Origin of the sequence: Microbacterium luteolum, from assembly GCF_039533965.1 — a bacterium.
In the GTDB taxonomy this organism is placed as follows: domain Bacteria; phylum Actinomycetota; class Actinomycetes; order Actinomycetales; family Microbacteriaceae; genus Microbacterium; species Microbacterium luteolum.
Genome location: NZ_BAAAUN010000001.1, coordinates 2,152,864 through 2,208,467, shown reverse-complemented (window position 1 = coordinate 2,208,467; position 55,604 = coordinate 2,152,864). Strand labels below are relative to the sequence as shown.

Genomic DNA, 55,604 nt, shown 5'->3' with positions numbered 1-55,604 from the left:
GCATCGATCTCGGCGACGGTCTCGGCCACCATCCCGGTCGCCGCATCGAACCCGAACATGGCAGGGCCGAGACCGACGTCGACGCACAGGGCGCTCACCCTCTCCGGCAGGAGGGCTGCCGTCGCAACCGCGTGCGGCCCTCCACCCGAGGTGCCCTTCACCGCGAACCGCTCCGCGCCGCAAACGTCGGCGATGCTCCTGCTCCACTCAGCGGCATCGGCGACGGTGCGCCCCGGGACGCTGTCTGATCCGCCGTAGCCGGGTCGATCGTAGGAGCAGAGCCTCACCCCGGCGGCCGTCGGCCCCATCCACCCTCCGGGCACCGCGACCGAACTGCTCGGCGTCCCGTGATGGAAAACGACGAGAGGCCCATCCGGGTCGCCCCATTCGCGCACGCGGATCGAGCCGGCTGAGGTCTGCAGATCGAACTGCCGATTCCACGGCGACGCGGTCATGCGAACTCCAGCACGTCGCGCGGAAGCGTGGAGAGGAACCGCGGACCCGTCTCCTCGAACACGACGGTGTCGACGAGGATCAGCGAGGTCCACGACTCGAAGTTGGTGACGAGGCCCGCCTCGATGACGTCGTCCCTCTCGTCGTCCATCCCCCAGGTGAATTCCCCGACGAAGTCGGTGGGAGCGACGGAGAGTCCGAGTTCGTACGCGGCCGAGCCGGCGCCGGGCGCCCCGCTCTCGGCGAAGTAGGTGCGCAGCGCATCGATCAACTGCTGCCACGGCGCACCGACCACGCCGTGCTGCTGCACGACGTCGTAGGCTCCCGCGGCGATGGCCACCTGGCGGCGGCTCTCATCGGAGACCCGCCCGAACATCAGGGGGCGGGTGGCCCTGGCGTGGTAGCCGTCGACCGACGAGGCGACATCGGGATGCACCACCGGCCCCGATCCCAGGAGTGCGCGGCCGCTGAGGCGGTGCAGTGCGGAGACCGACGATCCGGCGGCGACGGTCTCGTGCAGCGCCGCGGGCTCGCCACCCGCGCGCACCATTCCCAGGGAGTAGATGCCCCACGCCTCGAGCTCGGAGGTCTCGGGAGTCGCCTCCGCGAGGATCGCGCGGACTCCGGCATCGGCCGCGGCCTGCGCCTGTTCGATCTTGCGGATCTCGGCGGGGCTCTTCAGACGCCGGATGCCGCGGAAGGGCACGGTGACGTCGACGATGCGGCATCCGAGCTCCTCGAGCATGGCGTCGACGACGTCGGCGACCGCGGGGCTCGGGATGCAGCTCCACCGCTCCATCCCGACGCGGGAGCCGGCCCACGGTCGGAGCTGGTCGGCGAGGAAGCTCACGTAGTCGTCGAGCGACGCCTCGTGCATCTCCGACGACGAGGGGAGTGTGCGCACGTCATCGAGCACGGTCGCGGTCCGCGCGAGCTCGTCGTGGTAGCCGGCATCGATGATGAACGGGCTGCCCTCCTCGACATGCACCACGATGCACTGCGCCGGTGGCATCGACGTCGACGTGTGCTGCCGATACCAGCGCACGCGATAGCCGGTGAGCCAGGCCATGGTGTCGGGGGCGGTGAGGATGGCGACCGTGACGTCGGCGTCGGCCATCGCGCGCCGCATGCGCTGCAGGCGGTCGGCGTACTCTTCTCGCGTGAAGGGCAGATCTGCGTCGTTGCTCATCCGACCATCGTCACCGGTTTACCGCGTCGAGTGAGTGCGACGCCCGTCGCATTTCTGATCACGGAATTCCGCATCCGTCGAAACCACGGAGCGCTGCGATCGGATTGACTCTCGACAACCCGAAGCCGCGTTGCGGCATCCCTGCCCCCATGGAGACGCCATGACCGTCAGCAGCCCACCCGAAGCCCCGCCCGGGCGCACCTTCTTCGGCCTTCCACGCACGCTGTACCCCGTCGCGGGTTTCGCCGGATTCGATGCCCTCGCCTTCTACGGCATGCAGACGATCCTGGTCTACTACGTCTATTTCGCCGCGAGTGAAGGGGGCCTGGAGCTCTCGCCCTCGGTCGCGATCGCCATCGTGTCGACCTACAGTGCCGCGACCTTCCTCGCGACGATCTTCATGGGCTGGCTCGCCGACAACGTGCTCGGCGCCGGCCGCGGGCTGCGGTGGGGCGCGGTGCTCGCGCTCGCCGGTTATCTGGTGCTGGCTTTCGTGCCGGGCGAGCTGGGGCTCGCGATCGGCCTCATCGCCATCGCGTTCGGGGCAGCCTCGATGTGGGTGAGCGAAGGCGCCGTGATCGGGGGCACCCTCAACGCGCACGAATCGAAGCGGGAGTCCGGCTTCACCGTCTATTACCTCGGCAGCGCGGGCGGCGCGCTCGTCGGCATCACGTTGACCGGAGTGGTCCAGGCCGAGTTCGGCTTCCGGATCGGCTTCTTCGCCTCCGCCGTCGCGATCCTGATCGGGCTGCTGATCTACCTGCCCTTCCGGCGCTCGACCGAGGCGACAGCACCGGTCGTCTCGGGGGACGGCGTCCACGGCTGGGCGCTCGCCTGGCCCATCCTCGCGGCGGCCGTCTCGGTCGCCGCCGTCATCGGCACCGTCGCGGCGGGAATCAACCCGGCGACGGTCGTGGGCTTGGGGGCGTTCGTCCTCGCCGTCGGCATGTTCGTCAAGCTGTTCACCGGGGCGGATCTGGATCGCGAACACAAACGGCGCGTGCTGCGGTACCTGCCCTTCTTCGGCGCGACCGCCGTGTTCGCGATGCTGTACCAGCAGCTCTACACGACCGTGGCGATCCATTCCGAGGCCAGCACCGATCGGGTCATCTTCGGAGTCGAGCTCCCACCATCGACCGTGCTCGGCATCGCGCCGCTGTGCACCATCATCTTCGCCCCGATCCTCGCCGCCGTATGGGGGGCATTGGGGGAACGCCAGCCGTCCCTCGCCGTCAAGTTCGCCGTGGCCTTTGCCGGCTGCGCGCTCGCGATGGGATGGCTCGCCGTCGCCTCCGGCTCCGGCGAGCTGACGCCCATCATCGTGCTCGTCTTCATCGTCTTCGTGTTCGGCGCCTCGGATGTCGTGGTCTCACCCTCCGGTCTCTCGCTGGCGAGCGCCGTGGCACCCGCAGGATTCGAGACGCGCATGCTGTCCGTGCACTATCTCGCCGCCGCCATGGGCATCGCCGCGGCCGGCATCGCGGGTGACGGGTTCGTCCCCGGCGAGAACGAGACCGGCTACTTCGCCGTCTTCGCCGTCGTCGGGGTCGTCGTCGCCGTAACCATGATCGTCGTGCGGCTCGCCTTCGGCAGGCGTCTCGTCACCACACAAGAAGGAGAGGTCGTCTGATGACCGCTGCACCGCTCGCCACCAGGACCATTCGTGCCGGCGCCGTCGCCGACGTGCTCACCGGTGAGGTTCTCACCGACCACGCCATCGTGATCGACGGCGAGCGTATCGCCGCGGTCGAGCCGTGGTCGTCGGCGCGACACGGGGGTGGCGATGAGGTACTCGATCTCCGCGACCACCTCGTCGCGCCGGGACTGATCGACCTGCACACGCACCTCATCGGAGAACTCGAGCGCGGCAGCTACAGCCCGTACCTGACGGGATCGCCCGCCCGCGATGCGCTGCTCGGAGTTCGGAACGCACGGGCCACCCTGCGGGCCGGGTTCACCACCGTGCGCGATGTGGGCAGCTTCCGCGCCTTCGTCGACGTCGACCTCCGCGACGCGATCGACTCCGGCATCTGCGAGGGTCCGCGCATGGTGTGCGCGGGAGCGTACGTCACCTGCTCATCAGGTGGCGGCGAGATCACCGATCTCGCTCTCGACATCGAGCTCCCGCAGGCGTACCGCTTCGGCGTGGCCGATTCCGTCGACGAAGTGCGGTCGGCTGTGCGTCGCATCGCACACCGTGGCGCGGACGTGATCAAGATCATCGCGACGGGCGCGGTGTACGCCACCGGCACCATTCCCGGCGCGCCCGAATACACCGAGGCCGAGCTGAGGGCCTGCGTCGAGGAGGCGGCTCTGAACGGGCTCTTCGTCGCGGCGCATGCGCACGGCGAGGAAGGAGCACTGCGAGCGATCCGCGCCGGAGTCCGCACCATCGAGCACGGCACTCTTCTGGGAGACGCCGCGATGTCGGCGATGCTCGAGCACGGCACCTATTACGTGCCGACGACGTACCTGCTGCAGTGGGTCGAAGAGCACGGTGAACGGGAGGACTACCCGTCCGGCGTGCTCGAGAAGACGCAGACCGTCGGCGCATCGGCGCGCGCAGCCGTCCGACTCGCGATCGAGGCGGGCGTGCGGATCGCCTACGGGACGGATGCCATCGTCTTCCCGCACGGTCGCAATGCCGGACAGCTGGCCGAGTTCGTCGAGTGGGGGATGACGCCCATGCAGGCACTCCAGTCCGCGACCACGGTCGCGGCCGACTGCCTCGGGCGATCCGCCGACATCGGGGCGATCGCTCCCGGCCGATTCGCCGACCTCGTCGCCGTCCGCGGTGCGCATCTCGACCGGATCGAGCGCTTCTGCGATGTCGCGGCGGTGCTCAAGGGTGGGGCGCTCGTCGTGTGACGCCGGCGGAGGAGGGCCGCGGCGTAGGATCGGAGGCGTCTCGCCGGTCAGGTAGCGGAGGCCCGATGTTCGACACCGTGCAGGAGACCGTCGATCGGCTGGCGATGTCGCTGCGCCGATCCGTGGTGCTCGAGGACCCCGAGTGGGTCCTCCTGGCGAGCAGCGCGCACTACGACGATCTCGACCCGGCGAGGCTGGAGACCCTCACGTCCCGGCGACCGACCGAGGCCCTCGGTGCCGAGCTGAGGGCGCGACGGCTGCACGCGCAGCTCGTGCCCCGCGTGCTCGAAGCCGATCCGGCGTGGGGGCTCGAGCATCCGCGCCTCGTCCTGACGCTGCGGTCCCGGTACGGCGTGCTCGGATTCCTCTGGATCACCCTCGTCGCCCCGCTCACGCCCGGCGAGGCCCAGCTCGTCATCGAGACCGCCGAGACGCTCCGCGCCCTGCTGGTCAACATCTCGCAGTCGATCGAGGCCGTGAACGCCGAGGTCGAGTCCGAGATGCTCGGCCTGCTCACCCCGGACGCGGTGAGTCGAGGTCGCGCGGCTGACGAGCTCGTCGACCTCGGCATGTTCACCCGGTCGCGCCGATTCGTGGCGATGTGCCTTTCGCTCGATGCCGAATGGTCCCCCTGGGGCGGTCCGCCACCCCGCGAGGTGATCTCGCACGCCCTGCTCCGCGCGATCACGACGCCGATGATCGATGCCTACAGTTTCGTGCCGACGATGCCCGAGACGCTGCTCCTGATCGGCTTCCGCAACGAGCCGACCCTCGAGGCCATCCAGAGCGTGGTGGCGGCCGTCATCCGGGAGACCGATGCGGCCGACGTGCAGGAGCCGCTCGGTGCCGTGCTCGGCGTCGGGGCGTCGGTGGATGCGCTCGCCGACGTGTGGGAGTCCTACGAGCAGGCCCTGGTCGCGGTGCGGGTGGCACGGTCGCGGGGGAGCAGATCGGCGTCCTGGGGGGCGGATCCGATCGCCGCGTCGACGGCGGTCCTGCTTGCGGACGAACCTCCTCCGCACCTCCTCCCCGAGCCGCTCCGCCGACTCGCCGAAGCTCCGCCGGAGACCATCGCGCTGTTCGAGGCCTACCTGGCCCATGGAGCTCGCGTCGCCGAGATGGCCGACCACCTCGGCGTACATCGGGCGACCGTGCACTACCGCCTGCGTCGCGCAGCCGAAACGATCGGGATCGACATCGAAGACGAAGCCGCCCGCTTCGTGGTCGGAGCGTGGCTGCGTCAGCGATGGTTCCGCATCTGACCGGATGCCGTGCGAACGGGCTCCTCGGCCACCGCTGTCAACCCCGTCGCCCTTCCTCGTCGCTGCCTGCTGAATGGAGGGACACGAACGACGAGCAGTGAGGAGCATCACATGGTGCAGATCATCGAGACCATCGACGTCGACGTTCCCGTCAACGTCGCCTACAACCAGTGGACCCAGTTCGAGAACTTCCCGAAGTTCCTCGACGAGGTCGAGTCGATCACGCAGACCGGCGACACCCACACCCACTGGAAGGTCAAGGTCGGCGGCATCGAGCGCGAGTTCGACGCCGAGATCACCGAGCAGCACCCCGACGAGCGCGTCGCATGGACGAGCACCGGGGGCGAGACGGAGCACGCCGGAGCCGTGACGTTCCACAAGCTCACCGAGACGTCCACGCGTGTCACGGTGCAGATCGACTGGGAGCCCGAGGGGCTTCTCGAGAAGCTCGGCTCCCTCGTCGGAGCCGGCTCGCACGCGGTCAAGAAGGACCTGAAGAACTTCAAGGAGTTCATCGAGAGCCGAGGCGCCGAGACCGGTGCCTGGCGCGGTGACGTGAAGGCCTGACCGCCTTGGCGGGCTCGGGGCCCGGATGCAGCTTCCCGCTGCATCCGGGCCCCTTTCTGTGCGCATCTAGGCATCGGCATCCGAAAGATAGGGCATCCGCCCGATCCGCCCGGTGCACCTCAGAGCGGAGTGTAGGGATACAGCGAACCGCCGAGGAGAAATCATGTTCGAGCACCCGTATCTCAGCCACCAGGTCACCACCTTCGAGCAGGAGCAGGTCGTGCGCGCCGCCGAGCGGCGTCGCTTCCTTCAGGAGCACGCCGATCAGATCGTGCCGCGTCCGGCGGGAGCGATGCGTCGGATGCTGCGCCGGATCGTCGGCGGTCGAACGGATGCCGCGTCGCGCTCGGCCCTGCCGGCCACGCCGAGCGCGCGGACGGGAAACGTGCGCGCCCCGAAGGCGAGCACCGTCGACGACTGCGTCCGAGTCGGATGCGAGCCGGCGACCGCGACAGCCCGATGACGTTCCCGGCCGACCTCGCCGCGAGCGGAACCCCACGGTCTCTGCCGGAAGCAGAGGCGACCCCGGATGTCCCCGGGGAGTGGGACGATGTTCCCATGCCTTCGTCCGCTCCGAGCGTCGTGATGGTCGGCCGCGACGCCGACCTGGCCGAGGTGCGCCGCCTGTTCGACGTCGCACGCGACGGCGTCCCCGCCGCCCTCCTGGTCGAGGGAGAGGCCGGAATCGGCAAGTCGCGGCTGCTCCGGGAGTTCGGCGCCGAGATCGACCGCACATCCGACGTGCACGTCGGATGGTGCCTCGACCTCGGCGCATCGCGCACGCCGTACGGGCCCCTCACCGGCATCCTCCGGTCGATCGTGACCCGCATGGGGATCGAGCGCGTCCGCGAGTCGGTCGGCGTCGGCGCCGATGCGCTCGGGATGCTGCTCCCCGAGCTGGCATCCGGTCCGACCGAGCGTGAGCGCACCAGTCCGGAGCGTCTCCGGGACGCGATCGCCTCACTCATCGAGGCGGCATCGGAGGCCGCTCCCCAGGTGCTCGTCGTGGAAGACCTGCACTGGGCCGACGAGTCCACTCTCGCCATCCTCTCCTTCCTGCTTCGCGCCCTCAGCCGCGGTCGCATCCTGTTGCTGATCACGTGCCGCACCGACGACGTGCGCCGCGGCGATGCGGTGAGCCGCTTCATCGGCGAGGCCACTCGCTCGCGACTGCTCGAACGGCTCCCTCTGTCCCGGCTCGACGGAGACGCCACGCGGCTGCTCGCCGAGCAGCTCACCGGGCGCGTGATCAGCGAGAGCGCTCTCGATCGCATGCAGGAGCGCGCAGAAGGCGTGCCGTTCTTCATCGAGGAGCTGGCCTGCTGCTCGGATGGACCCCTGCCTGAGAGTCTCCGAGACCTTCTGCTCGCCCGGTTCGACAGGCTCGGAGACGACGCGCGCCATATCGTGCAGGTCGTGTCCGGAGCGGAGCGTCCGCTGACGCATCCGCTGGTCATCCGCCTGGTCGATCTGCCCGAGCAGCGTCTCGACGAGGCGATGCGCGAGGCGATGCGCAGCGGCATCCTCGTCGTCGTCGACGATGACTACCGTTTCCGGCACGCGCTGCTGCGCGAGGCCGTGCACGACGATCTGCTCCCGGGGGAGCGCGCGCGGCTGCACCGCGCCTATGCCGAGTCGCTCGAAGCCGAGTGCGCGGGCACCGACAGCGGCGACGCCGCGGCCCTGGCGTATCACTGGCAGCTCGCGCAGGACGACCGTCGCGCTCTCATCGCCGCGGCGCACGCGATGCGCCACGCGAAGGCGCGCTACGCCTTCGCGAGCGCCGCCCGCTTCGGGGAACTGGTCCTGGAGCTGTGGCCGCAGGTGCCGGATGCACCGGATGCCGCGGGCATCGAGCGCCTCGACCTCCTGCTGATGCTCGGGTCGGTCCTCCGCAACGCGGGCGATGGTGAGCGTGCGCTCTCGGTCGTCAACCTGGCGCTCGGCGAGCTCGATCCGATGACCGTCGACCAGCGCCTGCACGCGCGCCTGCTGCGCGACAAGGCGTATTACACGATGAACCTGGGGCGCCCCGGATCCATCCCTCTGCTGCAGGAGTCGCTGGCCGTGCTCGGCGATCGCGCGGACGATGACCGGCTTCGAGCGACGATCCTGAACACACTCGCGAGCCGGCATATGATCGCCGGTCACCTCGATCTGAGCTTCCGGCTCGGTGTCGAGGCCGGCGAGATCGCCCGCCGCGCGGGCTCAGACGACGAGGCGTCGATCGCCGCGAACGTCCGTGGCGCTTCGCTTTCGCATCAGGGCCGCGTCGAGGAGGGGTTCCACGAGTACGAGCTGGCGAGGACTCTCGGCCGTGGATCGACCGCCGAGTTGAAGTACCGGGTGAACTACTCCGACCTGCTCACGCTGCTCGGCCGCTACCGCGAGGCTGTGGAGCTGGCCGAAGAGGGGCTGGCACGCTCGCGCACCTACGGCGTCGAACGGACGTCCGGGTCGGTGATGACCCAGAACATGGCGGTGCCGCTGCTGGAGCTCGGCGAGATCGAGAGGGTCGAGGAGATGCTCACCCGTGAACTCGCTCAGAGCACGCTGCGCGTGTTCCGGATGTACACCACGATGACGCGTGTCCGGGTGCTCTCCTGGCGCGGACGACACGAGGAGGCCGCCGAGCTGCTCCTCGAATCGCTGCCGTCGTTCCGCGAGACAGGGACCGTCGAACGGCAGATCTGGTACGACGTCACCGTGATGCAGGTCTCGGTGGCCGAGAGCGCCGGCGATCTGCGGGGAGCTCTCGACGTGGTCCTCGCGATGCTGGCCGACGAGGGGCCGACGTTGCTCCACCAACGCCGGATCCTGCTGCAGTCCGGATGGATCATCGCCGAGCTGCGCGCGGCCGGCGAAGACGTCGAGGGCGCGGTCGAGACGATCCGTGCGGCGTGGGCGGCCCAGACGGCCGAGCTGCGCGCCACGGCCTGGTCCGACATCCTGCACGCATTCCTGGAGCCCACGCGAGACGGACTCGTCGCCGCGGTCGCGCTCGCCGACGGCGACGACGTGCCGGTGACCTTCCGTGCCGCCGCGCGGCTCGAGCTGGCACGCCTCCGCGTACGCGACGGGGACCGCACCGCGGCCGCCCCGGTGCTCGCCGAGGCCGCCGACATCGCCGAGCGCCTCGGGCACGCGCAGCTGCAGCGGTCCGTCGCGGCCTTCGCCGACGCGGCGGGGCTCAGTACCTCTCCGGCCGCGACGGACGCCGACCTGCTCACCGCCCGGGAACGACAGGTGCTCGAGCTGATCGCCGAGGGACTGAGCAACCGTCAGATCGGCGAGCGGCTGTTCATCAGCGTCAAGACGGTGAGCGTCCACGTGTCGGCCGTGCTGCGCAAGCTCGGTGTCGGCACCCGCACCGAGGCGGCTCTTGCACAGCAGAATCCGACGTTCTCTGCTGCACGTCAGCCAGCCGTGGTACCGTGAGCAAGCGCGCGTGTCGGATGTTCCGATTCCGCGTAGGCCGTGCAAACGGCTAAGTCAAATAGAAAGTAGAAACACATGGCCACTGGCACTGTGAAATGGTTCAACGCGGAAAAGGGCTTCGGCTTCATCGCTCCCGATGACGGCTCGGACGACCTTTTCGCCCACTACTCGGCTATCGCCGGCTCCGGTTTCAAGGAGCTCCGCGAGAACCAGAAGGTCGAATTCGACGCTGAGCGTGGCCCCAAGGGCATGCAGGCGGCGAACATCCGCGCTCTCTGAGCGCGCGCTGACTTCCTGAGCCGGCCGGTCCCTTCGGGGGCCGGCCGGTTTTTCGTCTGTCAGGGGCCGTCTACCACTCCCATTCCATGGTGACCTGACCGGGGCCGAAGTTGAACTCGGCATGCGTCGCGCAGTCCCCGTTCAACATCACCGCATGCGTGGTCGTGCCGCTGGCGGACTCGACGAGGACTCGGCAGCGATGAGGGAGATGCGCGGGGTCGAAGTGCACGTGCAGCAGCACCTCTGCCTGCCGACGCGGCGCGACCAGCGTGAACTCGTACTCCGGCTCCGTGGGGACGTGACCGGTCGACTCTCGCTCCGTGATGGCCAGCTCCCCCTGCTTCAGAGGCGAATGCAGCCGGAGGGTCGCTCGCACGAGATCCTGGTCGAGATCCGCGCTGACGTCGACCAGATTGCAGCCGAGCAGTCCGCGGACGTCGGGCGGGACGGGCTCCGACGGGTTCAGTCCGAAGAAGATCACGGCGTCCCGGGCTCCGTCGCGGCGTGCCTGCCAGAGCGTGCGGTTGACCACACGGCGGACCTTGCTCTCGGCGTCGACGTGGACGCCGACCGAGCCGGAGCGCTCGAACAGTTCGGCGGCAGGCTCCTCCGTGAAGGGGTTCGCTTCGAGTTCCTGAAGGGAGGCGAAGCTCTCGTGCCGATCCGGCCCGACCCGCCGAGAGGGCCCCAGGGTGTCGGCGAGCTGTCCGTCATCGAGGAGCAGGATGGCCTCGAGCTCCCGGATGACATCGAGTGACGTGTCGCGTTCCGGACGCCGGGCACCGGACTGCCACATGGAGATCGTGGAGACGCTGACCTCGTAGCCGCGATCACGGAGGCGCTGCTGGAGTCGGCGCAAGGGGATCCCCCGCGACAGGAGGGCATTGCGGAGGGTCGACGCGAACGCGGTCGATCCGGAGCCGGTGTCGTCCGGCGGCTCAGGGTTCCTGGCGGACATCGTCGATGCTCTCTCCCGCAGTGGTATCCAGTGCAGTGAGCATACCGGGTGCGCGAATACGAACCGTGTGTGTGGGGCAACCCCCCAGCGGCCCCACACACTGCGCCCCAGCGCCGGTCCCCCTCGCGACATCGCGATCTGGCCCGCCGAGTCCCCTGACAAGCCAGTACAACGACGCTAGCAAGGGCCCGTTCACACATCCCGCGCGGCCATGTGTGCAGATCGCGGGTTGGAGGCTTCGGGGAGGTCCGCCCGCCCGAGCGGAGAGGACTGGTGTTCGCAGTCGAGGTCGTCGAGTGTGAACCACTGCTTGGTACATTCGCCCCGCGGTCGGTGTCGGCTCCGAAGCAGCGGCTCGACCACGACCGCACATCGATCCTCGTGGTCGGTGTTTCGGGTGCAGAGGGTGCTTTCGCTCCGTCCCTCACGGACCGAGGTCCTCCCTCGGACCCCTGCACAGAACAGAGGCGGAGCGTTCGCTCCGCCTCTGTTCGCTGCCCGGGGCGACCTGCGTGCCTGCCGGCGCCTCCGCGTCACCGGGACTGAGGCTTGCCTAACTTTCTGTTAGATTAGGCCAGGCTTACCAAAGCCTCGACGCGGATCCCGCGCCGACCCCCCTCATCCCGAACCCGAAGGGAACGCCTGTGCGCACCTCCCGTCTCCTCGCCATCGGCGCCGCGGCCGCGCTCGCCGTCGGCCTCGTCGCGTGCTCGTCCAACGCCCCCGAGTCGACCGCCTCCGCCGGCGGCAACCCGGCATCGGACGATGCGTTCCCCGTCACGGTGGAGCACGTCTACGGCGAGACCACCATCGAGAAGAAGCCCGAGCGCGTCGCGACGATCGCGTGGGCGAACCACGAGGTGCCCCTCGCCCTGGGCATCGTGCCGGTCGGCATGGCCGCAGCCACCTGGGGCGATGACGACGACAACGGCGTGCTGCCGTGGGTCGAGGAGAAGCTCGAGGAGCTGGACGCCGAGACGCCCGTGCTCTTCAACAACGACGACGGCCTCGACTACGAGGCGATCGCCGACACCCGTCCCGACGTGATCCTCGCGGCGTACTCCGGCCTCACCGAGGAGGAGTACGACCAGCTGTCCAAGATCGCTCCGGTCGTCGCCTACCCCGAGGTCGCCTGGGGCACCTCGGTCGAAGACATGATCACCCTGGATGCCACCGCTCTCGGCCTCGCCGACGAGGGGGAGGCGCTGATCGAAGACCTCCGCGAGCAGTCCGCCGCCGCGCTCGAGGCGAACAGCGTGCTGAAGGACAAGAAGCTCCTCTTCGCCTACATCGATCCGGCCGACCTCAGCCAGATCGGGTACTACACGAAGATCGACACGCGCCCCGGCTTCCTGCACGACATCGGCCTTCCGGTGCCGGCCATCGTCGAAGAGAACGCCGACAGCAAGGAGTTCTACCTCACGGTCAGCTCGGAGGAGGCGGAGAAGTTCGCCGACGTCGACGTCTTCGTGACCTACGGCGACGAGTCGATCGTCGCGCTGCTGCAGGCCGACCCGCTGCTGTCGAAGATCCCGGCCATCGCCGAGGGCCGCATCGCCGTGCTGGGCGATGCCACGCCGCTGGCGGCATCCGCGAACCCGTCCCCGCTGTCGATCCCGTGGGGTCTCGCGGACTACCTCGCCGTGCTGGCAGAACCGCTCGCCGCCAACTGATCGACCGCTCCGCATCAGCGGGATGACGAAGCCGTGACCTCCACCACCCTCGCGCCGAACAGCGCAGCACCGGGCGCCGCCGACCTGCGGCGTCCGGTGCTGGTGCGCACCGTCTGGCTGCTCATCGGCGTGGCGGTCCTGGTGGTGCTCAGCATCCTCTCGGTGTCGTTCGGTGTGCGCTCCGTCAGCTTCGACGACATCGTCGCGGCCTTCAGCGGGCAAGACGACACCATCGCGCAGGCCGCGATCATCAAGCGCATCCCGCGCACGGTCCTCGCGCTCCTCGTCGGCGCCGCCCTGGCGCTCTCGGGTGCGACGATGCAGGCGGTCACCCGCAACCCGATCGCCGACCCCGGCATCCTCGGCGTCTCCAACGGCGCCTCGCTCGCGGTCGTCGTCGGGATCGCCTTCTTCGGCCTCGCGAACCCCTACGGTCAGATGGCGTTCGCGATCGTCGGTGCCGCGGTCGCCGCGGTGTTCGTCTACGCGGTCGGATCCCTCGGCCGCGGCGGCGCGACACCGCTCAAGCTCGCGCTCGCCGGGGCGGCGACCTCGGCGGCGCTCGCATCGCTGATCAGCGCGATCATGCTCCCGCGCGTCGACCTGCTGCAGACCTTCCAGTCCTGGCAGATCGGCGGCGTCGGCGGAGCGGAGTGGCCGCGCATCGCGATCACCGCGCCCGTGCTCGCGCTGGGCGCGCTCATCTGCTTCCTCTGCTCCCGGGGAATGAACTCCCTCGCCCTCGGCGACGACATGGCGAAGGGGCTGGGAGAGCACGTGTTCCGCACGCGGATGCTCTCGGCTCTCGGCGCCGTGGTCCTCGCGGGTGCGGCGACCGCGATCGCCGGCCCGATCGGTTTCGTCGGGCTGGTCATCCCCCACGTCTGCCGGATGCTCATCGGCACCGATCATCGGTGGCTGCTGCCGTTCTCGGCGCTCGCCGGCGCCGCGCTGCTGCTCCTGAGCGACATCGTCGGCCGCGTGATCGCGCCGTCATCGGAGGAGATCCAGGTGGGGATCATCACCGCGATCATCGGCGCCCCGTTCTTCATCTGGATCGTCCGTCGCCAGAAGGTGCGTGAGCTGTGAGCACGACCGAGCACACCCTCGACCGGCCGGTGCAGTCCGCCTCGGAGCGCGTGACCCGCATCGTCGCCGGCCGGCGCGCGCGGCACCGCCGCCACGCGACGGCGACGATCGTCCTCGGCATCCTGGTCCTCGCGCTGTTCGCCACGGCCCTCATGGTCGGCAACACGTTCTACACGCCCGGCGAGGTGATCCGCGTGATCCTCGGGGAGACGGTCCCCGGAGCCTCCTTCACCGTGGGCGACCTCCGGCTGCCGCGGGCTCTCCTCGCCGTGCTCACCGGGCTGGCCTTCGGCATCGCGGGCGTCAGCTTCCAGACACTGCTGCGCAATCCGCTCGCCTCCCCCGACATCATCGGCATCTCCAACGGCGCGAGCGCGGCGGCGGTCGTCGGCATCATCGTGCTCTCGGTCAACGGGCCGGTCGTCTCGATGCTCGCCCTCGTGGGCGCCCTCGTCACGGCGGTCGCGATCTACCTGCTCTCGATCAAGGGGGGCTTCGCCGGCACCCGGCTCATCCTGATCGGGATCGGCGTCGCGACGATGCTGCAGAGCGTCATCTCGTACCTGCTCTCGCGTGCGCCGAACTGGGACATCCAGGTCGCGATGCAGTGGCTCACCGGCAGCCTGAACAACGCCTCCTGGGAGCGCGTCCTGCCGATGGCGATCGCCGCGGCGCTGATCGTGCCCTTCCTGCTGCTGCAGGGGCGGGCGCTCGGGGCGATGCAGCTCGGCGACGATTCGGCCGCGGGGCTCGGTGTGCGCGTGAACTCCACGCGGCTGCTGTTCATCCTCAGCGCGGTCGCCCTGCTCGCCTTCGCGACCGCGGCGACCGGTCCGATCGCGTTCGTGTCGTTCATGGCCGGCCCCATCGCCGCACGCCTCACCGGACCCGGCGCGAACCTCCTCGTGCCGAGCGCGTTCGTCGGTGCCGTGCTCGTGCTCGGTGGCGACCTGATCGCCCAGTTCGCGCTCGGCACGCGCTACCCGGTGGGCGTCGTCACCGGCGTGCTGGGCGCTCCGTACCTGATCTATCTCCTCATCCGCATCAACCGCTCCGGGGGTTCGCTATGACCGTCTCGCACACTCTGTCGGCGGAGGGGGTGACCCTCGCCTACGGCGACCGCACCATCATCGACGGACTCGACCTGCAGATCGCGCCGGGGCGGATCACGACCATCGTCGGAGCGAACGGATGCGGCAAGTCCACGCTGCTGCGTTCGCTCGCGCGGCTGCTCTCCCCGACGGAGGGGCAGATCGTGCTCGACGGCAAGTCCGTGCACGCGCGCCCCACGAAGGAGGTCGCGCGCATCCTCGGCCTGCTGCCGCAGTCGCCGATCGCGCCGGAGGGGATCGCCGTCGCCGACCTCGTCGGTCGGGGTCGCCACCCGCACCAGAAGGCGCTGGCCCGCTGGAGCGCCCACGACTACGAGGTCGTGGCCGATGCGCTCGAGGCGACCGGAGTCACCGACCTCGCCGACCGCAGCGTCGACGAGCTGTCGGGCGGTCAGCGCCAGCGCGTCTGGATCGCGATGGCCCTCGCGCAGGAGACCGACATCCTGCTGCTCGACGAGCCGACGACGTTCCTCGACGTCGCGCACCAGATCGAGGTGCTCGACCTGCTGACCGACCTGAGCGTCTCACGCGGCACGACGATCGTCATGGTGCTGCACGACCTCAACATGGCCGCGCGGTACGCCGACGAGCTCGTCGCGATGAAGGCCGGTCGGGTGCACGCCTCGGGCGCCCCGCACGAGGTCATCACCGCCGACATCGTGGAAGAGGTCTTCGGCCTCGCCAACCAGATCACCACCGACCCGGTTTCCGGAAAGCCGATGGTCACACCTATCGGGAGGCATCATGTCCGCTGAGACGACCACCACCGAGCGGCCCACCTACATCCTCACCCGCGCCGAGGTGCGCGCGGTCGACCGCGTCTCGCCCTCCTTCGTGCGGGTGACGTTCGGCGGCGACGAGCTGTTCGAGTTCGGCACGCCGGGCGAGGTCTTCGATTCCCGCATCAAGCTCGTCTTCCCGCCGGCATCCGGCATCCTGCCTCCGATCGATCGGTCCTCGCATGACTGGTGGGGCTCGTACCTCGCGGTTCCGGAGGAGGAGCGCGGCTCGATGCGCACCTACTCCGTGCGCGAGCTGCGCGTGACCGAGGCGGGCACCGAGGTCGTCGTCGACTTCGTGCTGCATCTGGAGCCGGGTCTGACCGGTCCGGCCTCGCTGTGGGCGAGTGGAGCAGCGGTCGGACAGGAGTTGTTCCTGGTCGGACCGCGGCGCGGTGTCACCGAGCACGGCGGTGCGGAGTACGAACCGGGCAGCGCCCGCTCGGTCGTGCTCGTCGGCGACGAGACCGCGGCCCCGGCCATCGCCCGCATCCTCGAGGACGCTCCTCGCGATGTGCGCGGCGTCGCCTTCATCGAGGTGCCGACTCCGGCTGACATCCTGGCGATCGATGCGCCCGCGGATGTCGAGGTGCACTGGCTGCCGCGCGATGCGGGCGAGCTGCACGGACTGACGCTCATCCCCGCCGTGCTTGGATACCTGGGCGACGCGGATGCCGCCGAGGAGATCCGCGTGAAGGACATCGACACCGAGGACCTGCTCTGGGAGACGCCGGACTACTCGGGTCTCGGCGAGGACATCACGGTGACGGATGCTCCCGCGGAGCGCTACTTCTGGATCGCGGGCGAGAGCGGTGTCGTCACGACGCTCCGCCGGCACCTGGTGAAGGACCTCGGCATCGACCGCTCGCAGGTCGCCTTCATGGGCTACTGGCGCCGCGGCGTCGCGATGCGCGGCTGACGCGTTTCGCCACGGCATCCGCGCGTTCGTCGTGCGTGCGCCTGGCACGGAGAAGTGCGCCTGACAAGGCCGAATCCGAGGATTCCGACCTTGTCAGGCGCACAAGACCTGGTGAGGCGCGCAGCGCTCGACCGAAGCGCGGATGCTACTTCGCGAGGAACGCCTTCAGTGCGGCGTTGACCTCGTCGGCGTGCGTCCAGAGGAGGCCGTGCGGGGCGCCCTCGACCTCGACGTAGTCGGCATCCGGCACCGCCTGGTGGAAGCGGCGGGCCGTGGCGTCGATCGGGAGGATGTTGTCCTTCGTGCCGTGCAGGATCAGCGTGGGCTTGGCGGCGGCGCGCACGGCTTCCACGTCACCGCGGAAGTCCTCGATCCAGGCGGAGACGACGGCGTAGGCGGCGACGGGTGCGCTGCCGATCGCGACGTTCCAGCTGCCGGTGACGGCCTGCTCGCTGATGCGCGAGCCGAGGTTCTCGTCGAGGTTGTAGAAGTTCTTGTAGAAGTCGGTGAACCAGGCGAAGCGGTCGCCCTTGGCGGCTGCCTCGATACCGTCGAAGACTTCCTGCGGAACACCCTCGGGGTTGTCGTCGCGCTGCACGAGGAAGGGCTCGAGCGAGGCGAGGAAGGCGAGCTTGGCGACGCGCTCGTGGCCGTAGGTGGCGACGTAGCGGGCCAGCTCTCCGGTGCCCATCGAGAAGCCGACGAGCACGACGTCGCGCAGGTCGAGGGTCTCGAGGACTGTGTTCAGGTCGGCGGCGAAGGTGTCGTAGTCGTAGCCGGCGTTCACCTTGGACGACTGGCCGAAGCCGCGGCGGTCGTAGGTGATGACGCGGTAGCCCTGGGCGAGGAGCTCGCGGGTCTGGCGCTCCCAGCTGTGGCCGTCGAGCGGATAGCCGTGGATCAGGACGACCGGCTGACCGGCTCCCTGGTCTTCGTAGTACAGCTCGATCGGGGTGCTGTTCTCGTTTCCGACGGTGATGTAACCCATGATCCTGATCCTTTTCGGTTCCGGTGAGAACGATCGTTCTCGCTCGATATGACCAACATAGAGAACGTTCGTTCTCATGTCAAGTACACTGAGATCATGACCGAGGAAACTGTGCGTGAACAGATCCTTGCGGCGGCTGACGAGCTCTACTACCGCAAGGGATACGCGGCTGTGGGCATGGACGAGCTGCGCGCCGCCGCCGGCGTGTCGCTGCGTCGGCTCTACGGGCTGTTCCCCGCCAAGAACGACATCGTCGCCGCCGTCCTCGCGCGCAAGCACGCGCAGTGGGAATCCGGCCTGTCGGCCGCGGTGACGGATGCCGGTGACGACGCGCGCACCCGCCTGCTCGCCGTCTACGGCTACCTCGAGGACTGGTTCTGCACCGATGACTTCCGCGGCTGCGCCTTCATCAACGCATTCGGCGAGCTCGGCGGCACGAACCCCGAGGTCGCCGAGATCGTCCGCTCGCACAAGGCCTCCTTCCAGGAGTACATGGCCGGGCTCGTGGCGAGCACCGGGGCGTCTCCGCTGCTCGCCGCCCAGCTGTCGATCCTCGCCGAGGGTGCCCAGAGCACGGCGGCGATCTCGGCCGACCCGCAGGTCGCGGTGCAGGCGCGCAGTGCCGCCGAGGTGTTGATCGACGCGGCCGTCGCCTGAGACATCCGTCCCCCCGCGGACTCGCGAACCTCGTGTGTGTCTTACCTGGTTAGCGAGTTGGATGCCGATTGTCAATCCTCCTGCCGCGCGCGCAGGAGGAGGCTACTGTCGCAGGCATGGAATCCCGGACGCAGGACATCATCCGCCAGACCGTGATCATCGCCTCGGCATCCTTCATGCTGATCGCCGCCGCCGTCGGCTCCGGCGCCTTCGGAGGCACGTCGGTGGACGAGTTGCAGGACGGCGCCCTCTCGGCGCAGGGGTCGTACCTCGCCCCGGCCGGACCCGCCTTCTCGATCTGGTCCCTGATCTACCTCGGACTGATCGCATACACGGTGTGGCAGGCACTCCCGCCCCAGCGCGCGGACGAGCGTCAGCGCGCTGTCGGCGGATGGGTCGCCGCGACCATGGTGCTGAACGGCCTCTGGCTCGTGACCGCGCAGTTCCTGACGCTGGTCCTCACCTGGATCGTCATCGCGCTGCTGCTCGCGACGATCGCGCGGGTCATCGTCCTGCTGGGGCGTTTCCCGGCGAAGAACCTCGCCGACCGCATCCTCACCGACGGTGCGAACGGCCTCCATTTCGGGTGGGTCACCATCGCGACCGTCGCCAACATCACCGCGTGGCTCACGCAGACGGTTCCTTCGAGCTGGGGTGATCAGGCCGAGGCCTGGGCCGTCGCCGTGCTGGTGGTCGTGCTCGTGATCGGCGTGGCATCCGCGTGGTTCACCGGACGGATCGCCCCGGCGCTCGCGACCGCGTGGGGTCTCGCCTGGCTGGCCGTCGGCCGCCTCACGGGCGAGCCGGAGAGCACCACCACTGCGATCACGGCGATCATCGTCGCGGTGCTGCTCGTCGTCGCCGGTGTCGTGGCGGTGCTGCGGGGCCGCGCGAGTGCGGGCGGGTCAGCTCGGGCCTAGAACGTCTTGTGTCGAGAGCCGACGCCGTCGCGGTGTTGGCACCTCGTGTCGGACTGTGCCCCGGATCCCGACAACAGGTGTCAGGTCCGCAAGCCCCCGACGGCCCCTTCGACAAGCTCAGGGACCCAAGACCCGACAGGCTCCGGGATCAAGATCCTGGGTCGCTGAGCTTGTCGAAGCGTCTCGACGGGCAGCCCCTTCGACAAGCTCAGGGACCCAAACAATCGTCCAGGGATCAAGATCCTGGGTCGCTGAGCTTGTCGAAGCGCACCTCAGAGCACGAGCCGGTAGCCCATCCCCGACTCGGTGAGCAGGTGCACCGGCGCGCTCGGCTCCTGCTCAAGCTTCTTACGCAGCTGCGACATGTAGAGCCGCAGATACCCGGAGTCGGAGACCTGCTCGCTTCCCCAGATCTCCTTGAGCAGATCCTGCCGTGTGACGAGAGCGCCCGGATGCCGCGACAGGTGCTCCAGCATCCGCCATTCGGTGGGCGTGAGGTGTACGCGTGAGCCGCCTCGGGTCACCGTCTTCGTCGAGAGATCCACGACGACATCGGAGAACGTCACCACCGACTCGCCCCCGGCGGGAGCGGACCGACGCGAGAGCGCTCGCAACCGCGCCAGCAGCTCGTCCACCTGGAACGGCTTCGTGACGAAGTCATCCGCCCCGGCATCCAGCGCTTCGACCTTGTCAGCGGAGCCCGTGCGTCCGGACACCACGATGATCGGCACGTTCGTCCAACCGCGCAGCGCCTGGATCACCTCGATGCCGTCGAGCCTCGGCATCCCGAGGTCGAGCATGATGAGGTCCGGATGCGTCTGCGCAGCGACCGCGATTGCGGCCGCTCCGTCCGCTGCGACGACGACCTCGTAGCCGTGCGCCGCCAGGGTGATCCGCAGCGCCCGCACCATCTGCGGGTCGTCGTCGGCGATGAGGAGCTTCACTCCATCTCCTCCAAGTCGGTGGACCCTGCAGCCAGCGGCAGGGAGATGACCATCGTGAGGCCGCCACCAGGCGTGTCCTCGGGTGTCAGAGTACCGCCCATGCCCTCGGTGAATCCGCGCGACAGCGCGAGTCCGAGACCGAGTCCCGTGGTGTTGTCGGTGTCGCCGAAGCGCTGGAACGGCTGGAAGATGCTGTCGCGGCGTTCGGGGGCGACTCCGGCACCACGGTCGATGATGCGGATTTCGGCGCGGTCGCCGAGGGTGCTCGTCGAGACCCGCACGCGGCTGCCTTCGGGGGCATGGCGGTGGGCGTTGGCGAGCACGTTCACGAGCACCCGCTGCAGGAGCACCGGGTCGGCCTGGAGCGCGGGGAGGGTCGGATCGAGGGAGAGCTCCACATCGGACGGACCGAAGCCGAGCTCGTCGACCGCCGCGAGGATCGGGGCCGTCGCCTCCAGCCGGGTCGCCGACACCGCCAGTACTCCTGCCTGCACGCGACTCACGTCGAGCAGATCGGTGACGAGGGCCGACAGTGTCGCAAGGCTCTCGTCGGCCGTGGCGAGCAGTTCGGCGCGATCGGATGCCGACAGCTCATGCGCCCCGCGCAGACCGCCGATCGCGGCGACGGCCGAAGCCAGCGGCCGGCGGATGTCGTGGCTGACCGCCGACAGCAGTGCGCTGCGCACCTGGTCGGTCTCGGCGAGGGCCTCGGCTTCGAGCGCGGTCGCGCGCAGGTCTGTGTGCTCGATCGCGGCCGCGAGCTGCGCGACGATCGCGTCCAGCAGGCGGCGCTCGGGGCCGGCGAGCGGGGCGCCGTTGAGCTCGAGAACGGCACGGGGCGTGCCGTTCGCGCCGACGCCGACCGGGATCGTCGTGGCGCGGCCGTCGGCCACAGGCTCGCCGTCTCTCGCGAGCACCTCGCCGTCAGGAGAGAGAAGGCGCACGCCGCTGAGACCGAACGCCTCGCGGGTGCGGCTCACGAGGGCCAGCACCGCATTGTCGCCGCGCAGCACGTTGCCGGCGACGGCGGCGAGCAGCTCCGCCTCGGCCGCGGCGCGCTGGGCGGTGCGCGCCCGCCGCGCCGCCTGGTCGACGATGATGCTCACCAGGATCGCGATGACGACGTACAGCGCGAGGGCGAGCACATGCAGCGGATGCGCGATCGTGATCGTGAAGAGCGGGGCGACGAAGAGGAAGTCGAGCGTGACACCCGAGAGCACCGCCGCGAACACGGCAGGGCGGATGCCGCCGATGAGGGCGACGACCACGACCAGAAGCTGGTAGGCGAGAACCTCGGACGTGATCGATTCCGGGCTGCGGAACGTGAACATGATCCAGGAGAGCAAGGGCCCGAACACCAGGGCGACGGCGAGGCCGAGCACCTGGCGGCGCCAGCCGAGTGCGCCGCCGGTCATGCGCGGGAGCGCGAGCCTTCCGCCGGCCGCGGCGTGGGTGACGATGTGCACGTCGATGTCGCCGGATCGACGGATGACCTCGGCGCCGATGCCGGGTCCGGTGAGCGCGGCTGTGAGGCGTCCGCGCCGGCTGACGCCGATGACGAGCTGCGTGGCGTCGGCACCCTGGGCGAACTCGACGAGCGTCGCGGGGATGTCGTCGCCGACGACCTGGTGGTAGCTGCCGCCGAGTGACTCGACGAGTGTGCGCTGCGCGGCGAGGGCGCCGGGGGTCTCGGTGCGCAGGCCGTCCTGCGCGGACACGTGCACGGCCAGCAACTCTCCGCCTGCCGAGCGTGCGGCGATCCTGGCGCCGCGGCGCAGCAGGGTCTCGCCCTCCGGCCCGCCGGTGAGCGCGACGACCACCCGCTCGCGCGCCTGCCAGGTGCCCTCGATGCCCTGCTCGGCGCGGTAGCTGCGCAGCGCACTGTCGACCTCGTCGGCGAGCCAGAGAAGAGCGAGCTCTCGGAGCGCGGTGAGGTTGCCGAGGCGGAAGTAGTTCGACAGCGCCGCGTCGATGCGCTCTGCCGGGTAGACGTGGCCGGCGGAGAGCCGATCCCGCAGCGACTGCGGGGCGAGGTCGACGACCTCGATCTCGTCGGCCGCGCGGACGACGGCATCCGGGATCGTCTCCTGCTGCGCGACGCCGGTGATCTTCTCGACCACCGCGTTCAGGGACTCGACGTGCTGCACGTTGACGGTCGTGATCACGTCGATTCCGGCGGCGAGCAGCTGATCGACGTCCTGCCAGCGCTTCGGATGCCGCGAGCCGGGACTGTTCGTGTGGGCGAGCTCGTCGACGAGCGCGATCTCGGGCGATCGAGCGAGGACCGCGTCGAGGTCGAGTTCGGTCAGCGGAACGCCGCGGTGCAGGTCGACGCGACGAGGGACCTCTTCCAGGCCGACGGTCTGGGCGAGCGTCGCGGCGCGGTCGTGGGTCTCGACGATGGCGATGACGACGTCGTGCCCCTCCTCGCGGAGTCGTCGCCCTTCGGCCAGCATCTCGAAGGTCTTGCCGACACCGGGAGCGGCGCCGAGGAGCACGCGGAGGCGGCCCCTGGACCCGTGAGCCCGACTGGGTCCCTGCGGTCGACTGCGGGTCGGCCCGTCCGTCATGCGCCCTCCCCGTCATCCAGCGCGAGATTGAGTTCGGCGACGTTGATGCGCTCCTCGCCGAGGAATCCCAGATCCCGCCCTTGAATCCTAGACTCCACGACGGCGCGGACGTCCTGTTCGCTCATGCCTCGGGCTTCGGCGACGCGCGGCACCTGCAGCAGCGCGTACGCGACGCTGATGTGCGGGTCGAGACCGGAGCCGGATGCCGTCACCGCGTCGGCCGGGACCTCGTCGGGCGAGACGCCCTCGCGCTCCGCGATCGCCGTCTTCCGCTCCTCGATCGCGGCGACGAGGTCGGGGTTCTCGGGGCCGAGGTTGCTGCCGCTCGAGGCGGTGCCGTCGTACCCGTCGCCGGCCGCCGAGGGGCGGGACTGGAAGTACTCGGGCAGAGCCTCGCCGTCGGCATCCGTAAACGACTGGCCGATCAGGGCGCTGCCCTTGTCGTCGGGAAGCGGGGAGCCGTTCGCCTGGCCGGGGAGCAGCAGCTGCCCGATACCGGTGACGAGCAGCGTGTAGCCGACGCCCAGGACGAGGGTGAGGACGAGCATCGCGCGGACGGCGACGCCCGTGGTCCGGACGGCGGTGCGGGTGGAGGACATGTGTGGAACCTTTCGACGTGCGGGGTGGGGCCCTTCGACAGGCTCAGGGACCCAACCTGGGGTCGCTGAGCCTGTCGAAGCGTCAGAATCCGGGGATCAGGCTGACGACGAGGTCGATGAGCTTGATACCGATGAACGGCGCGATCACGCCGCCGAGGCCGTAGATCAGCAGGTTGCGCTGCAGGATCTGCGAGGCGCTCGCCGGGCGGTACTTCACTCCGCGGAGGGCGAGCGGGATGAGGAAGACGATCACGATCGCGTTGAAGATGATCGCGCTGGTGACAGCGGATGCCGGGGAGTGCAGCTGCATGATGTTGAGGGTGGCGAGTCCGGGGAAGACGCCCATGAACATCGCCGGGATGATCGCGAAGTACTTCGCGATGTCGTTGGCGAGCGAGAACGTCGTGAGCGCCCCGCGCGTGATCAGCAGCTGCTTGCCGATGCGCACGATGTCGATCAGCTTGGTCGGATCCGAGTCGAGGTCGACCATGTTGCCGGCCTCCTTCGCGGCCGAGGTGCCGGTGTTCATCGCGACACCGACATCCGCCTGCGCGAGGGCCGGAGCATCGTTCGTGCCGTCGCCGGTCATCGCGACGAGGCGTCCGCCCTCCTGCTCGCGGCGGATCAGCTCGAGCTTCTGCTCGGGCGTGGCCTCGGCGAGGAAGTCGTCGACACCGGCCTCCGCAGCGATCGCCTTGGCGGTGAGCGGGTTGTCGCCCGTGATCATGACGGTGCGAATACCCATGCTGCGCAGCTCGTCGAAGCGCTCGCGCAGGCCGTCCTTGACGATGTCCTTGAGGTGCACGACCCCGAGGATGCGGTCGTCGTCGGCGGCCTCGGTCGTTGAGCGAGCGGAGCGAGACGAAACGCCTTCCGGTCCCTTCACCGCGACGACGAGGGGGGTGCCGCCGCTGGAGGCGACGGCATCCGTCAGAGATGTCAGCTCCGTGTCGTCGCCCCCGAGCCCGAGCCAGGCGCGCACGGCGGAGCCGGCACCCTTGCGGATCTGCGTGCCGTCGGCGAGATCGAGGCCGCTCATGCGCGTCTGCGCGGTGAACGGCACGATGACGGCATCCGTCGGCTGTTCGACCCGGATGCCGCGGCTCGCGGCCAGCTCGACGATCGAGGCGCCTTCGGGAGTCGGGTCGGCGAGCGACGAGAGGGCCGCGATGCGCAGCAGCTCGGCGTCTCCCACGCCCTGAAGCGGCAGCACCTCGTGTGCGCGACGGTTGCCGTAGGTGATGGTGCCGGTCTTGTCGAGCAGCAGTGTCGTCACGTCTCCGGCCGCCTCGACCGCTCGTCCCGACATCGCCAGCACGTTGCGCTGCACGAGGCGGTCCATGCCCGCGATGCCGATGGCCGAGAGCAGCGCCCCGATGGTCGTCGGGATGAGGCACACGAGCAGCGCGATGAGGACCGGGATGCTGACGGGCGACGCGGCGTACGACGCGATCGGGTTGAGGGCGAGGACGACCACCACGAACACGATCGAGAGGCTCGCGAGCAGGATGTTCAGCGCGATCTCGTTCGGTGTGCGCTGCCGGCTCGCGCCTTCGACGAGGGCGATCATGCGGTCGACGAAGGTCTCGCCCGGCTTGGAGGTGATGCGCACCACGATCCGGTCGGACAGCACGCGGGTGCCGCCGGTGACGGCGCTGCGGTCGCCTCCCGACTCGCGGATGACCGGGGCGCTCTCGCCCGTGATCGCCGACTCATCGACGGTTGCGATGCCGGCGATGATGTCGCCGTCGCCGGGGATGAGCTCACCCGCGGTCACGATCACGACGTCGTCGCGCTGCAGCTCCGCCGACGAGACCTCGACCACCTCGGCCGATTCGGCGAGCGGATCGCTCGACATATCGTGAGCGACGACCCGCCGCGCCATGGTGCTCGTCCGGGTCTTGCGCAGGGTCGCGGCCTGGGCTTTGCCGCGGCCCTCGGCCACGGACTCGGCGACGTTCGCGAACAGCACGGTGAGCCACAGCCACACCGCGATGCCCCAGGTGAACGGGGCGGGGACGGGCGTTCCACCGGAGTCGGCCGGTCCGCCCAGGAACGGCTCCGCGATCGCGAGCACCGTGGTGAAGGCGGCGCCGACCCAGACCAGCAGCATCACGGGGTTGCGCACGAGCGCGGTCGGGTTCAGCTTGCGCAGCGCTCCAGGGAGCGCCTGCACGAGCTGTGCCCATCCGAAGGCGCGGGCAGGCGCCTCGGTCGTCGAGCGAGCGGAGCGAGACGAAACGTCAGGCTCGTGAACGTCGGTATCGATTGTCATGTCAGACGAGTCCTTCAGCGAGGGGTCCCAGCGCGAGCACCGGGAAGTACGTGAGTGCGGTGACGATGACCGTCACGGCGAGGAGGAGGCCGACGAACTGCGGCCGGTGAGTGGGCAGCGTGCCCGAGGTGGCGGGGACCCGCTCCTGTGCCGCGAACGAGCCGGCCAGGGCCAGCACGAGCACGATCGGGAGGAACCTGCCGAGCAGCATCGCGACGCCCAGGGCCGTGTTGAACCACGGGGTGTTGGCGGTGAGCCCGGCGAACGCCGAGCCGTTGTTGTTCGAGGCCGAGGTGAAGGCGTAGAGCACCTCGCTCATGCCGTGCACGCCGGGGTTCAGGATGCTGGTCGACTCGACGTCCTCGCGGATGCCGGGGATCGCGAAGCTCAGAGCCGTACCGCCGAGGACGAGCGCCGGCACCACGAGGATGTAGAGGCTCGCGAGCTTGATCTCGCGCGGCCCGATGCGCTTGCCGAGGTACTCGGGGGTGCGGCCGACGAGCAGCCCGCCGACGAACACCGCGATGATCGCGAGCACCAGCATGCCGTACAGGCCCGAGCCCACGCCGCCGGGGGCGACCTCGCCGAGCATCATGTTGAGCATCGGCATCATGCCGCCGAGGGCCGTGTACGAGTCGTGCATGGAGTTGACCGCGCCGGTGGACGTGAGCGTGCTGGCCGTGCCGAACAGCGTGGAGCCCAGGATGCCGAAGCGCGCCTCCTTGCCCTCCATCGCGGCTCCGGCGAGCTCTGGGGCGCTGCCGCGGCCGGCGAGTTCGAGCGCAGAGAGCGCGAACGTCGAGACGAGGAAGATCGTGCCCATGACCGCGGCGATGGCGTAGCCCTGGCGGTGGTCGCCGACCATGCGCCCGAAAGTGCGGGGGAGCGCGAACGGGATGATGAGGATCAGCAGGATCTCGAGCAGGTTCGTGAACCCGCTGGGGTTCTCGAACGGGTGCGCCGAGTTGGCGTTGAAGAACCCGCCGCCGTTCGTGCCGAGGAGCTTGATCGCCTCCTGAGAGGCGACCGGACCGCCGGGGATCGTCTGCGTTCCGCCCGAGACCGTGGTGACGTCGGTGAAGCCGGCGAAGTTCTGGATGACGCCGCCCGCGAGCAGAGCCACCGCGCCGATCAGCGCGATCGGGAGCAGGAGGCGTCCGAGGCCGCGGGTCAGGTCGACCCAGAAGTTGCCGATCGTCGACGAGCCGCGGCGGGCGAGACCGCGGATCAGCGCGATCGCGATGGTGAGGCCGACCGCCGCCGAGACGAAGTTCTGCACGGTGAGCCCGGCGAGCTGAACGGCGTAGCCCATCGTCTGCTCCGGCGAGTACGACTGCCAGTTCGTGTTGGCGACGAAGGAGGCCGCGGTGTTGAAAGCGAGTCCCTCCGGCACGGCGGGCAGGCCCAGCGACTGCGGCAGGAAAGCCTGGAGGCGCTGCAGCGCGTAGACGAGGACGACGCCGACGACCGAGAAGGCGAGCACGCTGCGGGCGTATGCACGCCAGGTCTGCTCGGACCGGGAGTCGACCCCGATCACGCGGTAGAGGCCGCGCTCGACGCGGAGGTCGCGCGGGGTCGTGTAGACGTGGGCGATGTAGTCGCCGAGGGGGCGATACAGCAGGACGAGCACGACCACGACGGCCGTGACCTGCAGGATGCCGAACCAGATCGACGTATCCATCAGAACCTCTCCGGAGCGACGAGGGCGACCACGAGGTAGACGACGGCGGCGACCGCGAGGGCGGCGGCGATGATCTCGAAGACGATCACAGTCGCTCCACCCCCTTCGCGACCAGGGACACGAGGGCGAACAGCGCGAGAGTCAGCGCGATGTAGATGATGTCGAGCACGGAGTCGATACAACTCCCGTACGGTGCAGCATCCGTCGATCCTCACGGTTCCCCTACGGGTTCCGGCGCGACCCATGCGCGGCCCTCACGATGGGCGTCGACAAGGACCGCGTTCCGGTCGCAGTTGCTGCCGCCCTCTGCAGCGAAAGGCGGCGCGAACTGCGACCGGAACCTCGCGTGGCAGCGCGAAGTGCGACCGGAAGAACCCTCGCGGTTCTAAGCTCACGGAGTGGGTGCGACCAGACGGCGGATCGGGGCGGGGACGGTGATCGTCCTGACGCTCATCGCCGTCGCCGCGGTATGCGCGATCAGCGGCATCCTGCCGAGTGCGGATGCCGGTGCCCTCGGCCTCCGCACGGCCCCGGTCCTCGGATTCGTGGTGGCCATCACGATCGTCGCCGAGCTCGCCCGTGATGCCGGTGTGTTCGACGTGCTCGCGCAGCGGCTCGCCCGCTGGGGACACGGCCGCGTCGTCGCGCTGTGGGCATCGGTCGTCGCGCTCGCCGTGGTCAGCACCGTGTTCCTGTCGCTCGACACCACGGCCGTGATCGTGACGCCGGTCGTGGTGGTGCTCGCGCAGAGCATCGGCGTCTCCCCGCTGCCGTTCGCGCTCGCGACGGTGTGGCTGGCGAACACGGCATCCCTCGCTCTGCCCGTCCTCGAACCTGACGAACCTGCTCGCCGCTCCCGCCATCGGCGCCGACCCCGCCGCGTTCCTCGCGCTCAGCTGGGCTCCGACGCTGGTCGGCGTGCTCATCCCGGTCGCGATCCTCACGGTCGCCCACCGCCGCACCCTCTTCGGCGCCTATCGGGTGCCGCAGCCGGGCACACCGCCCGACCGTGTGCTGTTCTGGGGCGCGGTCGGGGTGCTGGTGGTGCTGCTGCCGCTGCTGACGCTCACGCATGACGTCTGGATCCCCGCCACGGTCGCGGCGCTCTCGATGCTCGTGCTCTTCGCCGTGCGTCGACGGCACGTCCTGCGGCTCGGGCTGGTGCCGTGGCAGGCGCTGGGCCTCGCGGCCGCGCTCTTCGTGCTGGTCGAGACCGCGCACGCCAACGGCATCCTGGACTTCCTGACGGACGTCGCGCCGAGCGGTCACGGGGTGGGGGCGCTTCTCCAGCTCGCCGCGATGGGCGCTGTCACCGCCAATGGCGTGAACAACCTCCCCGCCTATCTGATCCTCGAGCCCGCCGCGGGCGACCCCGTCGCGCTGATGGCGCTCCTGATCGGCGTGAACCTGGGCCCGCTCATCACGCCCTGGGCTTCCCTCGCGACGCTGCTCTGGCATCACCGCATCGTCGCGCTCGGCGTCACGATCAGCTGGCCGCGCTTCATGCTCTGGGGCGTCGTCGTGGCCGTGCCGACGGTGGCGGTCGCCGCCCTGGTGCTCGCCCTCGTCGCGGCCTGACTCGATGTCGAGGTGGTTGGCTAGCATGTGGCCATGACGAATCTGGAGGAGGCGTACGACCAGGCGTTCTCAGAAGGGTACGACGCCGCGTGGGATGACACCGCGGCCGATGGTCTCTCGCGGATCTCGAGGCGCAACTCGAGACTCTGATCGACGAGGCTTCCCCCGGACTACTCAGAGCGTGTCGATGAGGCGAAGCGGGTCGTCTTGGGGTCGGTCGACGACGTCTGACGCGCCGAACCGTCCGACGCTCCTCGTTCCGCCGCTACGCCGACCGCGTCGACGTCGGGTTGCCTGCTTGAAGGTCGGCGAAGAGCCAGCTGAGGTCGACCTGTACGGTCTGCGGGAGGAAGACGGATGCCGGGTCGACGGTGTGCGAGTCGTGAATGGTCATACAAGCTATTGCCCGATCCCGGAAGAAAGGTTCACGGGAATTCGGGAAGAGGCCGGTATCGGTCGCCGCTACGCCGAACTCCCGCGACTCGCCCACAGCAGCCCGCGCTCGACGATGGTGCGGACGTTCGCGTCGCGCAGCACATCCGGATCGTGCCCAGGGGTGGCGACGAAGACGCGCCCGGCACCCCAGGAGCGGGTCCACACCGCCGGCGAGGTCACGGGGCGGTGCCACGGCTGATCGGAGCGCGCCGGATGCGTCGTCGTGGCCAGCACGTCGTTGAGGTCGTCGTGCAGCACCCAGTACTGCTCGGTGGTGAGCGCGAGGTCGTCGATGCCGCGCGTGATGTCGTGATCGCGTCCGAGATCGGTGATGTCGATCGTGTGCGGCAGGAAGCTGTCGGCACCGTCGCCGCGGATCTGCTCCGGTGCCTTCGCGGGGTGCTTGACGAACTGCCCGCCGACCAGCTGCAGGTAGTCGGAGTTGGCGCGGTACGAGTCGACGATGCCACCGTGCCAGCCCGCGAACCCCGTACCCGCGAGCACGGCATCGCGCAGACCCTTCACGGCGGCACCGGAGATCTCCGACATGGTCACGGACTGCACGATGAGATCGGTCTCCGCCATCGCGGCGGCATCCGCGTAGATCTCGGGGGACTCCTCGATCCTGACGTCGTAGCCGTTCTGCTCGAGGAACGGGACGAAGAGGTCCGTGGTCTCCACCGGCTGGTGTCCCGACCAGCCGCCGCGCACGATCAGGGCTCTGCGTGAGTTCATGCCCTCAGCCTAGGGATGCCGCGCCGCGATCACTCCTGAGGCGGACCGCCCGGGCGGTGTGCGCGCCGTCCCGAGACGACGACCGGGCGTCCGGCGCGTTCCTGTCCCGGCAGCGGCCGCGAGCGACGCCCGTAGATGAGCTCGGAGGAGTCCAGCAGCCAGGGGACGAGCGTGATCGACACCCCGTGCACGAGCATGAGCTGGTTGGCGAGGCGACGAGCGCGGCGGTTGTGCAGGAACGACTCCCACCAGTGGCCGACGATGTACTGCGGCAGGTACACGGTCACGACCGAGGAGCCGTGCTTGGCCCGGTACTGCTTGATGAACTGGGTCACCGGCTGCGCGAACGAGCGGTACGGCGACTCGAGGATCACGAGCGGGATCGGCATCAGATGGTCGGCCCACTGCTGCTGCAGCTCGCTGGCGTCATCCGCATCGACGGCCACGTGCACCGCGATCGTCTTGCCGTGCTTCGCGGCGACCGCGTAGTCGACGGCCTTCGCGACGGGCTTCTGCAGCTTGCTGACCATGACGATCGCGACGTCGCCCGTCGCGCCGAAGCGGGTGGTGTCGTCGATCGCGATCTCGTGGTCGACGTCGCGGTAGTACCGCTTCACGCCCATCATCAGGAACGCGAGGATCGGGATCGCGAAGAACACGAGATACGCGCCGTGGGTGAACTTGGTGATCGTCACGATCAGCAGCACGGCCACCGTCATGACGGCGCCGGCGGAGTTGATGATGAGCCCCACTCTCGCGGAGCGGCGATCGGATGCTGCCGCGCCGGACGCGTCGTCGGGTGTGCGGAGGACCCTCCGCCAGTGCCGCACCATGCCGATCTGGCCAAGCGAGAACGACACGAAGACGCCGATGATGTACAGCTGGATCAGTGTCGTCAGGCGCGCCTGGAACACCACGAGAACGATCATGGCGCCGATGCCGAGCAGGATCATGCCGTTCGAGAACACAAGGCGGTCTCCGCGGGTGTTCAGCGACTTCGGCGCGTAGCCGTCGCGGGCGAGGACCGCACCGAGCAGCGGGAATCCGTTGAACGCCGTGTTCGCCGCGAGCAGCAGCACGCAGGCCGTCGCCGCCTGCACGATGAAGAACAGGATGCTGCCACCGCCGAACGTCGCGCTCGCGATCTGCGCCATCAGGCTGGGCTGCGGATTCGCGCAGTCGAAGCCGATCAGGTCGCATGGATTCTCGGCGTAGTGCACGCCGGTGATCAGGGCCAGGGCGGTGAGCCCCGCGAACAGGCAGGCGGCGATCGAACCCATCAGCACGAGGGTCGACTGCGCGTTGCGCACCTTGGGGGTGCGGAACGCGGGCACGCCGTTCGACACGGCCTCCACGCCCGTGAGGGCGGAGCATCCGCTCGAGAACGCGCGCAGGATGAGGAGGATGACGGCGGCCTGGCTGAGATTCTCGGCCTGCACCGAGAACTCGGCGCTCGAGGCGATGGGGGCGTCTCCCAGGAACGTGCGCACCAGCCCCGTCACGATCATGAAGGCGACCGAGGCGATGAACACGTACGTGGGGATCGCGAAGACGAGTGATGCCTCGCGCACGCCGCGGAGGTTCACGATGATGATCAGGATGACGAATCCGACCGCCAGCTCCACGCGCAGCGGATCGAGACCGGGGACCGCGGAGATGATGTTGTCCACGCCCGAGGCGACCGAGACGGCCACGGTCAGCACGTAGTCGACCAGCAGTGCGGCCGCGACGATCACGCCGGGGATCTCGCCGAGGTTCTTCGAGGCGACCTCGTAGTCGCCTCCGCCGGAGGGGTAGGCCTTGATGAGCTGCCGGTAGCTGAGGACCACGACGATCAGCAGCAGGACGACCGCGGCCGCGACCAGGGGAGTGAACGACAGGAAGGTGAGTCCGCCGATCAGCAGGATCATCACGAGCTCCTGCGGCGCGTACGCCACCGAGCTCAGCGCGTCCGACGCGAAGATCGGTAGCGCCATCTTCTTCGGGAGCAGCTGGTCCTCCACCTGCTCACTCGTCAGCGGGTCGCCGATGAGGATGCGCTTGGCCCGCGGGGGTGAATCCGCGCCGTCCTTGATTTCGTCTGACACGTCCGGCGACACTACGCCTGCCGACGGCTTCCTCACGCCATCCTCACGGAATCCCTACGGCGTGTCGGATGACCCTCACGGAATCCTTACGGGCCCGGGTCAGTCCTGATGCGGACGCGGCATGTACCACTCCGTGAACGCGGTCGCCCGACCCTCGGCATCGAGACGGACGACCCAGAGGTTCAGATAGTCGCGCTCTGCGGGGTACTGCGTGCGGCCCTGGATGAGCACGAGACTCTCGTCCTCGTGGATGATCGACCACTCGAAGCTCCAGGTGCCCGGGTCGTCGAGATCCTCGAGCCAACCGGCCACGATGGCGGCCCGTCCCACCCGGGGTTCGGAGTCCGGACTGGTCAGGTACCGGGCGTCCTCGGCGAACAGCGCGCCGATCTGCTGCGCGTCGTTCGATCGCCATGCGTCGACGTATGCCTCGGTCCAGGTCTCTCCGGCGCTGCTCATGTGGTCAGTTGTAGACCGGGCCGGCAGGGGCGTCAAGACCGTGGCAGATGCCTGCGGCCGGTGCACGCGAGGTGCTCAGGGGGCGTCGTCCGGTGGGAAGACCACCGTGGCGACGAGGCCGCCTTCCTCCCTCGCCGCGAAGCGGAGCGTGGCGTCGTGGCGATCGGTGATGGCCTTCACGATCGACAGGCCGAGGCCCCGCCCCTTCGAGGTCGACGCCGTGGATCGGCCGCGCGCGCGGAAGAACGGGTCGGTGAGCGATTCGAGGTCGGCATCCGCGACGAAGGCTCCGGAGTTCTCGACCCGCAGCTCGGCCCCTGTGCGCGGGCGTGACTCGGTCGTCACCCTGACCCAGCCGCCCGGCTCGTTGTGCCGGACGCCGTTCTGGATGAGGTTGAAGAGCAGCTGTCTCAGCAGCGACGCGTCGCCGGAGACCGGCGTCGTCGACAGCCGGTAGTCGATCCGCACGCCCGCGGCCTCCGCCTCCTCGGCGACCTCCGCCAACACGAACGTGGCGACCTGCTCCAGCTGGACGATGCCGTGATCCGCGCTCGCCGCATCGACCTCCGTCAGGTCGAGCAGGGACTCCACGGTGTCGATGCTGCGCTCGTTGGTCTCCCGCAGTCGCTCGAGCAGGGGACGCTCGTGCGCATCCGCTCCGCTGAGCGCCACGTCGAGCATCGCGCGGGTCGTCGCCAACGGGGTGCGCAGCTCGTGCGAGGCGTTGGCCGCGAAACGACGATAGGTCCCGAAGGAGCGTTCGAGGCCCTCGAGCATCTCGTCGAAGGTGTCGGCCAGGTCGGTCAGCTCGTCTTTCGGGCCTGCGAGGGCGATCCGGTGGTCGAGGTGTCCGCGTGCCGCGCGGTGCGCGGCGGCGTTGACCTCCTGCAGCGGTCGGAGCATCCGTCCTGCCAGGGCCCAGCCGGCCCACGTTCCGCCGCCGGCGAGGAGCACCAGGAGGATCGCGGCGATGATCAGGATCAGCGTCTGCACGTCACTGCGCGAGGAGACGATCAGGCCGGGGATGGTCTCGGCGGCTGCGATGCCGGTGTCGTAGAGCGGTTCGGTCGGGGTGGTCTGCAGGGGTTCCGCCGTGGTCGCCGGCACGGCGAACGCATAAGTGGGCAGATACCCCACCACGACGTAGACGATCAGCATCATCAACGCACCAGCCAGCGTGAGGAGTCCGGCGTAGGTGAGCGCGAGACGGGTCCGCAGCGTCAGCCGGAAACCCTCGACGCTCAGCTTCAGGCGATTCGGCTCCGTCGAGCCCGTCGGTCGTGTGGCGGACATGTCAGCCCGTCCGACCGATGACGTATCCGGCACCCGGCAACGTCTCGATGACACGCGGTTCGCCCAGCTTCCGGCGCAGCGTGCTGATCGTGACCTTGACCGAGTTCGTGAACGGGTTGGCGTTCTCGTCCCATGCCTTCTCGAGCAGTCGTTCGGCACTCACGACCGTCCCCGGCTCCCGCATCAGCACCTCCAGGACCGCGAACTCCTTACGGGTGAGGTTCACGAACCTCCCCGAGCGGGTCACCTCTCGCCGGATGGGGTTCAGACGCACATCGGCCGCTTCCAGGATCGGCGGCAGCGCGCTGAACCGGCGCCGGCTCAGCGCGCGCAGGCGGGCGATCAGCTCCGGGAACTGGAAGGGTTTCGCGAGGTAGTCATCCGCTCCCAGCGTGAGGCCGTCGACCTTGTCGTCGAGTAGTCGAGCAGCGGTGAGCATCAGGATGGCCGGTCGATCGGGGTCGCGCGAGAGGCGCCGGCACACCTCGTCGCCGTGGATGACGGGAATGTCACGGTCCAGGAGCACGACGTCGTACTCGGTGTGCGCGACGGCTTCGAGCGCGGCCGCGCCGTCATCGGCGATGTCCGCGGATATCGCCTCCAGGCTCAGCCTCGCGTGGATGGCCTCCGCCAGATAGCGCTCATCTTCGACAACCAGCACTCGCATCTCGAGTTCTCCTCACTCCTGATCACATGCAATCACTATGCAGGTTCGCGGAAGGTAAAGGGTTCTCTTTACCCTGCTGCGACCGGCCGCCCCGTGAACTGTCCTCACCCCTCACCGTGAGGGAGCACCGAAAGGACACCCATGCGAATCACACGCAACCGCGGCCTGGCCTTCCTCGCCGGCCTGATGCTCGTCGGCGGCCTCGCCGCCTGCGCTCCCACGCCCGACGCGGCGGACGAGTCCCCCGACCTGGACAGCGCCAGCCAGGAACAGGAGTTCGATGACTGGCAGCTCGCCTGGGAGAAGTGCATGAAGGACGAGGGCGTCGACCTGTCGCAGTTCATGGCCAAGGCCGGCAGCGACGGCGAAGAGACCGAGGTCGCCCCTGAGCCGCCGAGCGACGCGGACATCGCCGCGATGGATGACGCGCGCGAGGTCTGCGACGAGAAGCTCGGAGATCCGCCCACGCGCGACGACATGCCCTCCGACGACGAGATGAACGAGATGATGCTCACCTTCGCCCAGTGCATGCGCGACGCGGGATACGACTTCCCCGACCCCGAGCCGGGCCCCGCCGGGACCACGGCCGCCATGCCCATGGGCGACTACGACCCGGCCGACATGGATGCGTGCATGACCGAGGCCGGCTTCCCCGGAGCAGAAGGATGAAGCACTCCTTCGGCATCCTGAGGAAGAGAGATCCTGACGCGGACGATCAGGACACCGTTCTCGGTATCGGCGGAACCGGCGGCAACGGAGACGACGACGGGGAGGAGGAGCAGCGCTTCTCCTCCGGTCGCGGTCGCCGCGGCTGGATCATCGCGGCGACCGCCCTCGTGGTCGTGGCTGCGGTCGCCGCGACGATCCTGCTCACCCGTCCCCCGGCCGAGGCCGGCGAGGAGAAGAAGGCGCCGCCCACCGAGACGACGGCCGTCGCCCGGGGGAACCTGACCGAGCAGGTCCGGGTGACGGGCAAGCTCGAGTTCAAGAACGTGCGCGATCTCGGGTCTCCGCTCGCGGGCACGGTGACGGGCGTGCCCGCACCGGGAACCGTCGTCGGACGCGGGTACGAGCTCTACCGCGTGGACGACACCCCGGTCATCCTGATGTTCGGTGGGCTGCCCGTGTGGCGGGAGTTCGCGGAAGGCATGACCGACGGTGAGGACATCCGGCAGCTCGAGATCAACCTCCAGGCACTCGGCTTCTTCGACGGCGAACCGGACGACGAGTTCCGGTGGGCGACGATCGAGGCGATCAAGGAATGGCAGGACGCGCTCGGTCTCGAAGACACGGGTCGCATCGAGATGGGACGGATCGTGTTCTCTCCCGGAGAGGTGCGGGTCCAGGATGCCGTCGCGAAGGTCGGCAGCCCGGCGGGCGGCGCGGTGCTCAAGGTGTCCGACAGCACCAAGGAGGCGGCCGTCGACATCGATCCGAACCTGGCGGCGAACGCGCCGGTGGGTGCCAAGGTCGACGTGCGGCTGCCGGACGGCACCGTCGCGACCGGCACGGTGACCGCCGTTGGTGCCCCTGTCGAGCGGGAGAACGACAACGGCGGCAAGACGCTGAAGCTCCCGATCACGATCGTGCTGGACGACCCGACCCTCGCGGCGGCGTTCGACACGGTCAGCGTGAGCGTGACGCTGGTCCATCTCATCGCCGAGGACGTGCTGCTGGTCCCCGTGACCGCCCTGCTCGCGCAGCCGGGCGGAGAGTCGGCGGTCGAACGCGTCGTGAACAAGAAGACCGAGCTCGTCACGGTCGAGCTCGGCAAGTTCGCGGACGGGATGGTGGAGATCGTCGGGGGCGACCTCGCCGAAGGCGACATCGTGGCGGTGGCGAAATGAGCGCCGTGATCGAGCTGACGGGGGTGACCCGTTCCTACGGGTCACCCCCGACTCTCGCCCTGCGCGGAGTGGATCTGCGGATCGATCGGGGAGAGATGGTCGCGATCGTGGGGCCGAGCGGCTCCGGGAAGTCCACTCTCCTGAACCTCATGGGCACCTTGGATCGAGCGAGTTCCGGTCTCACCCGGATCGCCGGCTACGACGTCGCCGACCTGGGCGACGCGCAGCTCTCCGCCCTGCGCGCGTACACGATCGGCTTCGTGTTCCAGCAGTTCCATCTCTCCGACGGCGTCACCGCCATCGACAACGTCGCGACGGGACTCCTCTACACCGGCACGCCGACGGGCGCGCGTCGCAAGCGCGCGGCCGTCGCCCTGGAGCGGGTGGGGCTGGGGCACCGGCTGCGTCATCAGCCGCGTCAGCTCTCCGGTGGAGAGCGACAGCGTGTCGCCATCGCCCGAGCGGTCGTGGGGGAGCCCGCGCTGCTGCTCGCCGACGAGCCCACCGGGAGTCTCGACAGCAAGTCGGGAGCCGCCGTCATCGAGATCCTGAAGGAGCTCAACCGGGCAGGCACCACGGTCGTGGTCATCACCCACGACCAGGAGCTCGCCGATCGGATGCCGCGGCAGATCCGCATCCGCGACGGTGAGATCGTCGCCGACACCGGGCGTCCGGGCGACGTCGCGGCCGCGTCGGCACCGAGCCTGGAGGCGAGAGCATGAGCGTGCGGCTGCAGGCGAGACTCCGCCCATCCGACCTGCTCGGACTCGGCTTCCACGGCCTGCGCGCGCACCCTCTGCGGGCGGTGCTGTCGGCGCTGGGCATCGCGATCGGCATCGCCGCGATGATCGCCGTGATTGGGATCTCCACGTCGAGCGAGGCGCTCGTGAAGCAGAGACTGGCCTCGCTCGGGACCAACCTCCTGACGGTCACGGCAGGCAGCGACATGTTCGGCGGAGACGCCAAGCTCCCCGCCGACGCGATCATCCGCGTGCGGAACGTCCCCGGCGTCGAGACGGCGACCTGGATCTCGACTCTCAAAGACGTGCATGTCTACCGGAGCGCATCGATCGACAAGGGCGAGACCGGAGGGCTGACGGTCGCGGCCGCCGGCGACGATCTGCTCGAGGCGACCGGGTCGGATCTTCAGGCGGGCGCGTGGATGAACGAGGTGACGGAGAAGCTCCCCGCCGTCGTGCTCGGCTACAAGGCGGCGGAGAGGCTGGGGATCAGCACGGTCGGGAGTCAGGTCTGGCTGGGCGGACGGTACTTCACCGTCGTCGGGATTCTCGAGCGAGCGCCGCTCGCACCCGAGCTCGACACCGCCGCGCTGATCGGTGCGGGTATCGCCGAGGAGCTCTTCGGGTTCGACGGCTCCCCGACGACGATCTACGAGCGGTCGGCGGACGACGCCGTGGACGAGGCGCGCGATCTCCTGCCGCGCACGGTCAATCCCGAGGCGCCCAACGAGGTCAAGGTCAGCCGTCCGTCCGATGCGCTCGCCGCGAAGAACACGATCGATCAGGCCTTCACCGGACTTCTGGTGGGGGTCGGCTCCATCGCCCTTCTCGTCGGCGGCATCGGCGTCGCCAACACCATGGTGATCACGGTCCTGGAGCGCCGCCGCGAGATCGGACTCCGACGAGCCATCGGCGCGACCCGCGGGCACATCCGCTCGCAGTTCCTCGTCGAAGCCGTGCTGCTCGCCTCGCTCGGCGGACTGGGTGGATCCCTCATCGGGTGGCTCATCACCTGGATCGTCGCGACGGGCAACGGATGGCTCGTGTCCATCCCTCCGCTGGTGCTCGTCGCCGGAGTCGTCGTCACGATGTTCGTCGGCGCGATCGCGGGGTCCATCCCGGCCATCCGCGCCGCCCGGACATCACCGACCGCCGCGCTCAGCGCATGAGAGACGGGTCGCTCCCCGGAGGGAGCGGCCCGTCCGTGGTCCCGGGGGAGCGGAACAGGCCGAAGAACCACCGGACGGCGAGTGTCGACACGATGACGGCGAAGAGCACGGAGAGGAAGGCGATCATGCCGAGGGCCAGGACCGTCAGCGCGACAATCTCGGCGGACAGCAGCATCCCGAATCCGGCGAGCAGCGTCGAGAGGTCGTCGATCATGAGGTGCGCTCCGCCGCGGCAGGACGAGCTGCGCGCTGCGCCTGCGGGGCCTCGTTCAGGGAGCGCCAGGCCAGGTAGGCCGCGTACGCCCCGACGGGTGCGGTCGACGTTCCCGGCGGTGTGCTCCGCGCGATCCGGTGTCGAGAACCGGGGGATGCAGGTGCCAATCGATGCCCCTTCCGTGCTGCAGCTCTCACTGTGCAGGGGGCGGGGTTGCCACAGCGTAAGCGCCGACGATGCGCTCACGCTCGCGTCGATCCGGGTGGAATCGCCATGATGCGGATCCACAGCGGTTTCCGATCACGAACTTGTAACGTCGATCTCATGACGACCCTTCAGGTCACCGAAGACTCCATCCGCAAGACACGCGAACTGCGTGACGAGTTCCAGCGTTTCCTGCGCGAGTACGAGTTCGGGATGCGTGAGGTGGAGACGAAGATCTCGATCCTCCGTGACGAGTTCACCCACGACCACGCGTACAACCCGATCGAGCACGTGAAGAGCCGGCTCAAGACGCCGGACAGCATCGTCGAGAAGATCGCTCGCAAGGGCATCGACGAGCCCGACTTCGACCGCATCCGCTCCGAGATCACCGACATCGCGGGCGTGCGCGTGACCTGCAGCTTCGTCGCCGACGTGTACCAGCTCTTCGACCTCCTCACCCAGCAGGACGACGTCACGGTGCGGGTGGTCAAGGACTACATCGCGCAGCCGAAGGAGAACGGCTACAAGAGCCTGCACGCGATCATCGAGGTCCCCGTGTTCCTGTCGACGGGCGCCCTGGCGGTTCCCGTCGAGGTGCAGTTCCGCACCATCGCGATGGATTTCTGGGCCAGCCTCGAGCACAAGATCTACTACAAGTTCTCGAACCAGGTCCCCTCGCACCTCGTCGACAGCCTGACGGATGCCGCGGCGGCCGCCGCCGAGCTCGACACCCGCATGGAGCGCCTGCACCGCGAGGCCCACGGCGTCCCGCGCAGGCAGCTCGCCCCGCCGCCGCCCCCGCGCGTCGTCGGAGTCTGACTGAGGCCTCCGGAACGTCGCCTCGCGCGCCTGGCCTAACATGGGCGGCATGGCGACGAAGGCACCGAAGTCCGACATCGACGAGACCGGTGTACGGGTCTCGAAGCCGAAGAAGGTCGCCGTCGGCGTGCCCGCCGTGCTGCACGCGCTGCAGATCGCGAACGAGCAGATGGGTGTCGTCCGCTCGGTGCAGACCCTCGCGCGGGTGAACCAGAAGGATGGGTTCGACTGCCCGGGATGCGCGTGGCCGGAGGAGGACAAGCGACACCTCGCCGAGTTCTGCGAGAACGGGGCCAAGGCTGTCGCCGAGGAGGCGACTCTTCGCACGGTCGGTCCGGCGTTCTTCCAGGAGCACTCGATCGACGAGCTCCGTGGACACGACGATTGGTGGCTCGGGCAGCAGGGGCGGCTGACGCATCCGATGATCCTCGACGAAGGTGCGACCCACTATCGTCCCGTGTCGTGGGACGACGCGCTGCGCGCCGTCGCCGACGAGATCGCCGCGGTCGACGACCCCGACGAGACGGTGTTCTACACGTCGGGTCGCACGTCGAACGAAGCGGCTTTCCTCTACCAGCTGCTGGTGCGCGGCATAGGCACGAACAACCTGCCGGACTGCTCGAACATGTGCCACGAGTCCAGCGGATCCGCGCTCACCGAGACCATCGGCATCGGCAAGGGCACCGTGTCGATCGACGACGTGCACGACGCCGACCTCCTCATCGTCGCGGGACAGAACCCGGGGACCAACCATCCGCGGATGCTGTCGGCGCTCGAGAAGGCGAAGCAGCGCGGCGCCAGGGTGATCGCGGTGAACCCGCTGCCGGAAGCCGGTCTGATGCGGTTCGAGAACCCGCAGACTCCGCGAGGCGTGGCGTTCGGCGGCACGAAGATCGCCGACCGGTTCGTGCAGATCCGATCCGGTGGCGATCAGGCACTGTTCCAGGCCATCGGCAAGCACCTGCTCGAGGTCGAGGAGCGCGACGGCGGCGTGCTCGACCACGCCTTCATCGACGCGCACACCAGCGGCTTCGACGCGTACCGCGAGGCGATGGCACGCGCGGACTGGGCGTCGCTGGTCGAGGCGACGGGCGTGTCCGAAGCCTCGCTGCGCGTGATCGCCGAGGACGTGCGCACCTCGAAAGCCACGATCGTCTGCTGGGCGATGGGCCTCACGCAGCACAAGCACTCCGTGCCGACTCTGCGCGACGTGGTCAACGTGCTGCTGCTGCAGGGCAACATCGGGCGGAAGGGCGCGGGTGTGTGCCCGGTGCGCGGACACTCCAACGTGCAGGGCGATCGCACCGTGGGCATCTACGAGAAGCCGTCTGAGGCGTTCCTCGAGGCCCTCGACCGCGAGTTCGCGTTCACCGCACCCCGCGAGCACGGCTTCGACACGGTCGAGGCGATCCGCGCGATGCGCGACGGCCGCGTGCGCGTGTTCATGGGCATGGGCGGCAACTTCGTCTCGGCCACGCCCGACACCGCCGTCGTCGAAGCCGCGATGGCCCGGGTGAACCTCACGGTGCAGGTCTCCACCAAGCTCAATCGCTCGCACGTCGTCACCGGCCGCCGGGCGATCATCCTGCCGACGCTGGGGCGCACCGACCGCGACCGCCGCGGCGGCGCCGAGCAGCGCGTCACGGTCGAGGATTCGATGGGCGCCGTCCACGCGTCCCGTGGCCGCTTGGCTCCCCCGGCCGACGATCTGCTGAGCGAGGTCGCGATCGTCGCTCGCCTGTGCGGGCACCTCTTCGACGAGGGACCGTCGCCGGCGCAGGCGCCCGTATCGCACGACGGCGACCCCGAGCGGGGGCTCCCCGAGCACGGTGAGCTCGAGGGAGAGCGCCACTCGCCCCGGCCGAAGAACGCTCCCCGCGCCGACTGGGCCGCCCTCGAGACGGACTACGCCCTGATCCGCTCCCACATCGCGCGCGTCATCCCGGGTTTCGAGGACTACGACGCCCGCATCCAGAAGGGGCGCACGTTCTTCCTCCCGAACGGACCCCGCGACGAGCGCCGGTTCGCGACGGTCGACGGCAAGGCCCGCTTCACAGCGAACGTGCTCGAGTACCCGGTGATCCCCCCGGGCCGCCTGCTGCTGCAGACGCTGCGGTCGCACGATCAGTACAACACGACGATCTACGGCAAGGACGACCGCTACCGCGGCATCAGCGGCGGCCGGCGGGTCGTGCTCGTGCATGCGGAGGACATCGCCGAGCTCGGATTCGCCGAGGGCGAGATCGTCGACATCGTCTCGGAGTGGACGGGGCCCGACGGCACCGTCGAAGAGCGCAGGGCCGAGGAGTTCCGCATCGTCCCGTACTCGACGCCGCGCGGCAACGCGGCGGCGTACTACCCGGAGACCAACGTGCTCGTGCCCCTCGATTCGGTCGCCGACGTCAGCGGCACACCCACGTCGAAGGCCGTGATCGTGCGCCTCGAGCACCGCGCCGGCGCGGGCGCCACCGGCGCGGCCGCGACCGGCGACTGAGATGGGACGCCTCACCGCCCGCTCACCGGTCACCCGCATCGCGATCGTCGATGACGAGGTCACGGTCCGCCGCCGCGCCGACACCCTCGCGGTGGAGGAGCCGCTGGAGATCCGCGTCGCGGGAACCCCGCTGACCGTGACGATGCGCACCCCGGGCCATGACGTCGAGCTCGCCGCCGGATTCCTCGTTTCGGAGGGCGTGATCGGGGCCGGTGGCGATTTCCTCTCCGCGATCCACTGCGGTGGTCCGGGCACAGGAGGCGGGGCGCCCGGTTCTCTGCTGACCATGGACTCACCTGGGTCCCTGAGCCTGTCGAAGGGCCATGCAGGACGCTTCGACAGGCTCAGCGACCCAGAGTCGGCCGCCCCGCCGGCATCCGTCCTCTCCTCGGGCAACACGTACAACGTGCTCGACGTGACACTCCGGCCCGGACTGGAGCCGCTGCTCACCGACATCGCACGCAACTTCTACACGACGAGCTCGTGCGGCGTGTGCGGAGCGGCCTCCATCGAGGCGATCGAGAAGACCTCCCGATTCGACGTGGCGGCGGATGCCGTCACCGTGGATGCCGCGATGCTGCTCGGTCTCCCCGACAGGCTGCGCGAGGGGCAGGCCGTGTTCGAGAAGACCGGCGGCCTCCACGCGGCTGCGCTCTTCGACGCGGCGTCGGGCGAGCTGCTGGTGCTGCGGGAGGACGTCGGCAGGCACAACGCCGTCGACAAGGTGATCGGCTGGGCCGCCCTCGACGACCGCCTGCCGCTGAGCGGCACGGTGCTGCAGGTGTCGGGGCGGGCGAGTTTCGAGCTGGTGCAGAAGGCGGTGATGGCCGGCATCCCGATCCTCTCCGCCGTGTCCGCGCCGTCCTCACTCGCCGTCGAGCTCGCGGCCGCGTCGGGGGTCACGCTCGCGGGGTTCGTGCGGGGGAGCTCGATGAACGTCTATGCGCGTCCGGAGCGCGTGCTGGTCTGATCCGGCCGCACGCCGGAACACCGCTCCGATCCGTTTCCGCTCTGCCTCCGAACTACCTGCGAGCACCTTCACCGGTGGAACAGGAGACGATCATGGCGCAGCGACGCAGTGGGAAACGATTCATCGCGTGGGCCGCGCTCGCGGGCGTGATCAGCGGCGCGGTGTTCCTCGCCGTCGCCGAGCTCTTCGCCCTGATCTTCGCGCGCACGGCCAGCCCGATCCTGGCGGTCGGCGGTTTCGTGATCGACATCGTGCCGCAGCCCTTCAAGGAGTTCGCGATCGCCACCTTCGGCGAGTACGACAAGATCGCACTGCTCGCGGGCCTGGGCCTCGCGGTGGTCATCGCTTCGGCGATCGCCGGCGTTCTGCAGCTCGTGAAGGCTCCGCTGGGCGTCATCGCCCTGGTCATCGCCGGCGTGCTCTCCACGGCCGCCATCGTGACGCGCGCCGGAGTCACTCCGCTCGCCTTCCTGCCTCCCGTCCTCGGCACGATCGTCGGGTCGCTGATCCTCGTCCTGCTGGTCCGGCGTCTCCGCGCATGGCGCGCGGCGGCCGCCGCCACGGCGGACGACTCCGCGAGCGGCGTGGTGCCCGAGAACCCGGCCGCCCCGAAGGGCATCGACCGCCGTCGCTTCTTCGCCCTCGCCGCGATCGCCGGGGTATCCGCCGTCGTCGTGGGTGTCGCCTCGCGCGCCGTGACCATGGCCGTCGGCTCTGTCGAGTCGATCCGCAACGCCCTCAAGCTCCCGGCACCGAAGTCGACCGTGACTGTGCCGCAGGGCGCAGAGCTCGACATCAAGGGGCTGAGCGAGCTGTTCACGCCGAACAAGGACTTCTACCGCGTCGACACCGCGCTCACCGTTCCCACGATCGACCCCGAGACCTGGCGTCTCGTGATCGACGGCATGGTCGACCAGCGCGTGGAGCTGTCGTTCCAGGACATCCTCGACATGGGCCTCGACGAGTACGCGATCACGCTCACCTGCGTCTCGAACGAGGTCGGCGGAGAGCTCGTCGGCAACGCGATGTGGCTCGGTGTCCCCCTGCGCGACGTGCTGAAGAAGGCAGGCGTCAAGTCCGGCGCCGACATGGTGCTCTCGAAGAGCGTCGACGGCTACACGGCCAGCACGCCGCTGGCCGCCCTGATCGACGACAACCTCGATGCGATCCTCGCGGTCGGGATGAACGGCGAGCCGCTGCCGCTCGAGCACGGCTTCCCGGTGCGCATGGTCGTGCCCGGGCTGTACGGCTACGTGTCGGCGACCAAGTGGCTCACCGAGCTCAAGGTCACGACCTTCGCCGACGACGAGGCCTACTGGACGCCCCGTGGTTACAGCGCCGAGGCCCCGATCAAGTTCTCGTCGCGGCTCGACACCCCGAGCATCGGCGAGGCGGTGCCAGCGGGCAAGATCCCGATCGCGGGCGTGGCCTGGGCGCAGTCGGTCGGCATCGAACGGGTCGAGGTGAAGATCGACGAAGGCGATTGGATGCCGGCCACCATGTCGACCCCCATCAACGATGACACCTGGGTGCAGTGGTTCATGGAGTGGGACGCGACCCCCGGCACGCACTACGTCGCGGTCCGCGCGGTCAACAAGAACGGCGATCTGCAGATCGAGGAGCGCGCACCGATCGCCCCCGACGGCTCGACCGGGTGGCAGCGTTCGCTGATCCGCGTCACGTGATGCCGGTGCGCGGACGAGCGTCGGCACCTAGGGTGGAGCCATGACCTCGCTCCCGGCTCTCGTGATCACGGTCTCGGACCGGTCGTCTCGGGGAGAGCGGGAAGACCGCGGCGGACCGATCGCCGTCGGGCTCCTGCGGGATGCCGGCTGGCACTGCCCGGATGCCGAGATCATCCCGGACGGCGCCGACTCGGTGGCGGATGCTCTCCGCAGGGCATCCGCGCGCGGCATCCGGCTCATCGTCACCACCGGCGGCACCGGCGTCGCGCCGCGTGATCAGACGCCCGAGGGCACGCGCCGGGTGATCACCCGCGAGCTCCCCGGGATCGCCGAGGAGCTGCGGCGCAGCGGACTCGCGGACACTCCGCTGTCCGTGGTGTCGCGGGGACTCGCCGGCATCATCGACCCCGCCGGGGCGCTGGTCGTGAATCTTCCCGGTTCCACGCGTGCCGTGGCATCCGGCGTGCCCGTGATCCTCGGCGTCGCCGGGCACATCGTTGATCAGCTCGAGGGCGGAGACCACTCATGAACGACGTAAGACTGGCGGCGATGAGCGAGGAGCTCCTCGACCTCGACGCGCATCTCCGGGCCGTGGAGGACCCGCGACTCGGCGGCGTGACCACCTTCGTCGGACGGGTGCGCGACAACGACCCCGATGCTCAGACGCCGGTGGTCGGCCTGGAGTACAGCTCCCACCCGGATGCCGAGGCGACGCTGCGCCGTATCGCCGAGCAGGCCGGCGGCGATGCCTCCGCCGTGGTGGCCGTGAGCCACCGCGTCGGTCGGCTGGAGGTCGGTGATGCGGCCGTCGTGATCGCGGTCGCCTCCGAGCACCGCGCCGAGGCCTTCGAGGTGTGCCGCGCGGTGATCGAGGACATCAAGCGCGACCTGCCGGTGTGGAAGCGGCAGCTCGAATCCGACGGGACGACGTCGTGGAAGGGCATCGGCGGCTGACGCCGAGCTGTCTCAGCCGCCGGCGAAGGGCGGGAGCACGTCGATGAGCTGGGCGTCATCGAGAGGCCGGTCGTCGTCGGCGCGCACACCGTCGACGAGCACGGCGCACCGCGGCAGGATGTCGGTGAGGGCCGGATGCTGCGCCACGACCGCCGCGCGGAGAGCGAGCAGCGTGCGCTCGTCGCGTTCCTCGGCATCCGTGCCCGCGGCCTCGGCGGCGGCGGCGAAGTAGCGTACGCGGGTCATCGTGCGTCTCCTGGCGCGTCTTCGCCGGGACGGACCCAGTCGCCGGAGCGTCCGCCCGACTTCGCGACGATGCGCACGTTCTCGATCACGACCGCGCGATCGATGCCCTTGATCATGTCGACGATCGCGAGGGCCGTCACCGACACGGCCGTCAGGGCCTCCATCTCGACGCCGGTGCGGTCGGCGGTGCCGACGGTCGCCTCGATGAGCACACCGTCGTCGACGATGTCGAGCTCGATGCTCGCGCGGTGCACGCCGATGACGTGCGCCAGGGGGAGCAGCGCGGGCGTGGACTTGGCGGCCTGGATGCCGGCGATGCGCGCGACGGCGAGGACATCGCCCTTCGGAGCGGTGCCGTCGCGGAGCGCCGCGATCACTTCGGGCCTGCAGCGCACGAAGCCGCGTGCGGACGCCGTGCGGACGGTCGGCTGCTTCGCGGTCACATCGACCATGTGCGCGCGGCCGGCCGCGTCAAGGTGAGGGAAGCTCATCCGACCAGCATGACATCGATCGCGTCGCCCACGGAAACGGCCTCGACCTCGGCCGGGACGATCGCGAACGCCTGCGCTCGAGCGAGCCCGCCCGCCAGGTGCGAGCCCGAGCCGCCGGACGTCGCGGGGCTCACGGTGCGGGCGACGAGATCGACCACGGCAGGGAGGAACTGACGACGGCCCGGAGGGGTGGTCCAGGCGACGTCGGCGGTGAACGACGCGTGCGGGCGGTGGATGCCGGCGCGACCCTGCATCGTGAGCAGAGCGGGGCGCACGAACACCTCGAACGACACCGCGACGCTCACCGGATTGCCGGGGAGGCCGAAGACGAGTGCTCCGGCATCCAGCACGCCGAAGGCCTGCGGCTTGCCCGGCTGCATCGCGACGCCGACGAACTCGACCTCGCCCTGTCCGTCGAACGCGCCGCGCACCGGTTCGTAGGCGCCCGCACTCACACCGCCCGTGAACACGATCACGTCGGCGCCGAGGGCCGTGGCCTCCGCGGTGACCGCGCGGACGGCATCCGCTTCGTCGGGCACCCGGGCGACGAGGACGACCTCGGCATCGGCATCCGCCACCAGCTGCTCGAGCAGGGGGCCGTTGGAATCAGGGATGCGTCCGCGGGCGGCGGGTTCTCCCGGTGCGAGCAGTTCGCTGCCGGTCGAGACCACGGCCACACGCGGCGCGCGCGTCACGGTCACCTCGGCGATCCCGGCGGCGACGGCCGCGGCGATCTGGAACGCGCCCAGACGCTCGCCCGCGAGCACGACGTCGTCGCCCGCCTGCAGATCCGCGCCGCGCCGGCGCACGAATGCCCCGGGCTTCGCCGGCGCCCGCAGCACGCGGACCTCGCCCAGCGAGTCGGCGAGACCGCCCGCCGTGTCCTCGAACGGGACGATCGCGTCAGCATCCGTGGGAGCCGGGGAGCCGGTCATGATGCGCGCGGCCTCGCCGGGGCCGAGCGGCGGGTCGAGAGACACCCCGGCCGGAAGGTCTGCGACGACGCGGAGAGTGATCGGGTTCGCCTCAGATGCCGCGTCGACGTCGGCGGCGCGCACAGCGAAGCCGTCCATGGCGGAGTTGTCGAACAGGGGGATGTCGTGGGCGGCGACGGCCGGATCCGCGAGAGTGCGCCCCGCGGCATCCCGCACCGGGCGGGTCTCGGCCTCGAGCACGTGCACGGCGTCGAGGACGCGCGCGAGCTGCTCTTCGACCGAACGCAGGGCGGTCATGCCGACACCGCCTCGGTCGTCGAGGATGCCGGACGGATCGCGATCTCGTGCTGGCGAGACGAGAGCGCATCGATCATCGCGAGCCGGCCGAGCAGGGGCTTTCCGGCTCCCGTGACGAGCTTGATCACCTCGCCGGCCAGCATCCCGCCGACCTGCACGCAGAGCGCACCGAGCACACCGACCTGGGCGCAGCTCGGCGGCTCGCCCTCGGTGCCGATCGGGAAGAGGTCGGCGAGCACAACGGGCTCGCCCTCGGGCGGGTCCGACCAGAAGACGGTCGCCTGTGCATGCCATTCCTGCACGGCTCCCCACACCAGCGGAACGCCGAGTGCCTCGGCCGCGGCGGCGACGTCGCGGCGGGTGTCGAAGGAGTCGCTCGTGTCGACGACCACATCCGCACCGGCGAGCAGACGTTCGGCGTTCGCGGCATCGAGGCGCTCCGGGTACTGCGTGATGACGGTCTGCGGGGCGAGGGCGCTGATCGCCCGCTCCGCGGACGCGGTCTTCCGCGTGCCGATGTCCTCGACCCGGTGCGCGAGCTGGCGCTGCAGGTTGGTCAGCTCCACGACGTCGTCGTCGATCACGGTGATCGATCCGATGCCGGCTGCGGCGAGGGCGAGCAGCACGGGCGAGCCGAGTCCGCCGGCGCCCACGACGGTGACGCGGGCGGCGTTCAGGCGGCGCTGGCCCTCTTCGCCGATGCCCGCGAGCACCGCGTGCCGGGCGGTGCGGACGAGCTCGGTCGGCTCCAGAGCGGATGCGGGGGCGACGAGAGGTTGCATGGCTTCAGCGTAGGCCTCGTCGTGCGCGCGTGTGGAGGCGCTTGCCTGTTGCTCCGGCGGTGCGGCGACTATCGTGGCGCCGACGGGCCGCCCGTGCCCGGGGAGACGGATGCCGACATGCGCACGCTCATCGCGGTGGAGTTCAGTTCGCTCGACGGGGTCATGCAGTCTCCCGGAAGATCGGACGAAGACACCTCCGACGGCTTCTCCCGAGGGGGATGGGCGGCGACGCACATGGCGGGCGACCCCGAAGCGGGGGCAGCGGCCATGGCGGGGAGTGGCGCGACGGAGGGCATGGTCTTCGGCCGACGCACCTACCTCGATCTCGTCGGGCACTGGCTCACGACATCCGAGCCGAACCCGTTCACCGACGTCCTGCGCGAGACGCCCAAGTACGTCGCCAGCAGGAACCCCGAGACCGACCTGCCCCATCCGAACAGCGAGCTCCTCGCCGGAGAGGCCGCCGACACGATCGCGCGCCTCAAGGCCGCCGGCGACGGCGAACTCGTCATGCTCGGCAGTGCGACGCTGCTGCACAGCCTGCAGGAAGCCGATCTGATCGACGGGTACATCCTCACGATCCTTCCCGTCACTGTGGGAGGAGGGAAGCGCCTCTTCGTCGACGGCACCGTGCCGGCGACGCTGACGCTCACTCGCTCCGTCGTCACTCAGAAGGGGGCGATCGTCGCGGAGTACCGCCGCTCCTGACAGGACTACCCCTTCCGGCCCTCGTGCGTGTGATCGGGGCGAGGATGGTGTCATGGCACGCATCCTCGTCACCGGCTCGACCGACGGTCTCGGCCGTGCGACGGCAGCAGCACTTCTCGACCTGGGTCACCAGGTGATCGTGCACGCGCGCAGCGCGGATCGGGCCGCGGCGGTCGCCGAGCTGACCGACCGTGGTGCCGACCGGATCATCGTCGACCTGGCCGATCGGCAGGCCGTGATGGATGCCGCGGCGGAGCTCGACGGGGGCGAAGCCATCGACGCCGTCATCCACAACGCCGGCGTGATCTCGGGCCCCGGCCTGCTGCCCGTGAACGTCGTCGCCCCGTACCTCTTCACCGCGCTGCTGCGCACCCCGACCCGGCACGTCTACCTCAGCAGCGGGATGCATCGCGGCGGGTCGACCGACCTCGCGGGCCTCGACTGGGACGGCGACCGTGTGACCGCCAGCTATTCCGACACCAAGCTGTTCGTCACGACGCTCTCCACGGCGGTCGCCGATCGGTGGGCACCGCGGGTCTCCGCCAACGCCGTCGACCCCGGCTGGGTGCCGACGAAGATGGGCGGTGCCGGCGCACCCGACGACTTCGACCTCGGCCACGAGACCCAGGAGCGTCTCGCGACCGATCCGCACCTCGCGGCCACCGGTGGCTACTGGCACCACGGCGAGCAGCGGCAGCCCCATCCGGCCGTCGCGGACCCGGCGTTCCAGCAGGAGCTGCTCGCCGTCCTCGCCGACGCGACGGGTGTCGAGCTGCCGACACGGTAGGGCGCAGTCGCGGCAGTGATGATCAGCCCTCGGCGTCGACCGACGTTTCGCGGTGCCCAGGACGAATCCCGGACCGTTCCGTGGATATCGGTCCGCGAAGCGTCGACTCCTCCGCGAATCGTCACTACGGTGATCCGCCGCGAGACCGCGAGTTACGCAGAATCGGATGGATATGACTGCACGCTCCGCATCTGCGGTAGATTCGCCCCATGCAGACCTATCGGATCGCCCGTGCCGCGCGACTCCTCGGAGTGAGCGACGACACCGTCCGGCGCTGGATCGATCACGGGCTCCTCCCGGTGACGGATGCCGTTCCGGCCGAGATCCCCGGCGACGCGCTCGCCGCCCGCGCGGTCGCGCTCGCCGAGGAGGCGAAGGCCGCGGACGACCTCCTGTCCAGTGCCCGCAACCGGTTCGTCGGCATCGTGACGCGCGTGCAGATCGAGGGGCTCATGGCCCAGGTCGATCTCCAGGCCGGTCCGCACCGCGTCGTCTCGCTGATGTCGGCCGAGGCGGCGCGCGAGCTGCAGCTCGAGGTCGGCTCGCTCGCCACCGCCTCCGTCAAGGCGACGCAGGTCGTCGTCGAAGTCCCGAAGGTCTGACACATGAATCGCACGTTCCGCCGCTCCGCCACCGCACTCCTCGCGGCCGCCGCGCTCGCCCTCACGGGGTGTGCGGGCGCCGCCGGATCCGCGCCGTCGACCTCGCCGACCGAGACGACGATGGAAAGTACCCTGAGCGGTGAGCTCACCGTCTACGCCGCCGCGTCGCTGTCGGGCGCCTTCGACGCGATCGCCGAGAAGTTCACGGCCGAGAATCCCGACGTGATGGTCAGCCCGGTCTACGACGGCTCCTCGACGCTGGTCACGCAGATCCTCGAGGGCGCTCCGGCCGACGTCTTCGCGTCCGCCGACGAGGCGAACATGGACAAGGCGAAGGATGCCGCGATCGACCCGGCGCTCTTCGCCTCCAACACGCTGGTCATCGCGGTTCCCGCCGGCAACCCCGGAGAGGTCAAGACTCTCGCCGACCTCGCCGACGCCACCACGGTTCTCTGCGCCCCCGAGGTGCCGTGCGGCGCGGCATCCGCGAAGCTCCTCACCGCCGCCGGGGTCACGGTCGAGGCTGCGAGCCTCGAGCAGAACGTGACCGCGGTGCTCACGAAGGTCGCGGCATCCGAAGCCGACGCGGGTCTGGTGTACGCGACGGACGTGGTCGGCCGCGACGACGTCGAGGTGATCGTGCCCGAGGGGGCTGAGGACGTCGTGAACCACTACCCGATCGCGGCTCTCGCCGATGCCGCGAACCCGGATGCCGCCGCGGCGTTCGTCGCCTTCGTGCTCTCGCCCGTCGGCCAGAAGATCCTCGCGGACTTCGGCTTCGGAAAGCCATGAGCGCGGGCGGTGCGCAGGGATACGCGCCCCGCGCGCTCGCCGTCCCCGCGCTGATCGGGCTGGCCTTCCTCATCCTCCCGCTCGCGGCGCTCGTCGGCCGCGTGCAGTGGTCGACCTTCGTCGCCGATGTGACGTCGGAGGCCGCTCTCTCGGCCCTCGCGCTGTCTCTCGGGACCGGACTCGTCGCCACACTGCTGTGCATCATCGTCGGGGTGCCGCTCGCGCTGTACATCGCCCGCTCGGGACCGCGCCTCGCCGCTGTGCTCCGCGCCGCGGTGACGGTCCCGCTCGTCCTGCCCCCGATGGTCGGCGGCGTCGCGCTGCTGTACCTGTTCGGTCGCGCGGGGTGGCTCGGTGGACTCGGGCTGTCGTTCAGCACGCCCGCGGTCGTGCTCGCGCAGACCTTCGTCGCCCTGCCGTTCCTGGTGCTCGCGGTCGAGGGCGCCGTGCGCACGTCCGGCGTCGACTATGAGCGCACCGCCGCGGCGCTCGGCGCGGGGCGGTGGACGATCCTCCGCCGCATCACCCTCCCGCTCGCTGCGCCGGGCATCGTGGCGGGCGTCGTGCTCTGCTTCGCCCGTGCCATCGGCGAGTTCGGGGCCACGGCGCTGTTCGCCGGCAACCGTCCCGGCGTCACCCAGACCATGCCCCTTGCGATCTACACCGCGTTCAACGGCGCCGGAGTCTCGCAGGGTGCGGCTGTCGCCCTCGCGCTGCTGCTGCTCGCCACCGCCATCGCCGTGCTGCTGCTGGTCCGCGGCTGGCGACCGGGAGCGGCGCGATGAGTGGGCTGAACGCGCACATCGTCGTGGCTCGTGAGCACTTCGCCGTCGACATCGCCCTGGATGTCGCGCCCGGCGAGACCGTCGCGGTGATGGGGCCGAGCGGCGCGGGCAAGTCGACGCTCCTCCAGGCGCTCGCCGGTCTCCAGCCGCTGACAGCCGGGGAGATCTCGGTCGGGGACCGCGTGGTCGATCGCGTGAACGCGCCGCGCGTGCGCACGGAGCCCAAGAACCGGGGCATCGTGCTGCTCGGGCAGGACGCCCGACTGTTCCCGCATCTGACCGTGCGCGAGAACGTGGCCTTCGGCCCCCGTGCGGGTGGTGCCGACGCCCGCTCCGCGCGCGATTCCGCCGATGAATGGCTGGTGCGCGTCGGCCTTCCGGGAGCAGGAGACCGGATGCCGCGAGAGCTCTCCGGCGGCGAGGGTCAGCGGGTCGCGGTGGCGCGTGCGCTCGCCGCGTCTCCGCGCGTGGTGCTCCTGGACGAGCCGCTCGTCGCGCTCGACCCGGAGACGGCGGGAGAGATCCGTCGGATGCTGCGCGACCAGCTCGCCGGGACCACGACGATCGCGGTCACGCACGATGCGGCGGATGCCGTGGCGCTGGCCGAGCGCCTGATCGTCATCGAGTCCGGTCGCGTGACGCAGAGCGGCCCCGTGCGCGAGGTGCTGGCGGCACCGGCATCCGGTTTCGTCGCCTCGATCGCCGGCGTCAACCGGGTCGTCGGGTTTGCGCGTGGCGGCGGGTGGTCGAACGGCGAGCTGCACCTGACGAGCACGGATGCCGCGTCGCGCGCGCTCGCCGCGACGGACGGTGCGGCGCTGGTCGCGGTGTTCCGCCCGCAGGATGTGCGGGTCGTCGACGCCGCGACAAACCCCGACGCGTGCCGCACGCAGATCACGCGGCTCGAGTCGACGCTCGCCGGGATCCGCGTGCACACTTCGTTCTGCCAGGTCGACGTCTCGCTCGCCGACGCGACGGGACTCGCACCGGGGGATCCGCTGCAGCTGCGGGTCGACCCGGCGGGCGTGCACTTCGTGGCGGGGCGCTGACGATCATCGCCGGCTGCTCGACAGATCGCTGGCCGTCGCTGGCAATGTGCCGGTCGTCGCCGTCCCGCCTACCCTCGACGGCGGATCGGGGGTTAGTCTCGGAGGATGACTACGCGCGAGGTGGAGCGATGACGGCCGTACCGGTCGTGATCGGCGTCCGCACGCCCGACGTCACGACCGCCAGCGGTGCTGTCCCGACGAGCGGTGCGCTCGTCGACACTCACGGCCGTGTGCACCGTGATCTCCGCATCTCGCTGACCGATCGCTGTTCGCTGCGCTGCACCTACTGCATGCCCGAGCAGGGCAACGAGTGGCTCGCGCGCGCCAGCATCCTCTCCACCGACGAGATCGTCGAGGTCGCCGAGGTGGCGGCCGCGCTCGGCATCCGCACGTTCCGGCTCACCGGAGGCGAGCCGCTGCTGCGCGCCGACATCGTCGACGTCGTCCGTCGGATCGCCCGCATCGAGGGGGAGGACGGCCCGGTCGAGGTCGCGATGACCACGAACGGCATCAGCCTCGCGAAGAAGCTCCCCGACCTCATCGCCGCCGGGCTCACGCGCCTCAACATCAGCATCGACACGGTCGACCGCCAGCGTTTCGCCGACCTCACCCGACGCGACCGCATCGAGGACGTGTTCGAGGGCATCGCCGCCGCCGCGGCATCCGAACTCCGTCCGCTCAAGCTCAACGCCGTCGCGATGCGCGGCGTGAACGACGATGAGCTGCCCGACCTCGTGGCCTTCGCGATGGGCGTCGGCGCGCAGCTGCGCTTCATCGAGCAGATGCCGCTGGATGCCGGGCACACGTGGGACCGCTCCACGATGGTGACCCGTGAGGAGATCCTCGAGAAGCTCGGCGAGCGCTGGCAGCTCGACCCGGTGCCCGGGCGCGGAGGAGCTCCGGCCGAGAAGTGGCGCATCGACGGCGGCCCGCACGAGGTCGGCGTGATCGCCTCGGTGACCGCACCGTTCTGCGGCGCCTGCGACCGCCTGCGCCTGACCGCCGACGGTCAGTTCCGCAACTGTCTGTTCTCGAATGCCGAGTACGACCTCACCGCGGTGATGAGGAGCGAAGGATCGGTGCCGGGACACCGCGCCGACGCCATCGCCGCGTTGCTGCGCTCCTGCGTGCACGGCAAGCTGCCCGGCCACGCGATCAACGACCCGTCGTTCCTCCAGCCCGCGCGCGGCATGAACGCCATCGGCGGCTGATCCGACCGAGGGGCCGTCGGCGTCAGGCCGCGTCTCGTTCCGCCGACACCGCGACGTTCGCGCGTCCGCCGTCGACGTCGAGCGTCGTCCCGTGCACGAACGAGGCGTCGTCGGAGACGAGATAGACGGATGCCGCCGCGATGTCGGCGGCCTCGCCCGCTCGCCCGGTGGGAGCATCCGCCATCAACGTGTCGGAGCGATGCGGAGCTTCGGGATCCGATCCGAGCGGGCGGATGACGCCGGGGGAGACGCCCACCACCCGGATGCCGCGCGGCCCGAGCTCCGATGACCACGCGCGCGTCAGCGCCTCCATCGCCGCCTTCGACGAGGAGTACAGCGGGCTCGACGGCACCGCGAGCCGCGCCACCCACGAGCCGAGGTTGAGGATCACTCCGTGGCTCGCAGCGAGCGCGGGGACGAGCGCCTGCACCAGGTGGAACGGTGCCTTCACGTTCACGCCGTAGACGAGGTCGAACAGATCGTCGCCCGCGTCGGCGGTGGAGTGCAGGGGGTAGACGCCCGCATTGTTGACGAGGATGTCGAGGCGGCCGCCGGTGAGAGCGAGGGCGTCTGCGGCCAGACCGGCGCTCGCCGAGGGGTCGCCCGTGAGATCGGCGCGCACGAAATCGGCGTGTCCGCCGGCCTCGCGGATCTCGGCGATCACCTGGGCGCCGCGATCCGCATCGCGTCCGGAGACGATGACCCGGGCACCTTCTGCGGCCAGGGCGGTGGCGATCGCGCGACCGATGTTGCTGGTGGCCCCCGTGACGAGGGCGATCTTGTTCTGCAGTCGGTTTGTCATGCGGGCGACGGTACGCCGCGCTTTCTGGACTCGCGAGTCCAGAAAGCGGGCAGGATGGAAGCATGACCCTGACAGCCAAGGGCTCCGCGACTCGAGACCGCATCCTCGAGACCACCGCGGCATACCTGCGCAGCGACGCCCCCGGTGAGATCACGCTCGACGACATCCGCGCGGTCACCGGGACCAGCAAGGGGCAACTGTTCCACTACTTCCCGGGCGGCAAGCAGGAGCTACTGCTCGCTGCCATCCGGCGCGAGGCCGATCGGGTGATCGATGATCAGCAGCCGCACCTCGACGATCTCACCAGTCGGAGCGGCTGGGAGCAGTGGAGCGCGGCGGTCGTCGCCCGCTATCGCGCACTCGGAGCGAACTGCCCGCTCGCCGCCCTCATGGACCAGGCCTCGACGCCCGGCGCCGCCGAGGTCATCTCCGCGCTTCTCCTCGACTGGCGGAAACGCCTCGCCCGCGGCATCCGATCCATGCAGGACGCCGGGGAGGCGAGGACCGATGCGGATGCCACGAAGGTCGCAGCATCCGTGATCGCCGG

At 69.8% G+C, this 55,604-nt stretch carries 55 protein-coding genes and 1 pseudogene (2 of these 56 only partly in view); 33 read left to right on the top strand and 23 right to left on the bottom strand.

Features of this window, described 5'->3' with window-relative positions; genetic code table 11:
* Both ABD648_RS10620 and ABD648_RS10615 read right to left on the bottom strand, forming a co-directional pair.
* Positions 1–455: the 5' portion of an alpha/beta fold hydrolase gene (locus ABD648_RS10620; protein ID WP_282214921.1), read on the bottom strand. 448 nt of this gene lie to the left of the window's left edge; 455 of the gene's 903 nt are visible here — the first part of the coding sequence; it begins with the start codon at positions 453–455; the stop codon falls past the left edge of the window.
* The gene (locus tag ABD648_RS10615) at positions 452–1,642 is read right to left on the bottom strand and encodes a M24 family metallopeptidase (RefSeq protein ID WP_282214920.1); all 1,191 of its coding nucleotides are present in this window, start codon (positions 1,640–1,642) and stop codon (positions 452–454) included. The genes ABD648_RS10620 and ABD648_RS10615 overlap by 4 nt, the downstream gene beginning before the upstream one ends.
* A gap of 160 nt (positions 1,643–1,802) precedes the next feature.
* Here ABD648_RS10615 and ABD648_RS10610 point away from each other — a divergent pair, with 160 nt between their 5' ends.
* From ABD648_RS10610 to ABD648_RS10580, 7 genes are all read left to right on the top strand, one after another.
* The gene (locus tag ABD648_RS10610; RefSeq protein WP_282214919.1) at positions 1,803–3,272 is read left to right on the top strand and encodes a peptide MFS transporter; all 1,470 of its coding nucleotides are present in this window, start codon (positions 1,803–1,805) and stop codon (positions 3,270–3,272) included.
* Positions 3,272–4,510 carry a metal-dependent hydrolase family protein gene (locus ABD648_RS10605; protein ID WP_282214918.1) on the top strand — a complete coding sequence of 413 codons (1,239 nt, stop codon included), beginning with the start codon at positions 3,272–3,274 and terminating at the stop codon, positions 4,508–4,510. Before ABD648_RS10610 ends, ABD648_RS10605 begins: the two co-directional genes overlap by 1 nt.
* 65 nt (positions 4,511–4,575) lie before the next feature.
* Entirely contained in the window at positions 4,576–5,772 is a 1,197-nt protein-coding gene (locus ABD648_RS10600; protein WP_282214917.1) for a PucR family transcriptional regulator, read from the top strand.
* Between the two features lie 111 nt (positions 5,773–5,883).
* Positions 5,884–6,339 carry an SRPBCC family protein gene (locus ABD648_RS10595; RefSeq protein WP_282214916.1) on the top strand — a complete coding sequence of 152 codons (456 nt, stop codon included), beginning with the start codon at positions 5,884–5,886 and terminating at the stop codon, positions 6,337–6,339.
* A gap of 163 nt (positions 6,340–6,502) precedes the next feature.
* The gene (locus ABD648_RS10590; RefSeq protein WP_282214915.1) at positions 6,503–6,802 is read left to right on the top strand and encodes a hypothetical protein; all 300 of its coding nucleotides are present in this window, start codon (positions 6,503–6,505) and stop codon (positions 6,800–6,802) included.
* A 95-nt stretch (positions 6,803–6,897) separates the two neighbouring features.
* Positions 6,898–9,777, top strand: a complete 2,880-nt coding sequence (locus tag ABD648_RS10585; protein WP_282214914.1) for a helix-turn-helix transcriptional regulator — start codon at positions 6,898–6,900, stop codon at positions 9,775–9,777.
* Positions 9,778–9,852: 75 nt separating this feature from the next.
* Positions 9,853–10,056 carry a cold-shock protein gene (locus tag ABD648_RS10580; RefSeq protein ID WP_017831237.1) on the top strand — a complete coding sequence of 68 codons (204 nt, stop codon included), beginning with the start codon at positions 9,853–9,855 and terminating at the stop codon, positions 10,054–10,056.
* A 70-nt stretch (positions 10,057–10,126) separates the two neighbouring features.
* Here the strand turns inward: ABD648_RS10580 and ABD648_RS10575 are convergent, their stop codons facing one another.
* Positions 10,127–11,014 (bottom strand): hypothetical protein, encoded by an 888-nt coding sequence (locus tag ABD648_RS10575; protein WP_282214913.1) that lies wholly within the window; start codon positions 11,012–11,014, stop codon positions 10,127–10,129.
* Positions 11,015–11,658: 644 nt separating this feature from the next.
* Here ABD648_RS10575 and ABD648_RS10570 point away from each other — a divergent pair.
* From ABD648_RS10570 to ABD648_RS10550, 5 genes are read left to right on the top strand one after another with little or no spacing between them, the layout of a single operon-like run.
* Positions 11,659–12,687: an iron-siderophore ABC transporter substrate-binding protein gene (locus tag ABD648_RS10570; protein ID WP_282214912.1), complete on the top strand. Its 1,029-nt coding sequence runs from the start codon at positions 11,659–11,661 to the stop codon at positions 12,685–12,687.
* Between the two features lie 33 nt (positions 12,688–12,720).
* The gene (locus tag ABD648_RS10565; protein WP_282214911.1) at positions 12,721–13,776 is read left to right on the top strand and encodes a FecCD family ABC transporter permease; all 1,056 of its coding nucleotides are present in this window, start codon (positions 12,721–12,723) and stop codon (positions 13,774–13,776) included.
* A complete protein-coding gene (locus tag ABD648_RS10560) occupies positions 13,773–14,846 on the top strand; it encodes a FecCD family ABC transporter permease (protein WP_282214910.1) in 1,074 nt (357 codons plus the stop codon). The genes ABD648_RS10565 and ABD648_RS10560 overlap by 4 nt, the downstream gene beginning before the upstream one ends.
* A complete protein-coding gene (locus ABD648_RS10555) occupies positions 14,843–15,643 on the top strand; it encodes an ABC transporter ATP-binding protein (RefSeq protein WP_282214909.1) in 801 nt (266 codons plus the stop codon). Before ABD648_RS10560 ends, ABD648_RS10555 begins: the two co-directional genes overlap by 4 nt.
* Positions 15,633–16,586, top strand: coding sequence for a siderophore-interacting protein (locus tag ABD648_RS10550; protein WP_282214908.1), 954 nt, complete (start codon positions 15,633–15,635; stop codon positions 16,584–16,586). The genes ABD648_RS10555 and ABD648_RS10550 overlap by 11 nt, the downstream gene beginning before the upstream one ends.
* Before the next feature lie 145 nt (positions 16,587–16,731).
* On the opposite strand, the gene ABD648_RS10545 is transcribed toward ABD648_RS10550, so the two are convergent.
* Positions 16,732–17,574, bottom strand: coding sequence for an alpha/beta fold hydrolase (locus ABD648_RS10545; protein WP_282214907.1), 843 nt, complete (start codon positions 17,572–17,574; stop codon positions 16,732–16,734).
* Positions 17,575–17,670: 96 nt separating this feature from the next.
* On the opposite strand from ABD648_RS10545, the gene ABD648_RS10540 reads away from it, so the two are divergent.
* Together ABD648_RS10540 and ABD648_RS10535 are read left to right on the top strand one after the other, a co-directional pair.
* Positions 17,671–18,231, top strand: a complete 561-nt coding sequence (locus tag ABD648_RS10540) for a TetR/AcrR family transcriptional regulator (RefSeq protein ID WP_282214906.1) — start codon at positions 17,671–17,673, stop codon at positions 18,229–18,231.
* Positions 18,232–18,347: 116 nt separating this feature from the next.
* Complete coding sequence (locus ABD648_RS10535) at positions 18,348–19,151, top strand: tryptophan-rich sensory protein (protein ID WP_282214905.1); 804 nt, start codon at positions 18,348–18,350, stop codon at positions 19,149–19,151.
* A 272-nt stretch (positions 19,152–19,423) separates the two neighbouring features.
* Here ABD648_RS10535 and ABD648_RS10530 read toward each other — a convergent pair whose 3' ends face one another.
* The 6 genes from ABD648_RS10530 to ABD648_RS10505 form a co-directional block, all read right to left on the bottom strand.
* Positions 19,424–20,095 carry a response regulator gene (locus ABD648_RS10530; RefSeq protein ID WP_282214904.1) on the bottom strand — a complete coding sequence of 224 codons (672 nt, stop codon included), beginning with the start codon at positions 20,093–20,095 and terminating at the stop codon, positions 19,424–19,426.
* On the bottom strand, positions 20,092–22,665 hold the full coding sequence (locus ABD648_RS10525) for an ATP-binding protein (RefSeq protein ID WP_282214903.1): 2,574 nt from the start codon (positions 22,663–22,665) through the stop codon (positions 20,092–20,094). Before ABD648_RS10525 ends, ABD648_RS10530 begins: the two co-directional genes overlap by 4 nt.
* Positions 22,662–23,264 carry a potassium-transporting ATPase subunit KdpC gene (gene kdpC, locus ABD648_RS10520; protein ID WP_282214902.1) on the bottom strand — a complete coding sequence of 201 codons (603 nt, stop codon included), beginning with the start codon at positions 23,262–23,264 and terminating at the stop codon, positions 22,662–22,664. Before kdpC ends, ABD648_RS10525 begins: the two co-directional genes overlap by 4 nt.
* An 82-nt stretch (positions 23,265–23,346) precedes the next feature.
* Positions 23,347–25,539, bottom strand: coding sequence for a potassium-transporting ATPase subunit KdpB (gene kdpB, locus ABD648_RS10515; RefSeq protein ID WP_282214901.1), 2,193 nt, complete (start codon positions 25,537–25,539; stop codon positions 23,347–23,349).
* A gap of 1 nt (position 25,540) precedes the next feature.
* A complete protein-coding gene (gene kdpA, locus ABD648_RS10510; protein ID WP_282214900.1) occupies positions 25,541–27,220 on the bottom strand; it encodes a potassium-transporting ATPase subunit KdpA in 1,680 nt (559 codons plus the stop codon).
* Positions 27,220–27,309 carry a potassium-transporting ATPase subunit F gene (locus ABD648_RS10505; RefSeq protein ID WP_136055757.1) on the bottom strand — a complete coding sequence of 30 codons (90 nt, stop codon included), beginning with the start codon at positions 27,307–27,309 and terminating at the stop codon, positions 27,220–27,222. The genes kdpA and ABD648_RS10505 overlap by 1 nt, the downstream gene beginning before the upstream one ends.
* Before the next feature lie 309 nt (positions 27,310–27,618).
* Here ABD648_RS10505 and ABD648_RS20230 point away from each other — a divergent pair.
* Positions 27,619–28,798, top strand: a pseudogene (locus tag ABD648_RS20230) (SLC13 family permease).
* A 265-nt stretch (positions 28,799–29,063) separates the two neighbouring features.
* On the opposite strand, the gene ABD648_RS10490 reads toward ABD648_RS20230, so the two are convergent.
* From ABD648_RS10490 to ABD648_RS10465, 6 genes are all read right to left on the bottom strand, one after another.
* Positions 29,064–29,192: a hypothetical protein gene (locus tag ABD648_RS10490; protein ID WP_282214899.1), complete on the bottom strand. Its 129-nt coding sequence runs from the start codon at positions 29,190–29,192 to the stop codon at positions 29,064–29,066.
* Positions 29,193–29,260: 68 nt separating this feature from the next.
* Positions 29,261–29,968, bottom strand: a complete 708-nt coding sequence (locus ABD648_RS10485) for a ThuA domain-containing protein (protein WP_282214898.1) — start codon at positions 29,966–29,968, stop codon at positions 29,261–29,263.
* 29 nt (positions 29,969–29,997) lie between these two features.
* Positions 29,998–32,067, bottom strand: coding sequence for an APC family permease (locus ABD648_RS10480; RefSeq protein ID WP_282214897.1), 2,070 nt, complete (start codon positions 32,065–32,067; stop codon positions 29,998–30,000).
* A gap of 87 nt (positions 32,068–32,154) precedes the next feature.
* Positions 32,155–32,514, bottom strand: a complete 360-nt coding sequence (locus ABD648_RS10475; protein WP_282214896.1) for a YybH family protein — start codon at positions 32,512–32,514, stop codon at positions 32,155–32,157.
* Positions 32,515–32,589: 75 nt separating this feature from the next.
* Positions 32,590–33,807 carry a sensor histidine kinase gene (locus ABD648_RS10470; RefSeq protein WP_282214895.1) on the bottom strand — a complete coding sequence of 406 codons (1,218 nt, stop codon included), beginning with the start codon at positions 33,805–33,807 and terminating at the stop codon, positions 32,590–32,592.
* Between the two features lies 1 nt (position 33,808).
* On the bottom strand, positions 33,809–34,474 hold the full coding sequence (locus ABD648_RS10465; RefSeq protein WP_282214894.1) for a response regulator transcription factor: 666 nt from the start codon (positions 34,472–34,474) through the stop codon (positions 33,809–33,811).
* 141 nt (positions 34,475–34,615) lie between these two features.
* On the opposite strand from ABD648_RS10465, the gene ABD648_RS10460 reads away from it, so the two are divergent.
* From ABD648_RS10460 to ABD648_RS10445, 4 genes are read left to right on the top strand one after another with little or no spacing between them, the layout of a single operon-like run.
* Positions 34,616–35,143, top strand: coding sequence for a hypothetical protein (locus ABD648_RS10460; RefSeq protein WP_282214893.1), 528 nt, complete (start codon positions 34,616–34,618; stop codon positions 35,141–35,143).
* Entirely contained in the window at positions 35,140–36,321 is a 1,182-nt protein-coding gene (locus ABD648_RS10455; protein WP_282214892.1) for a peptidoglycan-binding domain-containing protein, read from the top strand. Before ABD648_RS10460 ends, ABD648_RS10455 begins: the two co-directional genes overlap by 4 nt.
* A complete protein-coding gene (locus ABD648_RS10450; RefSeq protein ID WP_344709009.1) occupies positions 36,318–37,043 on the top strand; it encodes an ABC transporter ATP-binding protein in 726 nt (241 codons plus the stop codon). The genes ABD648_RS10455 and ABD648_RS10450 overlap by 4 nt, the downstream gene beginning before the upstream one ends.
* Positions 37,040–38,230 carry an ABC transporter permease gene (locus tag ABD648_RS10445; protein ID WP_282214890.1) on the top strand — a complete coding sequence of 397 codons (1,191 nt, stop codon included), beginning with the start codon at positions 37,040–37,042 and terminating at the stop codon, positions 38,228–38,230. The genes ABD648_RS10450 and ABD648_RS10445 overlap by 4 nt, the downstream gene beginning before the upstream one ends.
* Here the strand turns inward: ABD648_RS10445 and ABD648_RS10440 are convergent.
* Positions 38,220–38,444: a hypothetical protein gene (locus ABD648_RS10440; RefSeq protein ID WP_282214889.1), complete on the bottom strand. Its 225-nt coding sequence runs from the start codon at positions 38,442–38,444 to the stop codon at positions 38,220–38,222. The genes ABD648_RS10445 and ABD648_RS10440 overlap by 11 nt on opposite strands.
* On the bottom strand, positions 38,441–38,611 hold the full coding sequence (locus ABD648_RS10435) for a hypothetical protein (protein WP_282214888.1): 171 nt from the start codon (positions 38,609–38,611) through the stop codon (positions 38,441–38,443). Before ABD648_RS10435 ends, ABD648_RS10440 begins: the two co-directional genes overlap by 4 nt.
* A gap of 157 nt (positions 38,612–38,768) precedes the next feature.
* Here ABD648_RS10435 and ABD648_RS10430 point away from each other — a divergent pair, with 157 nt between their 5' ends.
* From ABD648_RS10430 to ABD648_RS10405, 6 genes are all read left to right on the top strand, one after another.
* Positions 38,769–39,467 carry a GTP pyrophosphokinase gene (locus tag ABD648_RS10430; protein WP_282214887.1) on the top strand — a complete coding sequence of 233 codons (699 nt, stop codon included), beginning with the start codon at positions 38,769–38,771 and terminating at the stop codon, positions 39,465–39,467.
* A gap of 49 nt (positions 39,468–39,516) precedes the next feature.
* The gene (locus ABD648_RS10425; protein ID WP_282214886.1) at positions 39,517–41,961 is read left to right on the top strand and encodes an FdhF/YdeP family oxidoreductase; all 2,445 of its coding nucleotides are present in this window, start codon (positions 39,517–39,519) and stop codon (positions 41,959–41,961) included.
* 1 nt (position 41,962) lies between these two features.
* Complete coding sequence (gene fdhD / locus ABD648_RS10420; RefSeq protein ID WP_282214885.1) at positions 41,963–42,931, top strand: formate dehydrogenase accessory sulfurtransferase FdhD; 969 nt, start codon at positions 41,963–41,965, stop codon at positions 42,929–42,931.
* A 92-nt stretch (positions 42,932–43,023) separates the two neighbouring features.
* Positions 43,024–44,616 carry a molybdopterin-dependent oxidoreductase gene (locus ABD648_RS10415; RefSeq protein ID WP_282214884.1) on the top strand — a complete coding sequence of 531 codons (1,593 nt, stop codon included), beginning with the start codon at positions 43,024–43,026 and terminating at the stop codon, positions 44,614–44,616.
* Between the two features lie 40 nt (positions 44,617–44,656).
* Positions 44,657–45,145 (top strand): MogA/MoaB family molybdenum cofactor biosynthesis protein, encoded by a 489-nt coding sequence (locus ABD648_RS10410; protein ID WP_282214883.1) that lies wholly within the window; start codon positions 44,657–44,659, stop codon positions 45,143–45,145.
* Positions 45,142–45,570 carry a molybdenum cofactor biosynthesis protein MoaE gene (locus tag ABD648_RS10405; protein WP_282214882.1) on the top strand — a complete coding sequence of 143 codons (429 nt, stop codon included), beginning with the start codon at positions 45,142–45,144 and terminating at the stop codon, positions 45,568–45,570. Before ABD648_RS10410 ends, ABD648_RS10405 begins: the two co-directional genes overlap by 4 nt.
* Positions 45,571–45,582: 12 nt before the next feature.
* Here the strand turns inward: ABD648_RS10405 and ABD648_RS10400 are convergent, their stop codons facing one another.
* The 4 genes from ABD648_RS10400 to ABD648_RS10385 are packed head-to-tail and all read right to left on the bottom strand — an operon-like array spanning position 45,583 to position 48,321.
* A complete protein-coding gene (locus tag ABD648_RS10400) occupies positions 45,583–45,816 on the bottom strand; it encodes a MoaD/ThiS family protein (RefSeq protein WP_282214881.1) in 234 nt (77 codons plus the stop codon).
* Entirely contained in the window at positions 45,813–46,307 is a 495-nt protein-coding gene (gene moaC, locus ABD648_RS10395; protein ID WP_282214880.1) for a cyclic pyranopterin monophosphate synthase MoaC, read from the bottom strand. Before moaC ends, ABD648_RS10400 begins: the two co-directional genes overlap by 4 nt.
* Positions 46,304–47,539, bottom strand: coding sequence for a molybdopterin molybdotransferase MoeA (locus tag ABD648_RS10390; protein WP_282214879.1), 1,236 nt, complete (start codon positions 47,537–47,539; stop codon positions 46,304–46,306). The genes moaC and ABD648_RS10390 overlap by 4 nt, the downstream gene beginning before the upstream one ends.
* Positions 47,536–48,321 carry a HesA/MoeB/ThiF family protein gene (locus tag ABD648_RS10385; RefSeq protein WP_282214878.1) on the bottom strand — a complete coding sequence of 262 codons (786 nt, stop codon included), beginning with the start codon at positions 48,319–48,321 and terminating at the stop codon, positions 47,536–47,538. Before ABD648_RS10385 ends, ABD648_RS10390 begins: the two co-directional genes overlap by 4 nt.
* 93 nt (positions 48,322–48,414) lie before the next feature.
* Here ABD648_RS10385 and ABD648_RS10380 point away from each other — a divergent pair, with 93 nt between their 5' ends.
* From ABD648_RS10380 to moaA, 7 genes are all read left to right on the top strand, one after another.
* Positions 48,415–49,029, top strand: coding sequence for a dihydrofolate reductase family protein (locus ABD648_RS10380; protein ID WP_344709000.1), 615 nt, complete (start codon positions 48,415–48,417; stop codon positions 49,027–49,029).
* A gap of 52 nt (positions 49,030–49,081) precedes the next feature.
* Complete coding sequence (locus ABD648_RS10375; RefSeq protein WP_282214876.1) at positions 49,082–49,816, top strand: SDR family NAD(P)-dependent oxidoreductase; 735 nt, start codon at positions 49,082–49,084, stop codon at positions 49,814–49,816.
* Positions 49,817–50,025: 209 nt separating this feature from the next.
* Entirely contained in the window at positions 50,026–50,418 is a 393-nt protein-coding gene (locus tag ABD648_RS10370; RefSeq protein WP_282214875.1) for a TOBE domain-containing protein, read from the top strand.
* Positions 50,419–50,421: 3 nt separating this feature from the next.
* Entirely contained in the window at positions 50,422–51,210 is a 789-nt protein-coding gene (gene modA, locus ABD648_RS10365) for a molybdate ABC transporter substrate-binding protein (RefSeq protein WP_282214874.1), read from the top strand.
* Entirely contained in the window at positions 51,207–51,995 is a 789-nt protein-coding gene (modB, locus tag ABD648_RS10360; protein WP_282214873.1) for a molybdate ABC transporter permease subunit, read from the top strand. Before modA ends, modB begins: the two co-directional genes overlap by 4 nt.
* On the top strand, positions 51,992–53,044 hold the full coding sequence (locus ABD648_RS10355; RefSeq protein ID WP_282214872.1) for a sulfate/molybdate ABC transporter ATP-binding protein: 1,053 nt from the start codon (positions 51,992–51,994) through the stop codon (positions 53,042–53,044). Before modB ends, ABD648_RS10355 begins: the two co-directional genes overlap by 4 nt.
* Positions 53,045–53,172: 128 nt before the next feature.
* Complete coding sequence (gene moaA / locus ABD648_RS10350; protein WP_282214871.1) at positions 53,173–54,255, top strand: GTP 3',8-cyclase MoaA; 1,083 nt, start codon at positions 53,173–53,175, stop codon at positions 54,253–54,255.
* 22 nt (positions 54,256–54,277) lie between these two features.
* Here the strand turns inward: moaA and ABD648_RS10345 are convergent, their stop codons facing one another.
* Entirely contained in the window at positions 54,278–55,057 is a 780-nt protein-coding gene (locus ABD648_RS10345) for an SDR family NAD(P)-dependent oxidoreductase (protein WP_282214870.1), read from the bottom strand.
* 62 nt (positions 55,058–55,119) lie between these two features.
* Between ABD648_RS10345 and ABD648_RS10340 the strand changes: the two genes are divergently transcribed.
* Positions 55,120–55,604 carry the 5' portion of a TetR/AcrR family transcriptional regulator gene (locus ABD648_RS10340; protein WP_282214869.1) on the top strand. It continues 94 nt past the right edge of the window, so only the first 485 of its 579 coding nucleotides appear in the window; its start codon is at positions 55,120–55,122; its stop codon lies beyond the right edge, outside the window.

Bases quoted from the DNA above. Each gene is read 5' to 3' on its own strand.
- ABD648_RS10615 (WP_282214920.1), bottom strand. From the start codon at position 1,642: ATGAGCAACGACGCAGATCTGCCCTTCACGCGAGAAGAGTACGCCGAC.
- ABD648_RS10610 (WP_282214919.1), top strand. From the start codon at position 1,803: ATGACCGTCAGCAGCCCACCCGAAGCCCCGCCCGGGCGCACCTTCTTC.
- ABD648_RS10605 (WP_282214918.1), top strand. From the start codon at position 3,272: ATGACCGCTGCACCGCTCGCCACCAGGACCATTCGTGCCGGCGCCGTC.
- ABD648_RS10600 (WP_282214917.1), top strand. From the start codon at position 4,576: ATGTTCGACACCGTGCAGGAGACCGTCGATCGGCTGGCGATGTCGCTG.
- ABD648_RS10595 (WP_282214916.1), top strand. From the start codon at position 5,884: ATGGTGCAGATCATCGAGACCATCGACGTCGACGTTCCCGTCAACGTC.
- ABD648_RS10590 (WP_282214915.1), top strand. From the start codon at position 6,503: ATGTTCGAGCACCCGTATCTCAGCCACCAGGTCACCACCTTCGAGCAG.
- ABD648_RS10585 (WP_282214914.1), top strand. From the start codon at position 6,898: ATGCCTTCGTCCGCTCCGAGCGTCGTGATGGTCGGCCGCGACGCCGAC.
- ABD648_RS10580 (WP_017831237.1), top strand. From the start codon at position 9,853: ATGGCCACTGGCACTGTGAAATGGTTCAACGCGGAAAAGGGCTTCGGC.
- ABD648_RS10575 (WP_282214913.1), bottom strand. From the start codon at position 11,014: ATGTCCGCCAGGAACCCTGAGCCGCCGGACGACACCGGCTCCGGATCG.
- ABD648_RS10555 (WP_282214909.1), top strand. From the start codon at position 14,843: ATGACCGTCTCGCACACTCTGTCGGCGGAGGGGGTGACCCTCGCCTAC.
- ABD648_RS10550 (WP_282214908.1), top strand. From the start codon at position 15,633: ATGTCCGCTGAGACGACCACCACCGAGCGGCCCACCTACATCCTCACC.
- ABD648_RS10545 (WP_282214907.1), bottom strand. From the start codon at position 17,574: ATGGGTTACATCACCGTCGGAAACGAGAACAGCACCCCGATCGAGCTG.
- ABD648_RS10540 (WP_282214906.1), top strand. From the start codon at position 17,671: ATGACCGAGGAAACTGTGCGTGAACAGATCCTTGCGGCGGCTGACGAG.
- ABD648_RS10535 (WP_282214905.1), top strand. From the start codon at position 18,348: ATGGAATCCCGGACGCAGGACATCATCCGCCAGACCGTGATCATCGCC.
- ABD648_RS10525 (WP_282214903.1), bottom strand. From the start codon at position 22,665: ATGACGGACGGGCCGACCCGCAGTCGACCGCAGGGACCCAGTCGGGCT.
- kdpC (WP_282214902.1), bottom strand. From the start codon at position 23,264: ATGTCCTCCACCCGCACCGCCGTCCGGACCACGGGCGTCGCCGTCCGC.
- kdpB (WP_282214901.1), bottom strand. From the start codon at position 25,539: ATGACAATCGATACCGACGTTCACGAGCCTGACGTTTCGTCTCGCTCC.
- kdpA (WP_282214900.1), bottom strand. From the start codon at position 27,220: ATGGATACGTCGATCTGGTTCGGCATCCTGCAGGTCACGGCCGTCGTG.
- ABD648_RS10490 (WP_282214899.1), bottom strand. From the start codon at position 29,192: ATGACCATTCACGACTCGCACACCGTCGACCCGGCATCCGTCTTCCTC.
- ABD648_RS10485 (WP_282214898.1), bottom strand. From the start codon at position 29,968: ATGAACTCACGCAGAGCCCTGATCGTGCGCGGCGGCTGGTCGGGACAC.
- ABD648_RS10475 (WP_282214896.1), bottom strand. From the start codon at position 32,514: ATGAGCAGCGCCGGAGAGACCTGGACCGAGGCATACGTCGACGCATGG.
- ABD648_RS10470 (WP_282214895.1), bottom strand. From the start codon at position 33,807: ATGTCCGCCACACGACCGACGGGCTCGACGGAGCCGAATCGCCTGAAG.
- ABD648_RS10465 (WP_282214894.1), bottom strand. From the start codon at position 34,474: ATGCGAGTGCTGGTTGTCGAAGATGAGCGCTATCTGGCGGAGGCCATC.
- ABD648_RS10460 (WP_282214893.1), top strand. From the start codon at position 34,616: ATGCGAATCACACGCAACCGCGGCCTGGCCTTCCTCGCCGGCCTGATG.
- ABD648_RS10455 (WP_282214892.1), top strand. From the start codon at position 35,140: ATGAAGCACTCCTTCGGCATCCTGAGGAAGAGAGATCCTGACGCGGAC.
- ABD648_RS10450 (WP_344709009.1), top strand. From the start codon at position 36,318: ATGAGCGCCGTGATCGAGCTGACGGGGGTGACCCGTTCCTACGGGTCA.
- ABD648_RS10445 (WP_282214890.1), top strand. From the start codon at position 37,040: ATGAGCGTGCGGCTGCAGGCGAGACTCCGCCCATCCGACCTGCTCGGA.
- ABD648_RS10440 (WP_282214889.1), bottom strand. From the start codon at position 38,444: ATGATCGACGACCTCTCGACGCTGCTCGCCGGATTCGGGATGCTGCTG.
- ABD648_RS10430 (WP_282214887.1), top strand. From the start codon at position 38,769: ATGACGACCCTTCAGGTCACCGAAGACTCCATCCGCAAGACACGCGAA.
- ABD648_RS10425 (WP_282214886.1), top strand. From the start codon at position 39,517: ATGGCGACGAAGGCACCGAAGTCCGACATCGACGAGACCGGTGTACGG.
- fdhD (WP_282214885.1), top strand. From the start codon at position 41,963: ATGGGACGCCTCACCGCCCGCTCACCGGTCACCCGCATCGCGATCGTC.
- ABD648_RS10415 (WP_282214884.1), top strand. From the start codon at position 43,024: ATGGCGCAGCGACGCAGTGGGAAACGATTCATCGCGTGGGCCGCGCTC.
- ABD648_RS10410 (WP_282214883.1), top strand. From the start codon at position 44,657: ATGACCTCGCTCCCGGCTCTCGTGATCACGGTCTCGGACCGGTCGTCT.
- ABD648_RS10405 (WP_282214882.1), top strand. From the start codon at position 45,142: ATGAACGACGTAAGACTGGCGGCGATGAGCGAGGAGCTCCTCGACCTC.
- ABD648_RS10400 (WP_282214881.1), bottom strand. From the start codon at position 45,816: ATGACCCGCGTACGCTACTTCGCCGCCGCCGCCGAGGCCGCGGGCACG.
- moaC (WP_282214880.1), bottom strand. From the start codon at position 46,307: ATGAGCTTCCCTCACCTTGACGCGGCCGGCCGCGCGCACATGGTCGAT.
- ABD648_RS10390 (WP_282214879.1), bottom strand. From the start codon at position 47,539: ATGACCGCCCTGCGTTCGGTCGAAGAGCAGCTCGCGCGCGTCCTCGAC.
- ABD648_RS10385 (WP_282214878.1), bottom strand. From the start codon at position 48,321: ATGCAACCTCTCGTCGCCCCCGCATCCGCTCTGGAGCCGACCGAGCTC.
- ABD648_RS10375 (WP_282214876.1), top strand. From the start codon at position 49,082: ATGGCACGCATCCTCGTCACCGGCTCGACCGACGGTCTCGGCCGTGCG.
- ABD648_RS10370 (WP_282214875.1), top strand. From the start codon at position 50,026: ATGCAGACCTATCGGATCGCCCGTGCCGCGCGACTCCTCGGAGTGAGC.
- modA (WP_282214874.1), top strand. From the start codon at position 50,422: ATGAATCGCACGTTCCGCCGCTCCGCCACCGCACTCCTCGCGGCCGCC.
- modB (WP_282214873.1), top strand. From the start codon at position 51,207: ATGAGCGCGGGCGGTGCGCAGGGATACGCGCCCCGCGCGCTCGCCGTC.
- ABD648_RS10355 (WP_282214872.1), top strand. From the start codon at position 51,992: ATGAGTGGGCTGAACGCGCACATCGTCGTGGCTCGTGAGCACTTCGCC.
- moaA (WP_282214871.1), top strand. From the start codon at position 53,173: ATGACGGCCGTACCGGTCGTGATCGGCGTCCGCACGCCCGACGTCACG.
- ABD648_RS10345 (WP_282214870.1), bottom strand. From the start codon at position 55,057: ATGACAAACCGACTGCAGAACAAGATCGCCCTCGTCACGGGGGCCACC.